Source organism: Kumtagia ephedrae, from assembly GCF_003012745.1.
In the GTDB taxonomy this organism is placed as follows: Bacteria; Pseudomonadota; Alphaproteobacteria; order Rhizobiales; family Rhizobiaceae; genus Kumtagia; species Kumtagia ephedrae.
Genome location: NZ_PXYK01000001.1, coordinates 218,699 through 274,792, shown reverse-complemented (window position 1 = coordinate 274,792; position 56,094 = coordinate 218,699). Strand labels below are relative to the sequence as shown.

General features: G+C 67.1%; 48 protein-coding genes and 3 pseudogenes (1 of these 51 running past the window's edge). 19 read left to right on the top strand and 32 right to left on the bottom strand.

The features are described from left to right. Window positions 1-120: 120 nt before the first annotated feature. Window positions 121-999 (bottom strand): LysR substrate-binding domain-containing protein, encoded by an 879-nt coding sequence (locus C7I84_RS01410; protein ID WP_106770347.1) that lies wholly within the window; start codon window positions 997-999, stop codon window positions 121-123. A gap of 31 nt (window positions 1,000-1,030) precedes the next feature. Next, window positions 1,031-1,930, bottom strand: coding sequence for a lysylphosphatidylglycerol synthase domain-containing protein (locus C7I84_RS01405; RefSeq protein WP_245428282.1), 900 nt, complete (start codon window positions 1,928-1,930; stop codon window positions 1,031-1,033). Window positions 1,931-2,171: 241 nt separating this feature from the next. Between C7I84_RS01405 and C7I84_RS01400 the strand changes: the two genes are divergently transcribed. Next, window positions 2,172-3,542, top strand: coding sequence for a Ppx/GppA phosphatase family protein (locus C7I84_RS01400; protein WP_106770345.1), 1,371 nt, complete (start codon window positions 2,172-2,174; stop codon window positions 3,540-3,542). Beyond that, window positions 3,539-4,231: an RlmE family RNA methyltransferase gene (locus tag C7I84_RS01395; protein WP_106770344.1), complete on the top strand. Its 693-nt coding sequence runs from the start codon at window positions 3,539-3,541 to the stop codon at window positions 4,229-4,231. The genes C7I84_RS01400 and C7I84_RS01395 overlap by 4 nt, the downstream gene beginning before the upstream one ends. Before the next feature lie 8 nt (window positions 4,232-4,239). Here the strand turns inward: C7I84_RS01395 and C7I84_RS01390 are convergent, their stop codons facing one another. Then, complete coding sequence (locus C7I84_RS01390; RefSeq protein ID WP_106770343.1) at window positions 4,240-5,649, bottom strand: MFS transporter; 1,410 nt, start codon at window positions 5,647-5,649, stop codon at window positions 4,240-4,242. A 206-nt stretch (window positions 5,650-5,855) separates the two neighbouring features. On the opposite strand from C7I84_RS01390, the gene C7I84_RS01385 reads away from it, so the two are divergent. Further along, window positions 5,856-6,830, top strand: a complete 975-nt coding sequence (locus tag C7I84_RS01385; RefSeq protein WP_207770943.1) for an MBL fold metallo-hydrolase — start codon at window positions 5,856-5,858, stop codon at window positions 6,828-6,830. 55 nt (window positions 6,831-6,885) lie between these two features. Here C7I84_RS01385 and C7I84_RS01380 read toward each other — a convergent pair whose 3' ends face one another. The 4 genes and pseudogenes from C7I84_RS01380 to C7I84_RS01365 form a co-directional block, all read right to left on the bottom strand. Next, window positions 6,886-7,293 (bottom strand): OsmC family protein, encoded by a 408-nt coding sequence (locus tag C7I84_RS01380; RefSeq protein ID WP_106770341.1) that lies wholly within the window; start codon window positions 7,291-7,293, stop codon window positions 6,886-6,888. A gap of 438 nt (window positions 7,294-7,731) precedes the next feature. Further along, window positions 7,732-7,965 (bottom strand): annotated as a pseudogene (locus tag C7I84_RS30490) (NAD(P)-binding domain-containing protein); the annotation flags it as partial. 60 nt (window positions 7,966-8,025) lie between these two features. Further along, window positions 8,026-9,285: a flavin-dependent oxidoreductase gene (locus C7I84_RS01370; RefSeq protein WP_106770340.1), complete on the bottom strand. Its 1,260-nt coding sequence runs from the start codon at window positions 9,283-9,285 to the stop codon at window positions 8,026-8,028. A gap of 693 nt (window positions 9,286-9,978) precedes the next feature. Beyond that, window positions 9,979-10,845 (bottom strand): hypothetical protein, encoded by an 867-nt coding sequence (locus C7I84_RS01365; protein WP_245428275.1) that lies wholly within the window; start codon window positions 10,843-10,845, stop codon window positions 9,979-9,981. Between the two features lie 330 nt (window positions 10,846-11,175). On the opposite strand from C7I84_RS01365, the gene guaB reads away from it, so the two are divergent. Continuing rightward, window positions 11,176-12,678 (top strand): IMP dehydrogenase, encoded by a 1,503-nt coding sequence (gene guaB, locus C7I84_RS01360; RefSeq protein WP_106770338.1) that lies wholly within the window; start codon window positions 11,176-11,178, stop codon window positions 12,676-12,678. Window positions 12,679-12,693: 15 nt separating this feature from the next. On the opposite strand, the pseudogene C7I84_RS30485 reads toward guaB, so the two are convergent. From C7I84_RS30485 to C7I84_RS01340, 4 genes and pseudogenes are all read right to left on the bottom strand, one after another. Beyond that, window positions 12,694-13,016 (bottom strand): annotated as a pseudogene (locus tag C7I84_RS30485) (BrnA antitoxin family protein). A gap of 91 nt (window positions 13,017-13,107) precedes the next feature. Next, window positions 13,108-13,350, bottom strand: a pseudogene (locus C7I84_RS01350) (BrnT family toxin); the annotation flags it as partial. A gap of 93 nt (window positions 13,351-13,443) precedes the next feature. Continuing rightward, window positions 13,444-14,601, bottom strand: a complete 1,158-nt coding sequence (gene rnd / locus C7I84_RS01345) for a ribonuclease D (RefSeq protein WP_106770434.1) — start codon at window positions 14,599-14,601, stop codon at window positions 13,444-13,446. A gap of 83 nt (window positions 14,602-14,684) precedes the next feature. Then, a complete protein-coding gene (locus C7I84_RS01340) occupies window positions 14,685-15,932 on the bottom strand; it encodes an MFS transporter (protein WP_106770336.1) in 1,248 nt (415 codons plus the stop codon). 149 nt (window positions 15,933-16,081) lie between these two features. Here C7I84_RS01340 and C7I84_RS01335 point away from each other — a divergent pair, with 149 nt between their 5' ends. The 4 genes from C7I84_RS01335 to C7I84_RS01320 all read left to right on the top strand — a co-directional run bounded on the left by C7I84_RS01335 (window position 16,082) and on the right by C7I84_RS01320 (window position 19,156). Then, entirely contained in the window at window positions 16,082-16,333 is a 252-nt protein-coding gene (locus C7I84_RS01335) for a ribbon-helix-helix domain-containing protein (RefSeq protein WP_106770335.1), read from the top strand. Then, window positions 16,326-16,616 (top strand): type II toxin-antitoxin system RelE/ParE family toxin, encoded by a 291-nt coding sequence (locus C7I84_RS01330; RefSeq protein ID WP_106770334.1) that lies wholly within the window; start codon window positions 16,326-16,328, stop codon window positions 16,614-16,616. Before C7I84_RS01335 ends, C7I84_RS01330 begins: the two co-directional genes overlap by 8 nt. Before the next feature lie 108 nt (window positions 16,617-16,724). Beyond that, window positions 16,725-18,515, top strand: coding sequence for an aspartate--tRNA ligase (gene aspS / locus C7I84_RS01325; RefSeq protein WP_106770333.1), 1,791 nt, complete (start codon window positions 16,725-16,727; stop codon window positions 18,513-18,515). A gap of 5 nt (window positions 18,516-18,520) precedes the next feature. Next, complete coding sequence (locus C7I84_RS01320) at window positions 18,521-19,156, top strand: pyroglutamyl-peptidase I (protein ID WP_133170044.1); 636 nt, start codon at window positions 18,521-18,523, stop codon at window positions 19,154-19,156. Window positions 19,157-19,162: 6 nt separating this feature from the next. On the opposite strand, the gene C7I84_RS01315 is transcribed toward C7I84_RS01320, so the two are convergent. Together C7I84_RS01315 and C7I84_RS01310 are read right to left on the bottom strand one after the other, a co-directional pair. Then, window positions 19,163-19,606 (bottom strand): hypothetical protein, encoded by a 444-nt coding sequence (locus C7I84_RS01315; protein ID WP_133170043.1) that lies wholly within the window; start codon window positions 19,604-19,606, stop codon window positions 19,163-19,165. A gap of 433 nt (window positions 19,607-20,039) precedes the next feature. Beyond that, the gene (locus C7I84_RS01310) at window positions 20,040-21,230 is read right to left on the bottom strand and encodes a hypothetical protein (RefSeq protein WP_106770330.1); all 1,191 of its coding nucleotides are present in this window, start codon (window positions 21,228-21,230) and stop codon (window positions 20,040-20,042) included. 196 nt (window positions 21,231-21,426) lie between these two features. On the opposite strand from C7I84_RS01310, the gene parC reads away from it, so the two are divergent. The 5 genes from parC (at window position 21,427) to C7I84_RS01285 (ending at window position 30,531) form a co-directional block, all read left to right on the top strand. Further along, complete coding sequence (gene parC, locus C7I84_RS01305; protein ID WP_106770329.1) at window positions 21,427-23,682, top strand: DNA topoisomerase IV subunit A; 2,256 nt, start codon at window positions 21,427-21,429, stop codon at window positions 23,680-23,682. A 337-nt stretch (window positions 23,683-24,019) separates the two neighbouring features. Then, window positions 24,020-24,691 (top strand): TetR/AcrR family transcriptional regulator, encoded by a 672-nt coding sequence (locus C7I84_RS01300; protein ID WP_207770942.1) that lies wholly within the window; start codon window positions 24,020-24,022, stop codon window positions 24,689-24,691. 31 nt (window positions 24,692-24,722) lie between these two features. Beyond that, on the top strand, window positions 24,723-25,937 hold the full coding sequence (locus C7I84_RS01295; protein ID WP_106770327.1) for an efflux RND transporter periplasmic adaptor subunit: 1,215 nt from the start codon (window positions 24,723-24,725) through the stop codon (window positions 25,935-25,937). After that, on the top strand, window positions 25,934-29,071 hold the full coding sequence (locus C7I84_RS01290; protein WP_106770326.1) for an efflux RND transporter permease subunit: 3,138 nt from the start codon (window positions 25,934-25,936) through the stop codon (window positions 29,069-29,071). Before C7I84_RS01295 ends, C7I84_RS01290 begins: the two co-directional genes overlap by 4 nt. Before the next feature lie 281 nt (window positions 29,072-29,352). Continuing rightward, on the top strand, window positions 29,353-30,531 hold the full coding sequence (locus tag C7I84_RS01285) for an AI-2E family transporter (protein WP_106770325.1): 1,179 nt from the start codon (window positions 29,353-29,355) through the stop codon (window positions 30,529-30,531). A gap of 19 nt (window positions 30,532-30,550) precedes the next feature. On the opposite strand, the gene C7I84_RS01280 is transcribed toward C7I84_RS01285, so the two are convergent. Continuing rightward, complete coding sequence (locus tag C7I84_RS01280) at window positions 30,551-31,009, bottom strand: Lrp/AsnC family transcriptional regulator (RefSeq protein ID WP_106770324.1); 459 nt, start codon at window positions 31,007-31,009, stop codon at window positions 30,551-30,553. 165 nt (window positions 31,010-31,174) lie between these two features. Here C7I84_RS01280 and phhA point away from each other — a divergent pair, with 165 nt between their 5' ends. Beyond that, window positions 31,175-32,083 carry a phenylalanine 4-monooxygenase gene (phhA, locus tag C7I84_RS01275; protein ID WP_106770323.1) on the top strand — a complete coding sequence of 303 codons (909 nt, stop codon included), beginning with the start codon at window positions 31,175-31,177 and terminating at the stop codon, window positions 32,081-32,083. Then, on the top strand, window positions 32,076-32,774 hold the full coding sequence (locus C7I84_RS01270; protein WP_106770322.1) for an SDR family NAD(P)-dependent oxidoreductase: 699 nt from the start codon (window positions 32,076-32,078) through the stop codon (window positions 32,772-32,774). Before phhA ends, C7I84_RS01270 begins: the two co-directional genes overlap by 8 nt. A 41-nt stretch (window positions 32,775-32,815) precedes the next feature. On the opposite strand, the gene C7I84_RS01265 is transcribed toward C7I84_RS01270, so the two are convergent. Further along, entirely contained in the window at window positions 32,816-33,889 is a 1,074-nt protein-coding gene (locus tag C7I84_RS01265; protein WP_106770433.1) for an adenylate/guanylate cyclase domain-containing protein, read from the bottom strand. A gap of 128 nt (window positions 33,890-34,017) precedes the next feature. Here C7I84_RS01265 and C7I84_RS01260 point away from each other — a divergent pair, with 128 nt between their 5' ends. Next, the gene (locus C7I84_RS01260; RefSeq protein WP_106770321.1) at window positions 34,018-34,452 is read left to right on the top strand and encodes an SRPBCC family protein; all 435 of its coding nucleotides are present in this window, start codon (window positions 34,018-34,020) and stop codon (window positions 34,450-34,452) included. A 130-nt stretch (window positions 34,453-34,582) separates the two neighbouring features. Here the strand turns inward: C7I84_RS01260 and C7I84_RS01255 are convergent, their stop codons facing one another. From C7I84_RS01255 to C7I84_RS01245, 3 genes are all read right to left on the bottom strand, one after another. Continuing rightward, a complete protein-coding gene (locus C7I84_RS01255; RefSeq protein ID WP_245428274.1) occupies window positions 34,583-35,869 on the bottom strand; it encodes a tlde1 domain-containing protein in 1,287 nt (428 codons plus the stop codon). A gap of 280 nt (window positions 35,870-36,149) precedes the next feature. Continuing rightward, window positions 36,150-37,307, bottom strand: a complete 1,158-nt coding sequence (locus C7I84_RS01250) for an aspartyl protease family protein (protein WP_106770320.1) — start codon at window positions 37,305-37,307, stop codon at window positions 36,150-36,152. After that, a complete protein-coding gene (locus C7I84_RS01245; protein WP_106770319.1) occupies window positions 37,307-38,914 on the bottom strand; it encodes a carboxyl transferase domain-containing protein in 1,608 nt (535 codons plus the stop codon). The genes C7I84_RS01250 and C7I84_RS01245 overlap by 1 nt, the downstream gene beginning before the upstream one ends. A gap of 248 nt (window positions 38,915-39,162) precedes the next feature. Between C7I84_RS01245 and C7I84_RS01240 the strand changes: the two genes are divergently transcribed. Together C7I84_RS01240 and C7I84_RS01235 are read left to right on the top strand one after the other, a co-directional pair. Next, window positions 39,163-41,358, top strand: coding sequence for a DNA/RNA non-specific endonuclease (locus C7I84_RS01240; RefSeq protein WP_106770318.1), 2,196 nt, complete (start codon window positions 39,163-39,165; stop codon window positions 41,356-41,358). A gap of 208 nt (window positions 41,359-41,566) precedes the next feature. After that, complete coding sequence (locus C7I84_RS01235; RefSeq protein WP_207770941.1) at window positions 41,567-42,490, top strand: SMP-30/gluconolactonase/LRE family protein; 924 nt, start codon at window positions 41,567-41,569, stop codon at window positions 42,488-42,490. Here the strand turns inward: C7I84_RS01235 and C7I84_RS01230 are convergent. From C7I84_RS01230 to C7I84_RS01160, 14 genes are all read right to left on the bottom strand, one after another. Then, window positions 42,487-42,870, bottom strand: coding sequence for a type II toxin-antitoxin system VapC family toxin (locus tag C7I84_RS01230; RefSeq protein ID WP_106770316.1), 384 nt, complete (start codon window positions 42,868-42,870; stop codon window positions 42,487-42,489). The two genes, C7I84_RS01235 and C7I84_RS01230, sit on opposite strands and share 4 nt — an antisense overlap. Further along, window positions 42,867-43,238, bottom strand: coding sequence for an AbrB/MazE/SpoVT family DNA-binding domain-containing protein (locus C7I84_RS01225; protein ID WP_106770315.1), 372 nt, complete (start codon window positions 43,236-43,238; stop codon window positions 42,867-42,869). The genes C7I84_RS01230 and C7I84_RS01225 overlap by 4 nt, the downstream gene beginning before the upstream one ends. Before the next feature lie 80 nt (window positions 43,239-43,318). Next, the gene (locus C7I84_RS01220) at window positions 43,319-44,482 is read right to left on the bottom strand and encodes an isovaleryl-CoA dehydrogenase (RefSeq protein ID WP_106770314.1); all 1,164 of its coding nucleotides are present in this window, start codon (window positions 44,480-44,482) and stop codon (window positions 43,319-43,321) included. Further along, the gene (locus C7I84_RS01215) at window positions 44,448-45,092 is read right to left on the bottom strand and encodes a TetR/AcrR family transcriptional regulator (RefSeq protein ID WP_106770313.1); all 645 of its coding nucleotides are present in this window, start codon (window positions 45,090-45,092) and stop codon (window positions 44,448-44,450) included. Before C7I84_RS01215 ends, C7I84_RS01220 begins: the two co-directional genes overlap by 35 nt. Before the next feature lie 165 nt (window positions 45,093-45,257). Further along, window positions 45,258-46,187 (bottom strand): 4-hydroxy-tetrahydrodipicolinate synthase, encoded by a 930-nt coding sequence (gene dapA / locus C7I84_RS01210; protein WP_106770312.1) that lies wholly within the window; start codon window positions 46,185-46,187, stop codon window positions 45,258-45,260. Window positions 46,188-46,273: 86 nt separating this feature from the next. After that, on the bottom strand, window positions 46,274-46,483 hold the full coding sequence (locus tag C7I84_RS01205; RefSeq protein ID WP_106770311.1) for a hypothetical protein: 210 nt from the start codon (window positions 46,481-46,483) through the stop codon (window positions 46,274-46,276). A gap of 450 nt (window positions 46,484-46,933) precedes the next feature. Further along, window positions 46,934-47,701 (bottom strand): histidine utilization transcriptional repressor HutC, encoded by a 768-nt coding sequence (hutC, locus tag C7I84_RS01195; protein WP_106770309.1) that lies wholly within the window; start codon window positions 47,699-47,701, stop codon window positions 46,934-46,936. Then, window positions 47,698-48,720 (bottom strand): zinc-dependent alcohol dehydrogenase, encoded by a 1,023-nt coding sequence (locus tag C7I84_RS01190; RefSeq protein WP_106770308.1) that lies wholly within the window; start codon window positions 48,718-48,720, stop codon window positions 47,698-47,700. Before C7I84_RS01190 ends, hutC begins: the two co-directional genes overlap by 4 nt. A gap of 12 nt (window positions 48,721-48,732) precedes the next feature. Further along, window positions 48,733-50,049: a histidinol dehydrogenase gene (gene hisD, locus C7I84_RS01185; RefSeq protein WP_106770307.1), complete on the bottom strand. Its 1,317-nt coding sequence runs from the start codon at window positions 50,047-50,049 to the stop codon at window positions 48,733-48,735. A gap of 33 nt (window positions 50,050-50,082) precedes the next feature. Then, on the bottom strand, window positions 50,083-50,883 hold the full coding sequence (locus tag C7I84_RS01180) for an ABC transporter permease (protein ID WP_106770306.1): 801 nt from the start codon (window positions 50,881-50,883) through the stop codon (window positions 50,083-50,085). Continuing rightward, the gene (locus C7I84_RS01175) at window positions 50,880-51,824 is read right to left on the bottom strand and encodes an ABC transporter permease (protein WP_106770305.1); all 945 of its coding nucleotides are present in this window, start codon (window positions 51,822-51,824) and stop codon (window positions 50,880-50,882) included. The genes C7I84_RS01180 and C7I84_RS01175 overlap by 4 nt, the downstream gene beginning before the upstream one ends. Before the next feature lie 466 nt (window positions 51,825-52,290). Continuing rightward, a complete protein-coding gene (locus C7I84_RS01170; RefSeq protein ID WP_106770304.1) occupies window positions 52,291-53,403 on the bottom strand; it encodes an ABC transporter substrate-binding protein in 1,113 nt (370 codons plus the stop codon). An 89-nt stretch (window positions 53,404-53,492) separates the two neighbouring features. Further along, complete coding sequence (locus tag C7I84_RS01165) at window positions 53,493-54,638, bottom strand: ABC transporter ATP-binding protein (protein ID WP_106770303.1); 1,146 nt, start codon at window positions 54,636-54,638, stop codon at window positions 53,493-53,495. Window positions 54,639-54,761: 123 nt separating this feature from the next. Continuing rightward, a complete protein-coding gene (locus tag C7I84_RS01160) occupies window positions 54,762-55,532 on the bottom strand; it encodes an SDR family NAD(P)-dependent oxidoreductase (RefSeq protein ID WP_106770302.1) in 771 nt (256 codons plus the stop codon). A 194-nt stretch (window positions 55,533-55,726) separates the two neighbouring features. Between C7I84_RS01160 and C7I84_RS01155 the strand changes: the two genes are divergently transcribed. Further along, window positions 55,727-56,094, top strand: the 5' portion of a protein-coding gene (locus C7I84_RS01155) for a hypothetical protein (RefSeq protein WP_133170042.1). The gene runs 214 nt beyond the window's last position; the window shows 368 of its 582 coding nt (coding positions 1-368); it begins with the start codon at window positions 55,727-55,729; its stop codon lies beyond the right edge, outside the window.

Sequence of the window (56,094 nt, the reverse complement as noted above, 5' to 3'; positions counted from 1 at the left end):
TGCTGATGGTTGCTATGTAGAGAACGCAGCGAAGTGCTGTAAAGTCGAGCTGCTGGCAGGATCGCTTGGGAATGGCCAATAAAAACGGGGTCATAGAGCCTCGGAAAATGGCCCGTGACGTTACTCGTTCTCCGCCTGCGCCCGCGCCAGGATCCACTCCTTCACTGTCTTCACGACATTGCCTTTCGACAGCCGGCTCTCCGACAGGTAGTACGTCCACGGGCTGGGCGGCCGCACCGGGAACGGTTCGACGAGCAGGCCACGCTCCAGATAGCGCCGGGCGAGCGACAGCTGGGTGGCGACGCAGCCGGCGCCGTTCGCCGCGAGCTCCAGCGCGATGTTGGAGGAGTTGGTGGCAAATCCCTTGTCGCGCTCCGAAATGTCGATGCCCAGCGCCTCACCCATGCACTGCCAGTATTCCTGCCGGCCGTGGACGGAGATCCGGTCGAGCTTCAGGATGTCGGGAGGCGCCTGCAGGATGCCGGCAAAGGTGGGCGCGCACAGCAGCACCAGCCGGTCGTCCCACAGGACGACGCTGTCGGGCGGGCGGTCGTCGAAGCGCCGCGTCGAGACGACGAGATCGGCCAGCGGCTCGGTGAGGTCGTCCCAGATGGTCCCGTGCAGCACCACCTCGATGGCCGGATGCTCGCGGCGGAAGGCGGCCATGCAGCCCGCCAGCCAGTTTTCCGCAAGGCTGGTCGGGCAGGAGACGACGACGGTCCTCTTGCGCGCCGAAGCGACCACCGCCTCGGTCGCCTGGTCGATCTGGTCGAGCGCTTGCCGCAAAGTGGGCAGGAAGGCTTCGCCCATCTCGGTGAGCTTCAGGCTGCGCGGATAGCGGATGAAGAGCTGCCGGCCGATATGCTGCTCGAGCGAGCGGATATGGGCGCTGATCGCCGCCTGCGTGTAGCCAAGTTCCTTCGCTGCCGTGGTGAAGCTCAGATGCCTGGCCGCGCATTCGAACGAGCGGATGTAGGTGAGCGGGGGCGGCGGCTTCATAGCGAACCTGACGGGCTGGCCGGTCGTGCGGTCAACTTCGCCCGAACTGCGCGCGCTCGAAGAAGAGCACGATCACCAGGGCGAAGGCCAGCGGGACGATGAGATAGAAGAGGCGGAAGACCAATAGCGCCGCCAGCACCGCGACCGGGTCCATCTGCGACAGACCGGCCAGGAAAACGATCTCCAGCACGCCCAGTCCACCCGGCGCGTGCGAGATCAGCGCCGCCGAGAAGGAGACGACGAAGACGCCGAGCACCACCAGGAAGCCCGGATTGCCGACTTCCGGCAGCGCAAAATAGATGATGCCGGCCGCGCCGATCAGCTCCACCGGCGCGATCAGCAGCTGGCGCGCCACGATCGGCAGGCGGGGATAATGGATGGCGAACTTGCCGAGCTTGAGCGGGCGGAGCCGCAGCCAGCTGCCGAAGACGTAGAGCGCGACCAGCAGCAGGATGACGAAGCCGGAGAGGCGTGTCGCCGAGACCGGCAGGAAGTCGAGGAAGTTGTCGAAGACCTGCGGCTCGATGATCAGCAGGAAGGCGGTGAGCATCACGGCGCCGAGGGCGAAGGTGAAGGAGCAGAGCGCGACGAGCACGCCCACTTCCTGCGCCGACAGGCCCTGCGAGGCATAGGCGCGATAGCGGATCACCGCGCCGGACAGCACCGATCCGCCGATGTTGTGCGACAGCGCGTAGGTTGTAAACGAGCACAGCGTGATGAAGCCGAACGGCACCCTGCGGCCGAGATGGGTGAGCGCGATGTGGTCGTAGCCGGCGAGCGCCGCATAGGCCAGCGCCGAACTGGCGGCGGCCAGCAGCCAGCGATGCGCCGGGATGGCCGCGAGGCTGTCGCCAAGATCCTCGAGCGATATGCCCCTCAGCTCGTTGTAGAGCAGCCATATCGAGAAAGCGACGGCGCACAGGCCGACCATCGGCCAGAAATAGGTCTTCAGTTTGGTCACGTGGCGATCACCGGATCGTTCATCCGCCTCCGTTCGTCTGCTCATGCCGGGATCGCCGAACGATAGGACGGCCGGACAGGCGCCCGCAAGTTGCGGCGACAATCGGATCGGGCCCCCTTGGTGATCCCCATGGGCGCTGGTATGGTCATTGCAACGCAAAGTATAGGGCCCGCAGCGACATCCTTCAGCGCGGCGCCGGAAGGAAAACTAGGTGGAAGACCCTGAAGCCGGCGCCGCGGCGCGCGGAGGCGGGGTGTCCGAAAGCCGATGGGCGCGAAACGGCGCCCGTGGTGGAAAGTCGCGGCGACGCCCGAAAGGCGCGGTCTCCCGGCCCGATACCGCCCTGTCGGGGCAGGCGAACGGCGCTCCCGAAATTGCCGGGAAAGGCAAGAAGAAGCGCAAGCGCCGGCGCGGGCGCAAGGTCTTTGCCGCCGATGCCGCGCGCATTCAAAATGTCGTGTCCGTGCCCGGCCAGGCGATGCCGGTCGTCCCCGAGGTGCCGCGGACGGCGCCGCTGCCTGCGCCTGCGCCGCTTCGCAACGGCTGGGACAAGGGCGCGGCCGCTGATCCGATTCGCGACGAGACGCTGTTTGCCGCGCTCGACCTCGGCACCAACAATTGCCGTCTGCTGGTGGCGGTGCCGACCCGGCCCGGCCAGTTCCGCGTGGTCGACGCCTATTCCCGCATCGTCAGGCTGGGCGAGGGTCTTTCGACGACCGGCCGTCTCGGCGAAGCGGCGATGGATCGCGCCATCGAGGCGCTGAAGGTCTGCGGCGACAAGCTCAGGGCCCGCTCGCCGCTGCGTACCAGGCTGGTCGCGACCGAGGCCTGCCGGTCGGCGGGGAACGGGCGCGAGTTCCTCGAGCGCGTCCGCCGCGAGGCGGGTATCGAGCTGGAGATCATCGACCGCAGGACCGAGGCCCGGCTCGCCGTCTCCGGCTGCGGGTCGCTGGTCGAGCGCGACACCGACGCCGTGGTGCTGTTCGATATCGGCGGCGGCTCCTCCGAGATCGCGCTGATCGACGTGTCGCGCCACCGCACGCCGCGGCTTGCCAACCATATCGTGTCATGGACGTCGCTGCCGGTCGGCGTGGTCTCGCTGGCCGAGCGTTATGGCGGGCGCGACGTGTCGCAGGCCGTCTTCGCCGCGATGGTGGCGCATGTCACGGGGCTGATCGAGGCTTTCGAGGGCCGCCACAAGATCGCCCACCTCGCCAAGGGTTCGCGCTTCCATCTGCTCGGCACGTCGGGAACGGTGACGACGCTGGCGGGTGTCCATCTCGGCCTCGAGCGCTACGACCGCCGCCGCGTCGACGGCCTTTGGCTCGACAACGACAATGTCGAGCGCATGGTCGCGACGCTGCTCGGCTGGGATTTCGACCAGCGCGTCGCCAATCCGTGCATCGGCGCCGATCGTGCCGACCTGGTGCTGGCCGGCTGCGCCATCCTGGAGGCGATCCGCGCGCATTGGCCGTCGGAGCGGCTTCGGGTCGCCGACCGCGGTCTGCGCGAGGGCATATTGAGCGAGCTGATGGCCGACGAAGGCGTCTGGCGCCGGCGGTCGGGGAGCATCAGGCCATGAAGGACAAGGCGGGAAAGCCCGGTGCCGGGCGTGTGCTCAGGACGCGGATCAAGAAGAAGAGCGGGCTGAAGGAATCGTCGCGCCGCTGGCTCGAGCGCCACATGAACGATCCCTATGTGCAGCGCTCCAAGGCCGAGGGTTTTCGCTCGCGCGCCGCCTACAAGCTGATCGAGATCGACGACCGGCACAAGCTGCTGAAGCCGGGCCAGCGGGTGATCGACCTCGGCGCGGCGCCCGGCGGCTGGTGCCAGGTGGCGGCGACGCGCACGCGCTCGACCGACGAGCGGCCGCTGGTGGTCGGCATCGATTATCTCGAGATGGACCCGATCCCGGCCGTCGTGCTGCTCAAGATGGATTTCCTCGAAGACGAGGCGCCGGCGCGGCTGGTCGAGGCGCTCGGCGGCGATCCGGACGTCGTGCTCTCCGACATGGCCGCGCCGACCACCGGCCACCGCCGCACCGACCATCTGCGCACCATGCATCTGTGCGAGGTGGCGGCCGATTTCGCCATCTCCGTGCTGAAGCCCGGCGGGCATTTTCTGGCGAAAACCTTCCAGGGCGGCACGGAGACCGAGCTGCTTACCCGGCTGAAGCAGCATTTCCGCTCCGTCAGCCACGTCAAGCCGCCGGCCTCGCGCGACGAATCGGTGGAGCTCTATCTGCTCGCCCGCGACTTCAAGGGGCGCTGAGCGGCAGCCTACCGCGACGCCGGCGTGTCCTCGCCTGTGTCGCGCAGCCGGTGACCGGACACGGTCTGCCCGGCGTCGGACGGGAGCCTCAGATAGGACAGCGCCGAAAGCGCGGTGATCGCCGCGACGATCAGAAAGGCGATCGAGAAGGCGGACGGCCCGAGCGGCTCGCCGGTCGCGTGGGTGTAGACCTCGAGGATGCCGCCGCCGACGGCGACGCCCAGCGCGGCGGTGATCTGCTGGAACACCGAGGCGATCGCGGTCGCCTGGCTCGCCTGCTTGTCGTCTATGTCGGCGAACACCAGCGCGTTCGAGGCGGTGAAGAACAGCGAGCGCAGGAAGCCGGCGCCGATCAGCACGACGATGATCACGGCTGCCGGCGTCTGCGCCGAAAACAGGGCGTTGAAGCCGATGAACAGCGCCGACAGCAGCGCCGCCGCGATCAGCACCGTGCGGAAGCCGCCCAGCCGGAGCGCGGTCGTCGCCAGGAATTTCATGCCGATGGCGCCGAAGGCCGAGGCGAAGGTGAGCATGCCGGACTGGAACGGCGTCATGCCGAAGCCGAGCTGGAACATCAGCGGCAGCAGGAACGGCACGGCGCCGTTGCCGATGCGGAAGATCGAGCCGCCGGCGACCGCCGCGCGGAAGCCGCTGTTGGCAAACAGCCTGAGGTCGAGGATCGGAAACGGCGCGCGGCGGGCATGGCGCAGGTAGAGCAGCGTGGCGGCGACGCCCACCACGAGCGTGACGGCACCGACGATCGGCGGCAGCGCCGGCAGGCTGACCACCGACAGGCCGAAGACCACGCCGGAGGCGGCGAGGCCCGACAGCACGAAGCCGGTCACGTCGAGGGGAGGGGTGCCGGCAAGCTCGACGTCCGGCAGGAACCTGCCGGCGAGCCAGATGCCGGTGAGCCCGATCGGCACGTTGATCAGGAAGATCCAGTGCCAGGAGAGATAGGTGGTGATGAAGCCGCCCACCGGCGGGCCGACCAGCGGCCCGACCAGACCCGGCACGGTGAGCCAGGCCATGGCGCCGACCAGGTCGCGGCGCGGCGTTGCCCTGACCAGCACCAGCCGGGCAAGCGGCGTCATCATCGCCCCGCCCAGCCCCTGCAGCGAGCGGGCGGCGACGAAGGCGAGCAGCGATCCCGACACCGCACAGGCGATCGAGCCGACCACGAACACGCCGATGGCGATGCGGAAGACGCGCTTGGCGCCGAAACGGTCGCCCATCCAGCCGCTGATCGGGATGAAGACGGCGAGCGACACGAGATAGGCGGTGAGCGCCAGCTTCAGCGCGATCGGGCTGGTGCCGATGTCGGCGGCGATCGCCGGCAGCGACGTCGCGATCACCGTGGAATCCATGTTCTCCATGAACAGGGCGACCGCGAGGATCAGCGGAACGGTGCGTTGCAACTTCGTGGTCCGGTCGGTTGCGGGAGTCCGGGTGATCGGAAATCGATGGCAGGCGCAATCGCATTTAGCGCGCCGACGGGCAAGCACAACCGGGCCAGCGCCAGCCAATCCGCCGCGCCAGCGCTCACAGGGTTGTGACTCGGGTGTCGGGAAGCCGTCGCATACAAATGTCGTTGTCGCCGGACGGGAGGCAGAAGGAGAGAGCGATGCATATCGACCGCAGGACAGCCCTCGGGCTCGGTGCGGCGGGGGCGGCCGTCTTGGCATTCCCGCAGATCATGGTGCGCGCCGCGCAGGCCGACGTCCCCAAGCCCGATGTCGGCAATCCCGGCTTCAACCGCTTCACGCTGGGCGAGTTCGAGGTGACGACCATCCTCGACGGGCTGCGGCCGGGCGAGGGGCCGCATCCGGTGTTCGGCCAGAACCAGCCGGCCGAGACCGTCGCGGCGCTGATGCAGGCCAATCTGCTGCCGGCCGACCGCATGGTGAACGGCTTCACCCCGACCCTGGTCAACACGGGTGCGGAACTGATCCTGTTCGACACCGGCCTCGGCGCCGGCGGGCGCGAGAACGGGCTGGGGCAGCTCGCGGCGCGCCTGGCCGCTTCCGGCTACAAGCCCGAGGATGTCTCCATCGTTGTCGTCACCCACATGCATGGCGACCATATCGGCGGGCTGATGGAGAACGGCGCCCCGGCCTTCGCCAATGCGCGCTACGTCATGGGCCAGGCCGAGTTCGATTTCTGGACCGCGCCTGAGCGCATGTCCGGCCCGACCGAGGGCAACGCCAAGGCGGTCGCGGCCAATGTGAAGCCGCTGGCGGAGAAGGCCACCTTCGTCGGCGACGGCGGCGAGGTCGTGCCCGGCATACGGGCGGTCGCCGCGTTCGGCCACACGCCGGGCCATCTGATCTTTAGGCTGGACTCGTCGGGCAAGTCGCTGGTGCTGACCGCCGACACGGCCAACCACTATGTCGCCTCGCTGCAGCAGCCGGACTGGCACGTGCGTTTCGACGCCGACAAGGACATGGCCGCGGCGACGCGCCGAAAGGTCTTCGACATGATCGCGACCGACCGGCTGCCCTTCATCGGCTACCACATGCCGTTCCCGGCGGTCGGTTATGTCGAGAAGATCGATACGGGCTATCGATACGTGCCGGAGACCTATCAGCTGGAGCTGTAGGACCGGCCCCGCGCAACGGTTCAGCCTGCGTTTGCAGCAGGCTGGACCGACAGGACTACGCCGCCGCCTGGATCGTCACCGGCACGCCCCTGCGCAGGGAATGGGCGACCGTGCAGACCTCCTTCGCCCGGTCGACGACCTGCTGCGGATCGGAGCCGTCGCGCGTCTCGCAGGAGACGGTCATCGTCGCCGACGTCGCGATGAGCGGACTTCCCTGCATCTCGACGGTGACGCTGACGGCGATGCCGCCGAGCTCGACGCCCATCTCGGCCGAGACGTAGCGCAGGTCGTTGCAGAAGCAGCCGCCGATGGCCAGCGCCAGGAGTTGCGCCCCGTTAAAGCCCAGCCCCATTCCGCCGGCCTTTCCTTCCGGCCGGTCGACGACGATCGTATGGCCGCCGGCCCAGCCCATGGCCGCCTGCGTGCCCTCGACATTGCGCAGTTCCACCGTCGCCGAGACCATGTTTGTTGCCCTCCGACTCCGGACCGTCCGGCGCCCGCCGGCGGCGGGTCGCTCGAATACCGTCAGCGCCGCCACGACCCGTGTGGCAGCTCGACCGCGCGTTCGGCCCTGGACAGTGCATCGCGCAGCCCGGCCTTGTCGAGCGGTATGCAGTAGGCGGGCTTGGCGCGCTCGAAGCGCCAGCTTTCGGCAAGCGTGCCGGCGTCGACCGTGTCGAAGCCGAACTGCTCGTGCAGCCGCGCGACGACCTGTTTGGATGCGCCGTCGTCCCCCGCGATCGGCAGGGATCCCCGGCGCGTTGAAGGCCTTGACCACTTTCGCCCGCGGAAAATGAGCGGCGACCATGGAACTGGTGGTCGTGCGGAATTCGTCCAGGGCGGCGATCCGGCCATCGCGGTCGGGGTAGTAGTTGTTGGTGTCGATCACCACATGGCCCGTCAGCAGGGCTGGGTCGAGGTCGAAGACGTTCTTGAACGGGATGGTGAGCACGGTCACGTCGCCGAACGTCGCTGCTTCCATGGCCGTACCGGCCTCGCAGCCGATCGAGCCGACGACTTCCGCCAGCGTTTCCGGACCGCGCGAGTTGCTCAGCATGACCTCGTGTCCGGAGGCAACCGCAAGCCTGGCCAGGGCCCTGCCGATATTGCCGGCTCCGATGATCCCGATCCTCATGGCTTCCTCCGTCCTTGCGGTTGGCGGCGGCAACCGCCACCCACGCGACCTGCCGGCGCATCAGGCCGGATCCGGCGGCCGCTCGTTCACCTGTTCCTTCGAGAACCCTGCCATCGAAGCGTAGCCCCGCACGACCGCCTCGCGCTCCTGCCGCGTGGCCACCGCCTCGATGTCGTCGAACCCGTCCGGCGCGCGCGCCTCGATCAGGTCGATCACGCGTTCCGGCCCGCCTTTGCGATTGGCAAGGACGATCTCGGCGGTCGGCGGGCGGCGCTCGGCGTCGTAGGCTGCGAGTGCGTCCTCGATCCGGGCTCCCGCGCCCAGATGCATCGCAAGGCTTTTCGCGTCGAGGATGGCCTGGCTGGCGCCGTTGGAGCCGACGGGATACATCGGATGGGCGGCATCGCCCAGCAGGGTGACATGTCCGAACGACCAGCGGGCCAGCGGTTCGCGATCGCAGCAGGGATATTCGTAGACGGCATCCGTCGCCCGGATCAGTTCGGCCGGCTCGACGAAGTCGAGCCGAAACCGGTCGGCGACCAGCGCAAGCACTTCCTCGACGACAGCCCTGCGGCTCCAATCCTCGCGCCGGGAAGGTGAGGCATGGTTTTCCCCCGTCCTGGCCATGACCGCCCAGTTGGTGAGCCGCATGTCCGGACGAGCGGGGTCCGATTTGATGGGGTAATAGACGAACTTGGCGTGGTTGCCGCCGGCGATCACCATCGTGCGCCCGTCGCGCCAGGTCGGCCACTCCGTGGCGCCTCGCCACAACATGATGCCGTTCCAGATCGGCGGCCCTTCGTCCGGCTGTAGCGCCGAGCGGACGGCCGAATGTATTCCGTCGGCGCCGATCAGCAGATCGCCGTCGGCCCGTCCTTGCGTTCCGTCGGCCCGCTCGAACCGGACGGAGACACCGTCCCGCCGCTGTTCGAAACCGGTGATCCGGCATCCCATGTGAATGGCGCCGATCCCCAGCCGACCGACGGCGGCGCGATGGATCAGGCCGAGCAGCATGCCGCGGTGGATGCTGATCTGGGGCACATCGTATCCGGCGTCGAGGCCGCGCAGTTCCTGCCACACAATCTGGCCGAGCCTGTTGGCGTAGATGAGCTCGCGCGTTCTCACTCCCTGCGCGTCGAGGTCGGGCATCAATCCCAGCTCGGCCAGCTCCTTGACGGCGTGCGGCAGCATGTTGATGCCGACACCCAACTCGCGTACGGCGTCGGCGCGCTCGAAGATTTCGACGTCGATTCCTGCCCTGTGCAGGAAGAGTGCGGCAGTGAGACCGCCAATACCGGCGCCTGCGATCAGCGCTTTCATGACTACCGTCCATCCCTCTCGGTCCGCCGGCAGGCGGTGATCCGCGGCCTTGCCTTGCCCCCGGAGGCGTGTGCCAACTCGCACAACGTAGCGTGTTCAGGCGCCATGACAACCGGAAGCAGGCGCTCGGGGGGAAATCCGGTGTCGCCGCGCCTTCCATCCGCGCGATCTCTCACCGGGCGCGAAAAGAAAAACGCCGGCCGCCTTGGGGCAAGCGGCCGGCGTGTCGCGCAGATCGATCAGCCTCGTCGGTCAGAAATTGTACCAGGCGTGAGTGATCTGCTCGAGAAAAGGTTGGAAAAGGAGGGCGAGCGGCGCTCGGCTTCAGGGGCAGCGGAGGGCTCGATCGTCGTGCCCGGCGGCTGGGCCTTCAGCGTCGCCGGCAGGTGCCGCCGGAGCAGGCGGGTCCTCTCCGGCATTCCGCCGGGGCTTTTGTGTGGAACCACGCCATTCGCACCCCCCTTTTCAACATCTCGGGTCGAGGCGAAGCCGGGCAATCCGCAGGCGCCCACATGCGTGACGCGACTTACCTCGAAGCACAAATCGCGCGCTTGGCAGCGCGCTGCTTTGGGCTTGAAACCGATCTTTCCGAGACCTATCGAAACGCGGTGCGGCCGTCTGCGTCCATTTTTGACAGGCCCGGTCCGGCCAGGGCTGTCGCGCGGCGGGCATGATCGGGCCGATCGCGGCCGCTCAGATATCCCCTGCGCCGGCAGGATTTTCGCCGATGGATGCCGGGCTGGTGGCGGCTCCGGCAAAGGCGGCGTCGAGGATGACGAGCTTGCGCGCATGCACGCGGGCATATTCCTGGTAAAGGACGCGCGAGATCCAGATCGGCGAGCGGCCCCGCCGTCCCGTCCAGCCGATTCCGCCGATCGATTCCGCCGCCGCGAGGATGCGGCTGGCATGGGCACGGGACAGGCCGAAGGACTGCGCCAGATGGGAGATCGCGCTCACATCCGTCACGAACCTGTCCCGTGCCGGCCTGGCGTCCGGATCGATCCCGATGATCAGCCGGTCCATCAGCAGGCCTCCCGCATCGGCCCAGGCGAAGATCCTGTAGCGAGGTCCCGGAAGGCGCACGTCGGGGCTCGAGAGCAAGGCCTCCGCCATGACGGGCTGGACGAGCGCGACCATGCTTTCCGGGTCGGCGAGGAAGCGCTCGGTCCTGTTTCCGCCATGGATCAGGTCGATCGCCCGGAAATGCATGACATACCAATGGATCAGCAGCGACAGGGTCGCGGGCGTGGGCACGACCCGCTCCGCGCGGCCGTCGGCATCGTCTGCCGGCCGGACGACCTCGTATTTCAGCGCTTCGTCGAAGAAGGCATGCGCCGTGTTGCGGCTGGCGATGCCGTGTCGAAGCGCCAGATTGCCGAAGGCCCGCCGCGTCAGGCCGGGCTCTCCGGAGTGCGCCGCCGGGAAATGGAGGGCCAGCGCCGCATGGCACAGGAGCCAGCGCTGCCGTGTCGCGAACAGCGCGGCGGCCCGGGGGGACGCTTCGTGAACCTTGATGAAGCTGCCCGCCAGGAGCCGCAGCGCGTGCGGGAATGACTTCATCCGGAGCAAGGTGTCCGCGGGATCGTCCGGCGATGTGAAGGCCCCATCGGAGACAGGCTGCGGGGGTTTTGACAAATCGACGGGTTTTTCCAACGACGAGCGCCCTCGAAATCGCCTCCAACGTCTCCTTACGCAACGTCACGGCCTGACCGTTTCGCCCTTACAGGAACCGGAAACGCTTGTCTTCTCCTCTTCGATCAATCCTGCGTGGCCTTGTCTTCCCAAGGTCGCCGGTTCGTGGTACCAGCCAGCGCCAATCCTGAAAGGGAAGTCGAGAGTCGGCGCCGGCCAGAAGGCCTCAGCGCCCGCTCCACGTTTTGAGGTGAGGCAATGGCGCAGATCATCGAAACCGCAACCGGGGCACTCGCCCTGACGTTCGACGACGTGCTGCTGCAGCCCGGCCATTCGGAAGTGCTGCCGGGCGAGACCGACATCCGCACCCGAATCGCCGGCGACATCGACTTGAACATCCCGATCCTGTCGGCGGCGATGGACACCGTGACCGAGGCGCGGCTGGCGATCGCCATGGCGCAGGCCGGCGGCATCGGCGTCATCCACCGCAATTTTTCGTCGGCCGAGCAGGCCGAGCAGGTGCGGCAGGTGAAAAAATTCGAATCCGGCATGGTGGTCAACCCGGTTACCATCGGGCCGGACGCGACGCTGGCGGACGCGCAGGCGCTGATGCGCGCCCACGGCATCTCCGGCATCCCGGTCGTCGAGGGCGGCGGCACGGGTGGGCACAAGGTCGGCCGGCTGGTCGGCATCCTCACCAACCGCGACGTGCGCTTCGCCACCGATCCGGCCCAGAAGGTTTTTGAGCTGATGACCCGCGACAGGCTGATCACGGTGAAGGAGACCGTCGATCAGACCGAGGCCAAGCGGCTGCTGCACCACCACCGGATCGAGAAGCTGCTGGTCGTCGACGGCGCCGGCAACTGCGTCGGCCTGATCACCGTCAAGGACATCGAGAAGTCGCAGCTCAATCCCAACGCGACCAAGGACGCGCAGGGCCGGCTGCGCGCCGCCGCGGCGACGAGCGTCGGGGAAGACGGCTTCGAGCGCGCCGAGCGGCTGATCGACGCCGGTGTCGATCTGCTGGTCATCGATACCGCGCACGGCCATTCGCAGCGCGTGCTCGACGCGGTGACGCGGGCCAAGAAGATCTCCAACTCGGTGCGCATCATGGCCGGCAACGTCGCCACCGCCGCCGGCGCGCAGGCGTTGATCGACGCCGGCGCCGACGCGGTCAAGGTCGGCATCGGCCCGGGCTCGATCTGCACCACCCGCATCGTGGCGGGCGTCGGCGTGCCGCAATTGTCGGCGATCATGTCGGCGGTGGAGACGGCGCAGAAATCGGGCGTGACGGTGGTCGCCGACGGCGGCATCAAATATTCCGGCGATCTCGCCAAGGCGCTGGCCGCAGGCGCCGGGGCCGCCATGATCGGCTCGCTGCTTGCCGGCACTGACGAGAGCCCGGGCGAGGTCTATCTCTATCAGGGCCGCTCCTTCAAGGCCTATCGCGGCATGGGTTCTGTCGGCGCCATGGCGCGCGGCTCGGCCGACCGCTACTTCCAGGCGGAGGTGCGCGACACGCTCAAGCTCGTGCCGGAAGGCATCGAGGGGCAGGTGCCCTACAAGGGCCCGGCGTCGGGCGTGCTCCACCAGCTCGCCGGCGGCCTGAGGGCGGCGATGGGCTATGTCGGCGCGCGCACGCTGGCCGAGCTGCAGACGCGCGCCACCTTCGTGCGCATCACCAATGCCGGCCTGCGCGAAAGCCACGCCCACGACGTGACGATCACGCGCGAGAGCCCGAATTATTCGGGCGGGATGTGAGGGCGGGGCAGGCCGTCATATCTTCGCCTGCTTCAGGACCTCGTTGATCCGGTTCTGCCAGCCTTTTCCGGTGGCTTTGAACTTCTCGATGACGTCGGGGTCGAGGCGGATGGAAATCTGCCGTCGGGGCTGGCGACAGGTGGCCGGCCCCGCGCCCGCTTTATGCTCTCGGAGAGGTCGGGGTGGACTTCCGCGAAGGGTTTGAACCTGCTGAGTTCCTCGTCTGTGCGCGGGCGTTCCAGTTCCGGGTCGGGACCGATGAGTTCGGCCGTCTTGTCATCGACCCACCAGCCATCGGCATCCTGATGAATTCCGCCGGCCGCGATCAGCGCTTTCATCCGCTCGTCATATACCTTCCATCGCCGAAGCATCTCGGCGTCGTCCTCGGCGGAATCTCCAAGGTCCCCGGTCACAAAGCTGGGCCACTGCTTAGTCATTGGATCGGCTTCTTTCCCTATAGCCCGCCCGCCGCATCGAGATCACGGAAATGGCTTCCGTTCCGAGCGGACGAAAGACTACGGCGATCACGACCGAACCGTCTATTCGTCCGATGGCGAGCTGGCGATCGTGCTGCGTCCGCGTCACGCGGGCCGACAGGAAGAACTCAATCGAAAGATCGGCAAAGTCAAAGCCATGCTTGGCGAGATTGACCTACCTCTTTGGTTCGTCCCAATGATCCGCACGATTTAATGTATCACTTTTAAAGTGTGATTTTCAACAGATGCGGCGGCGGCAGCGTTGGCCGGCAGCCCAAGCGCGGCGGAACTATTCCGCCAGCTCGAACACCGTGACCCTGCGCCGGTCGAATTTCAGCCCGATCTCGCCGCGCACCAGCTTCGCCGCGACCTCGCCGAACACGGCGCGCCGCCAGCCGTGCATGGCCGGAACGTCGGCTTCCTCGCCTTCGGCGGCGATGCGGTCGATGTCGTCGCTGGAGGCGAGCACTTTCGCGGCGACGCCTTCCTTTTCCGCCACCTGGCGCAGCAGCACCTTGAGAAGCTCGGCCGCGGCGCTGGAGCCTTCCGGCGCCTGCACGGATCTGGGCAGCCGCGGCATCTCCTCCTTGGGGATCGCCAGCGCGGTATTGACCACCTGCAGGAGGGCGGTCGCGGTCGCCGAGCGCTCCCAGCCCTTGGGGATGGTGCGCAGGCGCGACAGCCCCGCCGCGTCGCGCGGCTGCTGCTGGGCGACCTCGTAGATGGCGTCGTCCTTGATGACGCGGCCGCGCGGCACGTTCTTGTCGCGGGCCTCGCGCTCGCGCCAGGCGGCGACGGCCTGCAGCACGGCGAGTTCCTGCGGCTTGCGCACCCGCATCTTCAGCCGCTTCCAGGCGTCCTCCGGATCTGGATCGTAGGTCTCGCGCGAGGTCAGCACGTCCATCTCCTCGGTCACCCAGTGGGCGCGCCTCTCGCGCTCCAGCTCGGCGGCGAGGTGGCGGTAGACCTCGATGAGATGGGTGACGTCGGCAAGCGCGTAGGCGAGCTGCTTGTCGGAGAGCGGGCGATGGCGCCAGTCGGTGAAGCGCGAGGACTTGTCGATCTGCTCGCCGGTGATCCTCTGCACGAGCTGGTCGTAGGACACGCTGTCGCCGAAGCCGCACACCATCGCCGCCACCTGCGTGTCGAAGATCGGGTGCGGGATCAGGTCGCCGAGATGATGAATAATCTCGATATCCTGGCGCGCGGCGTGGAAGACCTTGGTGACCGCCTCGTTGGCCATCAGGGCGAAGAAGGAGGCGAGGTCGATGCCCGGCGCCAGCGGATCGACCAGCGCCTCAACGCCCGGCGCTGCCATCTGGATCAGGCAGAGTTCCGGCCAGTAGGTCGTCTCGCGGATGAATTCGGTGTCGATGGTGATGAAGTCCGACTTCGCCAGCGCGGCGACGACGGAATCGAGCTCGGAAGTTGTCGTAATGACGTGCATCAAAAAATGTCTTTGGTGATCGCAGTATTCCGGCTTCTTCCCAGCCGGAGCGGATTTCGTCAAGGGCGGCTTTGTGCCGATGGCTATTTGCCGCCCTTCTTGCGCCCGTTATTGCCGGCCTGGCGCGTCAGGCGGGCGAAGATGGTCGAGGTGCGCAGCAGCGCGGTGAAGCGGCCGCGCCGCTCGGCAGGCACGCCCGATCGCGCGCCCATGCGGTAGAGGATGAGGACGAGGAATATGGCGTAGACCGCGGCGATGAAGCCGAACAGCGCTCCGGGACCGAAGCGCTCCATGGCGAAGGAGGCGGAGAAGGGCCCGCCTATGGCGCCGAAGGAGTAGAACAGCATCAGCGCCGCGTTGACCAGCACGAACTCGCCCGGCCCGGCGCGGTCGTTGGCATGCGCCGCCGACAGCGAATAGAGCGGCATGGCGAAGGAGCCGAAGACGAAGACCAGCATGAAGTTCGCCGCAGTGCCGGCGCCCGACAGCAGGGCGAGCGCGATCGCGGTGACCAGCGCCCCCGCCGTCGTCACCAGCAGCACCATGCGCCGGTCCCAGCGGTCCGACAGGTAGCCGAGCGGATACTGGATGACGGCGCCGCCGATGATGCCGACGCTGACGAAGGTGACGACGTCGGCAACCGACATGCCGATCTCTTCCGCATACACCGGCGACAGGGTGCGGAACGCGCTGTTGGTGACGCCGACGGCGATACAACCGATGCAGCCGAGCGGCGAGATGCGGAAGACGCGGCCGAGGTCGAGCTTGACGTCCTCCGGCGCCGTCGGGTTGGAGCGGTCGCCGAGCGACACCGGCACCAGCGACAGCGTGATCATGATCGACATGACCGCGAAGATGGTGAAGCCGCCGGCGCCGAATATCGGGATCAGGAACTGCGCGCCGGTCACCGAGGCGATGTCGACGATGCGGTAGAGCGCCAGCACCCGGGCGCGGTGCTCGTTGGGCGCGCCGGAGTTGAGCCAGCTTTCCATGATGGTGAACAGCCCGGCGAAGCAGAAGCCGGTGGCGAAGCGGATTGCCGACCACATCAGCGGGTCGATGACCAGCACCAGCATCAACGTGCCGGCCGAGGCGATCGCCGCCAGCGCGGAGAAGGAGCGGACGTGGCCGACCGCCTTCATGATCCGGCCGATCGCCAGGCAGCCGAGCAGGAAGCCGCCGAAATAGGCGGTGCCCATCAAGCCGATCAGCGGCGGCGTAAAACCTTCCTGGGCGCCGCGCAGCGCGATCAGCGTGCCCTGCAGCCCGTTGCCGCCGAGCAGGATGCCCGCGGCGATCAGGAGGGGGATGAGCGGGCGGATTGCGGACATGCAGCGCGGCCGTTGCCGGAGTTTTTTCCTCTATAGGGACGGTCGCCGGCGAAGACCATGCGCCAGGGCCAGACAGGGGTGGGCCAATTTGCGTTTCCGCGTCAACTATCTACTATCTGTCACGAATAAGCGTTCCGAAGGATATCGAAATGACGACCGTAAGCGTCGCACTTCCCGGCAAGATGAAAGAATATGTCGACGCCCAGGTCGAAGGCGGCGATTTCGTGGACGCCGGCGACTATCTGCGCGATCTCGTCCGGCGCGAACAGGAGCGGCGGCTGGAGGAGTTGCGCCGAGTCGTGGCGGAGGCCAGGGCCGGCGGCGTAAGTTCGAGAACCACGGACCAGATTTTTGCCGAGGCCGTGGAAATAGCCAAGGCGCGCGGTATCTATCGTGAGTAGGTATCGGCTTTCCGAGCGAGCTGATATCGATCTCCTGAACATATTTATCTACGGCGTTGAGAATTTCGGAGAGCGGCAGGCGAAGAGATACAAAGGCGGGCTGGAAGGCTGCTTCGAATTGCTCGCCACGCAGCCTCGGATGGGCCGGTTGGCCGGACAGTTTGGCACGGCGACGCGGCGCCATGCCCATGGCAGTCATGTCATCTTCTATGAGATCGAGGGCGATTCGATACTGATTCTCACGGTGATCGACGGAAGAGCCCTGCACGGCCTCGACCTTTGAGCCGCGCCTTCTCACCTTGACAAACCACACCTCCCATGCGCTTTTCCGCGCGAAATTCGGGCCGCATGCGTCGGTCCGGTCAGCAAATCATCGCCGGAAAAGCAGATCATGCACCGCTACCGCAGCCATACCTGCGCACAATTGAGGAAGTCGGAAGTCGGGCAGGCGGTGCGCCTGTCCGGCTGGGTCCATCGCGTCCGCGACCATGGCGGGCTGCTGTTCATCGACCTGCGCGACCATTACGGCATCACCCAGATCGTCGCCGACCCGGATTCGCCGGCTTTCAAGGTGGCCGAGACGGTGCGCGGCGAATGGGTGATCCGCGTCGACGGCGAGGTCAAGGCGCGCACCGCCGAGACCGTCAACAAGACCATGCCGACCGGCGAGATCGAGCTCTATGCCGGCGAGATCGAAGTGCTGTCGGCGGCCAGGGAGCTGCCGCTGCCGGTTTTCGGCGAGCCGGACTATCCGGAAGACATTCGCCTGAAATACCGCTTCCTCGACCTGCGCCGCGAGACGCTGCACAGGAACATCGTGGCGCGCACGAAGATCATCGCCGAGATGCGCAAGCGCATGGGGGAGGAGGGTTTCACGGAATTCTCGACGCCCATCCTGACGGCCTCCTCGCCGGAGGGCGCGCGCGACTTCCTTGTGCCGAGCCGCATCCATCCCGGCAATTTCTACGCCCTGCCGCAGGCGCCGCAGCAATACAAGCAGCTGATCATGGTGTCGGGCTTCGACCGCTACTTCCAGATCGCGCCCTGCTTCCGCGACGAGGACCCGCGCGCCGACCGGCTGCCGGGCGAGTTCTACCAGCTCGACCTGGAGATGAGCTTCGTCGAGCAGGACGACGTGCTCGGCACCATGGAGCCGGTGCTGCGCGGCGTCTTCGAGGCGTTTGCCGAGGGCAAGCCGGTCACCCAAAAGTTCCCGCGCATCGCCTATGACGTCGCCATGCGCAGATACGGCTCCGACAAACCGGACCTGCGCAACCCGATCGTCATGGAAGAGGTCTCCGAGCATTTCCGCGGCTCCGGCTTCAAGGTGTTCGCCGGCATCCTGGCCAACGATCCCAAGGCCGAGGTGTGGGCGATCCCGGCCAAGACCGGCGGCTCCCGCGCCTTCTGCGACCGCATGAACTCCTGGGCGCAGGGCGAGGGCCAGCCGGGTCTGGGCTACATCTTCTGGCGCAAGGAGGGCGACAAGCTCGAGGGCGCCGGCCCGATCGCCAAGAACATCGGCGAGGAGCGCGCGGAAGCGATTCGCCAGCAGCTCGGCCTCGGCGAGGGCGACGCCGCCTTCTTCGTCGCCGGCGACCCGAAGAAATTCGTCTCCTTCGCCGGTGCCGCGCGCACCCGTGCCGGCGAGGAGTTGAACCTCGTCGACCGCGACCGCTTCGAACTGTGCTGGATCGTCGACTTCCCCTTTTACGAGTGGAACGAGGAGGAGAAGCGCGTCGACTTCGGCCACAACCCGTTCTCCATGCCGCAGGGCGGCATCGACGCGCTGTCGGGCCAGGACCCGCTGTCGATCAAGGCGTTCCAGTACGACATGGTCTGCAACGGCTTCGAGATCGCGAGCGGCGGCATCCGCAACCACCTGCCGGAAACGATGGTGAAGGCTTTCGAAATCGTCGGGCTCGACCGCGCGACGGTGGAGGAGCGGTTCGGCGGCCTCTACCGCGCCTTCCAGTACGGCGCGCCGCCGCATGGCGGCATGGCGGCCGGCATCGACCGCATCGTCATGCTGCTGGTCGGCGCCAAGAATCTGCGCGAGGTCACCATGTTCCCGATGAACCAGCAGGCCTACGACCTGCTGATGAGCGCCCCGTCGCCGGCGACCACCACGCAGTTGCGCGAGCTGTCGCTGCGCGTCGTGGCGGACAAGAAGCCGGGGTGATTTCGATGCGCGCGGGAGGTCGAAAGAACCTGCCGCGCGTCCTCGTGACTGGCTTCGAGGCTTTCCCGGACCAGCCGGTCAATCCGACCGAGGCGCTCGTTGGGCGGCTTGGGCAACAGCCGCCCGTGCTAGACGGCATGGCGGCGTTCCGGGCCGAGCTGCTGCCGGTCGACTATGCGGCGATCGGTCCGCGCCTGTCCGGGATCGGACGGGATTTCCGGCCCGACATCGCCATCCATTTCGGCCTTGCGGCAGGATGCGGCGGATTTCGTCTGGAACGGCAGGCGCGCAACCTGTTTGCCCGCGCGCGGCCGGACAATCGGGACTTTGCGCCGCCCGACGGGCCGATCTGCGCCGGGCCAGCCGTGCTGCCCTCGACCCTGCCGCTGGACGCCATCCATGACGCCCTGGTGTCCGCCGGTCTTCCGGTCGAATGGTCCGACGATGCCGGGGGCTATCTCTGCAACGTCACGCTGACCTTGTCGCTGGCGGCGGCCTGTACGGATTTTTCGCCGCGCGCCAGCGGCTTCGTGCATGTGCCGCTTGTCGGCGAGGGGTGTGCGCTGACCGAGCGGCAGCTGGAGCGGGGGCTTGCGATCATGCTGGCGGCAGTGCTGCGGCATTGGCCGCTCGCGGATTGAGCCTGCTCAGCGCTTCGGCAGGACCAATGCCGCCGACTGCAGCAGGAAATCCATAGCCGCCCCGGCTGTCCGGTCGACGCCGGCGGTGAGCATCTCATAGCCGTCGGCCGTGCGGCGGAACACCAGGCTGCCGCCGTCGAGAACGCCGGCATAGAAGCCGGCTTTTCCATCCGTCGCTTCCGCTGCGCTTTGCAGCGCCGCCGCTTGCGGAATCGCGGGAGCCGGCGCCGAGGCAGTCACGGTCTGGGCGGGCGGGTTCGGGATGGTCCGGCAGATGCCTGAGATCAGCGGGTAGCTGAAATTGTCCTGGCGCAGGATCTGCGACGTCATCTCCGCCTCGCATTCGGCCACCGTCGCCCATTGCGCCGGCGTCTCGGAGATGAACTCGCACAGGTTCGCGTCGCAGTCGCAGCCGACCACCGTCATGGCCACCAGCGCGGTCTTGATCATATCGATCGTCCCCTTGATCGACCCGGAATGTCGCGCCGGATCGCGGCCGCATTTGGACGGCATTTTGGATTAAGCTTGGCGTTGCGGTGGCGCAGCCAAATCGGCGCTCGACTTGCGACCGGCCACATCTCGCCCGAGAAGGCAGGGCTATCGCATATGAGTTGTATCGGAGCGGCAGACAGCCCTGCGTCGTCATTCCGGGGCCGCGTAGCGGAACCCGGAATCCAGAGTGCCGATGCTGCTCGAATTCCTGGATATTTGCGAGGTTTCGCTTTTCCTTTGACGCCAACGCTCTGGATTCCGGGTGCCGCTGCGCGGCCCCGGAACGACGATCATCATCGGCATATGCGATCGCCCTGCCCGAGAAGGGGAGAGTCGGCCCGAAGGCCGGTGACGGGGTATTGTCAGTCAGCGCCGCAAATTCGACGCAGCCTCAGTCGTTCGCCGTCACCGATACGGAGAGGGTCTTGGTCAGCTCCGTCGGGTTGGCCGCGCCGGCCGCCATGATCTGCGCGAAGGGCACGGGGGCGTCGGGCTCGGCCGTCACTTCGAGGCTCTTCGGATCGTCGAGATATTTCGTCACCGCCGCGGTGATGGCCGAGGAAAGCTCGGGGTTGTTGAGCTGCGCGGCCAGGAACGGCGCGATCGCCTTGGCCTGGTTCTTGATGTCCTCCGGCTTCATGTTCTGCTGCTTGGCGATGTAGTCGATCGCCTTGCCGGTCAGCGAATCGTCGTCCCAGCGCAGGCTCGCCGAATGGAAGGTGAGCTGCTGCATCAGCCCCAGCATGGCCAGGCCCTGGGCCGAATTGTCGGCTCCCTCGGGCTGCGCCGCCATCTTCTTCTGCAACTCCTGCAGCGTCTTGATGAAGTCCAGCGTGTAGCCGCCGAAGTCGAAGGTCATGCCGACGGTGCCGGCCTCGTTTACCGTGACGTCATACTGGCTGAAGCCCATGCGCCCGTCGACGGGGTTCCACGAACCCTCGATCTCCATGTCGCCGGAGATGGTCTGGTAGCCCATTGCCTCGATCGCCGCCTTGGACCGCGGGTCCTCGATGAGCGTCAGGTCGGCGGTGAATTTTTCCGCCGCGCCGGCGAATCCCATCGGCTTGCCTTCGGCGGGCTCGCTGATCTCGGCGGTGACGTTCTGCAGCGAGAAGGCCGTCTTGTCGCCTGCCTTGACGTCGAGGCTGGCAAGCTCGGCGCCCTCGTAGAAGAGCAGATCGGCGAGGGGGCCGGTCGTGCCGGGAGCGGGAAGCCTCACGCCGGTCATCTTGAACGGGCTGGAGGTGATCGTCAGGCCGTCACGCGTGCCGCTGAATGGTTCGGTGCTCACCGTTCCGACGCGGTAGCCGCCATTGTCGTCCGAGACGCCCTCGAAGCTGATCTTGCCGAGCTCGAACGGCTTCGGATTGCCGGCTACGACCAGCCTGGTTCCTTCGAGAGAGAAGGCCGAGGCGTCGCCGCTCACGGCGGACCAGGTGATGTCCATGCCCTGCACCGCCATGAGCTGCTTGAAGCGCTCGGCGATCGGCGCGGCGTCCTGCGCGCGCACGGACGCCGCGGCCGCGGCCAGGATGCAGGCGGAAAGGGCAAGCTTGCTGAAGAAATGGCGATGGATCGACATGGGCGTTCCCTGAGAGCGGCCGCGACGGCCTGATGATATTTTGCCCCGGTCCTGTCCGCGAAGAACTGGTCGGCAAAAAGGCATTGATGGCAGAATGGCCGGAAAGCGCTGAAAAACGCAAGAAGTTGCCATGGCCCCGCTGCAAAGACAGCATCCGGACTTGCCGCGAATCACCCTGTTGGGATAACCGGACCGCATGGGCAAGGAGCTTCCGCCGGCCGGATCCGGCGGCGATTCGATAGAACCGGTCGACCTGAAGAAGGCGCTCGAGGAGCGCTACCTCGCCTATGCGCTGTCGACCATCATGCACCGGGCGCTGCCGGACGTGCGCGACGGGCTGAAGCCGGTGCACCGGCGCATCGTCCATGCCATGCGGCTGCTCAGGCTCAACCCCGACCAGGGTTTCGCCAAATGCGCGCGCATCGTCGGCGAGGTGATGGGAAAATTCCATCCGCATGGCGACCAGTCGATCTACGACGCGCTGGTGCGGCTCGCCCAGGACTTTTCCATGCGCTACCCGCTGGTCGACGGGCAGGGCAATTTCGGCAACATCGACGGCGATAACGCCGCCGCCATGCGCTATACCGAGGCGCGCATGACCGAGGTCACCTCGGCGCTGCTGGAAGGCATCACCGAGGACGCCGTCGACTTTCGTCCGACCTACAACGAGGAGGACGAGGAGCCGGTGGTGCTGCCCGGCGCCTTCCCGAACCTGCTCGCCAACGGCTCCTCCGGCATCGCCGTCGGCATGGCGACCTCGATCCCGCCGCACAACGCCGCCGAGCTGTGCGACGCGGCGCTGCATCTGATCGAGAAGCCGCAGGCGTCCGTGGCCGACCTGCTGCACTTCGTACAGGGGCCGGATTTCCCGACCGGCGGCATCGTCGTCGATGGCCGCGACGCCATTTTGGAAGCCTACGAGACCGGCCGCGGCTCCTTCCGGGTGCGTGCCCGCTACGCCACCGAGGACCAGGGCAGGGGCACCTGGCAGATCGTGGTGACCGAGATCCCCTACCAGGTGCAGAAGGCGAAGCTGATCGAGAAGATCGCCGAGCTGCTGGTGGCGCGAAAGCTGCCGCTGCTCGATGACGTGCGCGACGAGAGCGCCGAGGACATCCGCGTCGTGCTGGTGCCGAAGAGCCGCACCGTCGATCCCAGCCTGCTGATGGAATCGCTGTTCAAGCTCACCGACCTGGAGAGCCGCTTCCCGCTCAACATGAACGTGCTGTCGCGCGGCAAGGTGCCGAACGTGCTGTCGCTGAAGTCGGTGCTGCAGGAATGGCTCGACCACCGCAAGGAAGTGCTGGTACGCCGCTCGCGGCACCGGCTGGGCGAGATCGAAAAGCGGCTGGAGATTCTTGCCGGCTACCTGATCGCCTACCTCAACATCGACGAGGTGATCAAAATCATCCGCGAGGAGGACGAGCCGAAAAAGGTGATGATGGCGCGGTGGGAGCTCACCGACAATCAGGCCGAGGCCATCCTCAACATGCGCCTCAGGGCGCTGCGCAAGCTTGAAGAGTTCGAGATCCGCAAGGAGTTCGACGGCCTCACCGCCGAGAAGGGTCAGATCGAATCGCTGCTCGCCTCCGACGCCAAGCAGTGGCAGATGGTCGCCTGGCAGATCCAGAAGGCGCGCCGCGACTTCGGGCCCGAGGAGAATCCCGAGCTCGGCCGGCGCCGCACCGCCTTCGCCGAGGCGCCGGAGCACGACGACGCCGACATCCACCACGCCATGATCGAGAAGGAGCCGGTGACGGTCGTGGTCTCGGCCAAGGGCTGGCTGCGCGCGATGAAGGGCCATCTGAGCGACCTGTCGACGCTCACCTTCAAGGAAGGCGACAGCCTGAAGCTGGCTTTCCCGGCACAGACCACGGACAAGATCCTGGTCCTCACCACCGGCGGCAAATTCTACACCATCGGCGCCGACCGCCTGCCCGGCGGCCGCGGCCATGGCGAGCCGATCCGCATCATCGTCGACATGGATAACGACCAGGACATCGTGACCGCCTTCGTCCACGACCCGGCGCGAAAGCTGCTGCTGGTGTCGCGCGCCGGCAACGGCTTCGTCGTGCCGGAGGCGGAGGTGGTCGCCAACACCCGCAAGGGCAAGCAGGTGATGAACGTGAAATCGCCCGACGAGGCGCAGCGCTGCGCGCCGGTCGGCGGCGACCATGTCGCCATCGTCGGCGAGAACCGCAAGATGCTGGTGTTCCCGCTCGCCCAGGTGCCGGAAATGGCGCGCGGCAAGGGCGTGCGCCTGCAGCGCTACAAGGACGGCGGCGTGCTCGACGCAAAGCTGTTCGCCATCGACGACGGCCTGACCTGGCAGGATTCCTCCGGCCGCACCTTTACGCGCACCAGGGCGGAGCTCGCCGAATGGCTGGGCGACCGCGCCGGCGCCGGCCGCATGGTGCCGAAGGGTTTTCCGCGGACCGGCAAGTTCGGGTGATCCCGGGAATTTCGCGCTAGATTGCGAGCATGGCCCGCCGTGCTGAGGCGGCGAGCAATGGTCCGCCGTGCGATCGGCGCTGCTGTCAAATCTCGTCCAGCGCCTCGGCACAACGTTTCGCTCAGTATCTCCGACAGCGTCCTGCTCGCCGGCAGGGGGGCGGCACACAGGCTCGGGTTCGGCGCTATCGCCGGAATCCGATCTTGCCATCCATCACGAATTGCTGGCACTGTTCGACAAGAGTGTACGCGTACGGCCCATTTGTCGCAGCGCGGCACATTGACCGAGAATGATCATTCGCATAAAGAGAGAACGATCATTCGCATCGGTGCGCTGCATGGAAGACTTTTCGCAATTGAGCTTTGAGGCCATCGACGCCGCGGAGGGGCCGTTGCTCAGCCGTGCCGAGCGGCGCGACCAGCAGGTCCAGCGCATTCTCGAAGCCGCCAAGGCCTGCTTCATCCGTTCCGGCTTCCAGGGCGCCTCCATGCAGCAGATTTGCACCGAGGCCGGCATGAGCCCGGGGGCGCTCTACCGCTATTTCCCCTCCAAGGAGGCCATCGTCGAGGCGATCTGCGAGGCCGACCGTCGCGAGGACGCCGAACTGTTCGCCCAGGTGCTGAAAGAGCCCGATGTCGTCGAGGGCCTGGTGATGGGCGCGCTCGCCCACATCAGGCACATGCACGAGGACAGTGCCGCCGTGCTGTTCGCCGAGATCTGCGCGGAGGCCATGCGCAATCCGGCGATCGAGCAGACCTGCATGAAGAACATGCTGCAAGTGCAGGAAATGTTCATGAATTATCTCGGCGCCGCCAAGGCAAGGGGCGAGATCGATCCGCCGGTCGAGCTCGAGGTCCTGCTGCCGACGCTGATGTCGATCGCCCACGGAATGGCGCTGAACGACCTGCCCGGCATGGGCGTTCCGTTCGACAAGCTCGAGATCATCATCCGGGCGATGGTGGTCGGCATGCTGCGGCCGACCGCTTCCGGACCGCTTTCCCAAGATTGACCGTAGACTTTCTCCTGTCGCGAGACACACGATGATCCGCCTCAAGCTGCCTTCGTCCCGCTTTGCCGCAGCCCTGCTGGCGGCCGCCGCGCTTCCGCTCGCGGCCGGCCAGGGCTTTGCCGCGGACACCAAGCCGAGCCCCGTGGCCGCGAGCCCGCTGCCGGCCATCCGCGTCGTCGCCGCCGAGCGCCGCGAACTGGTCGAGACGCTCGCCGTCAATGGGACCGTCGTGGCCCGCGACGAGGCGGCGGCGGGCACCGACCTCAACGGCATGATCGTCACGGCGCTCAATTTCGATATCGGCGACATGGTCAGGAAGGGCGACGTGCTGGCCGTGCTCGACCGCTCCATGCTCGACACCCAGCTCGCGCAGATGCGGGCGACACGCGCCCAGGCCGAGGCGAGCGTCGCGCAGATGGACGCCCAGATCGCCGATGCGAAGGTGAACGTGAAGCAGGCGGACGAGGAACTGGAGCGCGCGGTCGCCCTGCAGAAGAAGGCGGTGGCGAGCAAGGCGCAGCTCGACAATGCCCAGAACGCCGCCGCCGGTGCACGGGCCAAGCTCGATACGGCGGTGAAGGCGCTCGCCGCCAGCCAGGCGCAGATCGCCGTCATCGACGCGCAGATCAGCGGCGTCGAGGTGCAGATCGACAAGACCGAACTGCGCGCCCCGGCCGACGGCCTCGTGCTGGCGCGTGCCGCCACCGTCGGCGGCGTCGTCTCGCCGAGCAGCGGCCCGCTGTTCCGCATCGCCATCGATGCAAAGTTCGAGCTTGAGGCGAGCGTCGCCGAGACGGCGCTGCCGCGGCTTGCCGTCGGCATGGAGAGCGCCGTGGCGCTGCCCGGCGTGGCGGAGCGGATCGACGGCAAGGTCCGCCGCATCGCGCCGGAAGTCGACCAGGGCTCGCGCCTCGGCCTGATCCGCATCGCCCTGCCCAAGGAGGCGCCGGCGCGCGCCGGTTCCTTCGCCCGCGCCGAGATCGAGCTTTCCCGCCGCGAGGGCGTCGCCGTGCCGGTCTCGGCCGTGCTCTACCAGGGCGAGACGCCGCTGCTGCAGGTGGTCCAGGAGGGCCGCGTCGCTACCACCCCTGTGACGCTCGGCGCCCGCGCCGCCGGCAATGTCGAGGTGCTGTCCGGCGTGGCCGAGGGCGAGGAGGTGGTGGCCCGCGCCGGCACCTTCGTCGCCGACGGCGATCAGGTGACCCCGGTGCGCGATGTCGACACGACGGGGGCGGTCAAGCCATGAACTGGAACTTTTCCGCCTGGGCGATCCGCAACCCGGTTCCGCCGATCCTGCTGTTCATCGTGCTGACCATTCTGGGGCTGATGAGCTTCGAAAAGCTGCCGGTCACCCGCTTTCCCAACATCGACGTGCCGATCGTCAACGTCACGGTCACCGACCCTGGCGTGGCGCCGAGCGAGCTTGAAACTCAGGTGACCAAGCGCGTCGAGGACGCCGTCTCCAACATCTCCGGCGTCAAGAACGTCACCTCGACCATCACCGAGGGCAATTCGCAGACGCTGGTGGAATTTCGCCTGGAGGTCGATACCCAGACGGCCGTCAACGACGTCAAGGACGCCGTCGAGCGCATCCGCAGCGACCTGCCGGCCACCGCCGACACGCCGATCGTCAGCCGCGTCGACGTCGAGGGCCAGGCGATCCTGACCTATGCGGTGTCGGCGCCCGCCATGACCATCGAGGAACTGTCCTGGTTCGTCGACGACACCGTCATCCGCAAGCTGCAGGGCCTGAAGGGCGTCGCCCGCGTCGACCGCTATGGCGGCGTGACGCGCGAGATCAAGGTCGAGCTCGACCCCGACCGCCTCAACGCGCTCGGTGTCACCGCCGCCAACGTCAACCGCGCGCTGTGGTCGGCCAATGTCGATTTGACCGGCGGCAGCGGAAAGTTCGCGGCCCGCGACCAGGCGATCCGCGCGCTCGGCGGCGCCAAGACGGTAGCCGACCTGGAGGCGCTGGAGATCCCGCTGTCGGGCGGGCGCATGGTAAGACTCTCCGACATCGCCACCGTCACCGATGCCTGGGCCGAGCCCAAGAGCTTTGCCCGGGTGAACAACCAGACCGTCGTCTCCTTCGGCATCTTCCGCGCCAAGGGCGCCAGCGACGTCGAAGTGTCGGAGCGCGCCACTGCCGCGATCGCCGCGCTCGAGCAGGCCCATCCCGGCGTGAAGATCAACAAGGTCGACGATTCCGTCACCTATACGGAGGGCAATTACGACTCGGCGATGGAGATGCTGTTCGAGGGCGCGGCGCTCTCGGTCATCGTCGTGCTCTTGTTCCTGCGCAACATCCGCGCCACGATCGTTGCCGCGACGGCGCTGCCGCTCTCCATCATCCCAACCTTCTGGGCGCTCGACATGATGGGCTTTTCGCTCAATCTCGTCAGCCTGCTCGGCATCACCCTGGTGGTCGGCATCCTGGTCGACGACGCCATCGTCGAGATCGAGAACATCGTGCGCCACGTCAAGATGGGCAAGTCGCCCTACCGCGCCTCGCTGGAGGCGGCCGACGAGATCGGGTTGGCCGTCATCGCCATCTCGGCCACCATCATCGCCGTGTTCGCGCCGGTCTCGTTCATGGGCGGCATCGCGGGCCAGTATTTCAAGCAGTTCGGCCTGACGGTGGCGGTCGCCGTGTTCTTCTCGCTGCTGGTGGCGCGGCTCCTCACACCGATGATGGCGGCCTATTTCCTGCGCGGCGGCGGCCATGAGGAGCCGAAGCCCGGCGCCTTCCTGCGCGGCTATCTCGCCCTGCTGCGCGGCACGCTGCGCTTCCGCTGGCTGACGCTGCTCGCCGGCATCGCCTTCTTCGCCGGCTCGATCTACGCCACCGGTTTCCTGCCGTCCGGCTTCATCCCGCGCGAGGACGCCAGCCGCATCGTCTTCTCGCTGGAGCTGCCGCCCGGCAGCCTGCTCGACGACACGCGCGACACGACGGACGAGGTGACGCGGCTCATGCGCGAGAACCCGGAGGTGGAGAACGTCTACGTGATCGGCGGGGCCAGCCCGACCGGCACGCTGGAGACGCGCCGCGCCACGGTGATCGCCGACTTGAAGCACAAGTCTGAGCGCGACGTGCCGCAATACGTCATCGAGGAGGAGCTGCTGCAAACGCTGTCGGCGCTGCCGGACCTGCGCGTCTACTTCGTCAACGACCGCGGCGAGCGCGCACTGGCCTTCGGCGTGATGGGCAGTGACGGCGCCGTGCTCGACGAGCAGGCGCGGAAAATCCAGAGCGCCATGACCGAGACCGGCAAGTTCCGCGCCGTCAGCTCCAACGCCGCGCTCGACCGGCCCGAGGTCATCGTCGCGCCGGACCTCGTCCGCATGGCCGAGCTCGGCATCTCGACGGCGGCGCTGTCGGAGACCTTGCGGGTGGCCACCATCGGCGACATCGACGAGAATCTTGCGAAATTCACCGTCGGCGACCGCCAGATCCCGATCCGCGTCCAGCTCAACGAGAAGGCCAAGGACGACCTGTCGGTGGTCAGCACCCTGCCGGTGCCGACCGCCAATGGCGGCACCGTGCCGCTGTCATCGGTCGCCGACATCCGCTTCGGCCAGGGCCCGTCCTCGATCAACCGCTTCAACCGCGAGCGGCGCGTCGTCATCGGCGCCGACATGGCTGAGGGCGCCGAGCTCAGCGAGGGGCTCGGCATCGTCTGGTCGCTGCCGGAGGTGAAGAATATGCCGGCCGGCACGCGCATCCAGGAGACCGGCGACGCCGAGATCATGGGCGAGGTGTTCGAGGGTTTCGCCACCGCCATGAGCACCGGCCTGATGCTGGTCCTGGTGGTGCTGATCCTCCTGTTCGGCTCGGTCTTCCACTCCTTCACCATCCTCGGCTCGCTGCCGCTGGCGATCGGCGGCGTGGTGGCGGCGCTGTGGCTGACCAATTCGGCCGTCTCCATGCCGGTCGTCATCGGCATTCTGATGCTGATGGGCATCGTCACCAAGAACGCCATCATGCTGGTCGACTTCGCGGTCGAGGAGGTGAAGCAGGGCGTGCCGCGCGCCGAGGCGATCATCGATGCCGGCCGCAAGCGGGCGCGGCCGATCGTCATGACCACCATCGCCATGTCGGCGGGCATGATCCCGGCCTCGCTCGGCATCGGCGACGGCGGCGAGTTCCGCGCGCCGATGGCGATCGCGGTGATCGGCGGCCTCCTGGTCTCGACGCTGCTGTCGCTGGTGTTCGTGCCGTCCTTCTACACCATCATGGACGACGCGGCGCTTCTGACCGCGAAGCTGTTCCGCTGGCTGGTCCGGCCGAACCGGGCCGATGAGCCGGATGTTTTGGAAGAGAAGGGACACGGGCTGCATATCGTACCACGCCCGACACTGCCTGTGGCGGCGGAATAGGGCGCCATCCCTCCCCCTTGAGGGGAGGGTGGCCGCGAAGCGGCCGGGTGGGCTCGCCGCGGCCAAACGCGGCGCTTTCTTACGCCCCGCGCTGCCTCGGCCGACCCACCCGCCTCGCTTCGCTCGGCACCCTCCCCTCAAGGGGGAGGGAATGTGCCGCGCCCAATAAATTTGCGGTTCGGTCGTAAATCTGCGCTATAGGATGGACAAGCGCCGCCGGGAGGGCGGGCGCATTCCAAATCCGGAGACCCGTGCGCTTGACCCGGCACGAATCGCGAAAGATGCCGACCGAACCGCGCCTGATGGGCCCGGCGGCGCCGATGCGCTTCGCCCTGGTGCCGCCCCTGTCGGCGGCGCGCTGGCTGCTGCTCTTGATCATCGCCGCGGGCATCTATTTCTTCCACGGCTTCCTCGTGCCGGTGCTGGCCGCGCTGGTGATCGCCTTCGCCTCCTGGCCGCTCTACCGGCGGCTGCTGGTCGTGGTGGACGGCAGCCGCACGGTCGCCGCGGCGGTCGCCATCCTCGCCATCCTGATCTTCCTCGTCGTCCCCATCGCGATCGCCGGCAGCTATGCCACGCACGAGGTGCGCGAATGGATCGGCTGGGCCTTCGAGACCAACCGCAACGGCGCCGCGACGCCGGACTGGATCACCGCGCTGCCGATGGTGGGCGAGTGGCTAGACCAGCAGTGGACGCGCCATATCGGCCATCCCGGCGCCATCGGCGAGCTGATCCAGATCGTCAGCGGCGCCAATATCGGCAACATCTACCGGGCGGTGCTGCAGGTCGGCACCGGCGCCTTCAGCCTGCTGCTGACGCTGCTGTTCATGATGATCGCGCTGTTCTTCGTCTATCGCGACGGCGAACGGTTCGCCGGGCAGCTCGACACGGTCGGCGAGCGCATCCTGCCGATGCGCTGGGGCCGCATCTCGCGCGTGGTGCCGGCGACGATCAGCTCGACGGTGACCGGCATGACCCTGATCGCCATCGGCGAGGGCGTGGTGCTGGGCGTCGCCTACTGGATCGCCGGCGTGCCGTCGCCGGTGACCCTCGGCGTCATCACCGGCATCATGGCGCTGATCCCGGGCGGCGCGCCGCTCTCCTTCACGCTGGTGTCGATCTATCTGGTCTCCAGCGGCTCTCCGGTCGCTGGCCTGGCGCTGTTCATCTGGGGCTCGGTCGAGCTGTTCATCGTCGACAAGACGCTCAGGCCCAAGCTCGTCGGCGGCCCTATAAAGCTGCCCTTCCTGCCGACCTTCTTCGGCTTGATCGGCGGCGTGAAGACCATGGGTTTTCTCGGTCTGTTCATCGGTCCCGTGCTGATGGCGCTGCTGGTCGCCATCTGGCGCGAATGGCTGCGCGAGGTGGAACTGACCGACGAGGCGGTAAGCGCGCTGCCGACGGCGGAGCCGGTCGCGCTGCCGCTGGAGGATGAGGAACGCAAGCGCCAGGCAGGGTAGCGCGGCGCTCACGCCAGCCTCAAATCGGCAGCACGGCGCTGCGCTTGTGCTGGCGCAAGGCCAGATTGGACGAGGCGGTCGCCACGCCGGGCTGCGACAGCACTTGCTTCATCAGAAAAGTCTCGAACTCCTCGACCGTGCGGGTGCGCACGATCAGCGTGTAGTCGTGCGCGCCGGTGACAGAATAGCAGTCGACGATCTCCGGCGCGCTCTGGGCGAAAGCCTCGAAGCGGCTGCGCACCTCGGTGCTGTGCGCCGTCATGTTGACGTTGACGAAGACGCAGACGCTCAAGCCCACCGCCAGCGGGTCGACCAGCGTCGCCCGCCCGAGGATGACGCCGTCCTTCTCCATCTCCTGGATGCGTCGCCAGATGGTCGACTGCGACATGGCGAGGCGTTCCGACAATTGCTTGAGCGTCAGCGTGGCGTCGCGCTGCAGCTCGCGCAGGATTCGGCGGTCGCTTTCTTCGGTCTTCATGGCGGCAACTTCTTTCAGGATCGGCCGTGGTTTGAAAAATGTAGCCACATACCATCCTTGAGTTCGGAAGATTGGCAAGATTTTTCAGCGGATTCGCGGGATAATTCCTTCATGGATGCGGCAGCCGCCGCGAGGCCGGCGCCGCCAAAACGGATGGAGGAAGACATGGCGACGCAGAATTCCGCCAGGGCCGAAACGCCCAAGCCCAAGAACCGCTACAAGGATGCCAGGCGCAACGCCGACTGGACGATCGACCAGGACTGGCAGTCCTATTCCGCCGACGAGCATGATCGCTGGGACCGCCTGTTTGCGCGCACGCTGAAGGTGCTGCAGGGCCGCGCCTGCCGGGAGTATCTCGACGCGGTGAAGACACTGCGGCTTTCCGAGAGCGGCGTGCCCAACATGGAACGCCTCAGCGACCGGCTGGAGAAGATCACCGGCTGGCGCATCGCGCCGGTTACCGACCTGGTGCCGGACGACATCTTCTTCGACCACCTCGCCAACCGGCGCTTTCCCGCCGGCGCCTTCATCCGTTCCGAAAAGGAGATGGAGTATCTGGAGGAGCCGGACATCTTTCACGACATCTTCGGCCATGTGCCGCTGCTGGCCAATCCGCTCTATGCCGATTTCATCCAGGCCTACGGCAAGGGCGGCCAGCGCGCGCTGAAGCTCGGCCGGCTGAAGAATCTGGCGCGGCTCTACTGGTATACGGTGGAGTTCGGCCTCGTGCGCGAGGCGGGCGGGCTGAAGATTTTTGGCGCCGGCATCATGTCGTCCACCGCCGAGAGCGTGTTCTCGCTCGACGATCCGTCGCCGCACCGCATCGGCTTCGACCTCGAGCGGGTGATGCGCACCAACTACATCATCGATGATTTTCAGAAAGTCTATTTCGTCATCGACAGCTTCGAGCAGCTTGTGAGGGACTGCACCGAGGATTTCGGCCCGCTTTACGAGCGGCTGGGCAGCGGACCGACCTACGAGCCGGACGAACTCGCCGCGGGCGACCGCGTGATCCACCACGGCACGCTCGACTATTTCCGCGGCAGGCAGGCCAAGGCGACCGCCAATGGCTGAGCGCGTGGTGCTGATCACCGGCGCGACCGGCAATCTCGGCCGCGCCGTCGCAGCCGCCTTCGAGGCGGAGGGGGCGCGGCTGGCGCTGGTCGGCTCGCGGAGCGAAAGCCTCGACGAGGCCTTTCCGAAACGCGATCCGCGCCACCTGAAGCTCGCTGCCGATCTCGTCGACGCCGGCGCGGCCGCCGGCGCGGTTGCCGAGGCGGAACGGCAGTTCGGCCGCATCGACGCGCTCTGCGCGCTGGCCGGAGGCTTCCACATGGGCGAGCCCGTGCACGACATGCCGCCGGACGCCTGGAAGCGGATGATGGAGCTGAATGTCGCCACCGTGATGAACGTGGCGAAGGCGGCGGTTCCAGGCATGATCGCACGCAAATCCGGGCGGATCGTCACCGTGGGCTCGATGGCGGCGTTGAAGGGCGGCGCCGAAATGAGCGCCTATGCGTCTTCGAAGAGCACGGTGATGCGGCTGACGGAATCGATGGCGGCCGAATTGCGCGGCCACGGCATCAACGTCAATTGCGTGCTGCCCTCGACCATCGACACGCCGGAGAACCGAGCGGCGATGCCGAAGGCCGATCCGGAGAAGTGGGTGAGGCCGGCTGACCTCGCCGCCGTCATCGCCTTCCTGTGCTCGGACGGCGCGCGGGCGATGCATGGCGCGCTGGTGCCGGTGGTCGGTCTGGTGTGAGCCATCGGCGCCGCCCTGCCTCCGCGAGGCAGGACGGCGGATCAGGACCGCTCCGCCGGCGCAAACACCGGGCAGGGGACGGCGATGCCGCGCAGCGCGTGTTCGCCGAGCGGAATGAGCGCTTGCGTCGTCTCCGCCGCGAACGCGCCCGATACGAGCACGGTGCGGCCGAGCGGCCGGCAAAGCCCTTCCAGCCGGCTGACCAGATTGACGGCCGGGCCGATCGCGGTGAAATCCAGCCGGTCGGCGGTGCCGATATTGCCCCACAGCATCTCGCCGACATGCAGCGCCGTGCCGAAGGGCAGCGGCGGCAGGTTCTGCGCGGCGCGGCCGCGGTCGAGATGGTCCATGCCGGCGCGTGCCGCTGCGACCGCGCGCAGTGCCGCGTCGCAGGCGGCCGCGGGGCCGCGCTCGCCGATCGGGAAGATCGCCAGCACGCCGTCGCCGATGAATTTCAGCACCTCGCCACCGAAAGCGTGGACCGCGCCGGCAATGCGGTCGAACCAGGCGTCGAGCGCCGCCACCACCTGCTGCGGCGCGGTGTTTTCCGACAGTTCGGTGAAGCCGCGCAGGTCGGCATAGAGCAGGGCGGCACGGATGGTCTCGCCGGGCTCGCGCCGCAGTCGGCCGGACAGAACCTGCGCGGCGCTGCGCCGGCCGAGATAGGTTTCGAGCAGCGCCGCCAGCGTCGATCGCGCGCCGAGCGCCGCCAGCGGCGCGGCGGCAAAGCGGGCCACGTCGCGCAGCAAATCCAGCTCGAAGCCATTGAACGGCCGGGTGCTCGCCCAACCGAGCAATGCGCCGTCGGAAACGCTGCCGACCGGCCTCTCATGCACGGCCCCCAGCGCCGCCAGCCAGTCGCGCCCGACATCGCCTTGCGCGGCGCCGGCGGTCGCGGCGAAGCCGAGCGACTCGACGATCCGTCCGCTGTCGGCACGCCACAGCCATGTCCGCCGCGCGATGATCGGGTGCGGCGCCGCCTGGGTGAGCGCGCCGCCGGCGAGCGGCAGGCCCCCGGCGACGAGCCGGGTGCCCAGCGCGCCGAGCAGCGCGTCGGCGCCGGACAGGCCGGCCGCCTCGTCGACGAGGAAGGAGAGTATCGACGCCAGTTTCATGGCGGCGATCATGCAATGCTGTCAGGCTCCTGTCATGAGGACTTGGCAGCTTTCTTGTCTCCGGCTCGCGCTGGACTACATTGTGGCGGTACCGGGCGCCGTTGCGCGCCGGGACGGGGAGATGGCCGATGACGGAGACGCTGCGCACCGAAATCCAGATCGCGGCCCCGCAGGCGACGGTTTTCGCCTTCCTGACCGATCCCGACAAGATCATGCGCTGGATCGGCCCCGCCACGACGGAGCCGCATCCCGGCGGCATCTATCTCGTCGATGTCGGCGGCAAGCATGTCGCCCGCGGCGAGTTTACCGAAGTGATCCCCGTCCATCGCCTCGCCTACAGCTTCGGCTGGGAAGAGCGCGACAACATGCCCCCCGGATCGAGCCTGGTCGAGATCGACCTCGTCGAGAAGGACGGCGGCACGCTGGTGCGCTTCACCCACAGCGGGCTGCCGGACGAGAACGAGCGCGCCAGCCACCAGAAGGGCTGGAACCACTATCTCGCCAGGCTGAAGATCGCGGCATCCGGGGGCGATCCAGGACCGGATGGGCCGGTCGAGGGATAGGGGGGCATTTTCCCGGATTTCAAGCGGCCGCCGCAGTCGAGATCCGAGCCCCGCTACGCGGCGGGCGTTATCGCAAGGGAGTGGTCCGGTCGTGCCGGCCGACGGCGCGTTTCCCGCACCGGCAGGCCGGTCAGGTACTCCTGCCGTTGGAGGCGACCATGGTCGCCCGGCCGCCGCTGGGCACCACGACGAGCTGCCTGACCTTGCCCTGCTTGAAGGCGTTGAGGAAGCGGTTGTAGTCCTTGAAGGCGACGCAGCCGTGCGATTCCGCCCGTCCGCCGCGCAGCAGGTAGCTGTGGGTGAGAAAACCGTCGCGGCCGTGCTTGTTCTTGCCGTCGACCGGCAGCATGCGGATCGCCTCGACGCCGTGGAAGCGCTTTTCCCGCATCCTGAGATTGTAGGTGTGCGGCGGCGTCGGGCCGTTCATCTTGACATGCACATAGCGCGGATTGTCGGCCATCTTGCCGATGCCGGAATGGGCCTCCAGAACGCTGCCGTCAGGCATGTAGACCTTCGCGGCGCTGATGTCGTAGACGGCCACGCCGTTGCCCGCCCGGGTCCCGCCGCCGAACAGGTTGCGCAGCGTCTGGCCGAACGTGCCGTTGGACTTCTTCTCAGTCGGATTGCTCGGCCGCGCATAAGCGAGCTTTTGCGGCTTTGCCGTCTCGCGTTCATTGGCCTTCCGCGGCTCGCCGGTCCTGGGTGCCGCCGCCTCTTCGCCGCGACGGCCCTCGGGCTGCTCCGTCTCCACGACGGGCTTGCGCTCGCCGCGCGGACGAAGCTGCGGCAGCGGACCGTCGGGCGGCGTGTTCTCGTAGTCCGGCAGGATGACCATGTCGTCCGTGTCGAGGTCCGGATCCTGCGATGCGAGGTCCTCGCCGGCAGGCGGTGTCAGCAGGGCCGACAAGGCGGCACCCGCTCCGGTCGGCGACGGGTCGGCATAGGCCAGCAGCGTTGGCGGCCGATCGGCCGCGACGGTCGGCGGCGCCGCGAACCGCTCGGGCGCGGGCCCGCCGGCTTTCGCCGATGGCCGGCTCGACTTGGTTGAGCCGGAACGGGGGAAAAGGCTGGCGAGTTTTTCGGAGGTCAGGCCCGCTTGCTTCACGGCGGCGTCGAAGCGGGCCGCACTGTCGCTCGCATCGGCACCCTCGAGCGCCAGGCGGGCGGACTTCCCGCCGGCGGAATAGCTCGCGGCCACGACCGGCGGCGCCTTGGCCGCCGCGAGCCGCGCCGCGGTGCCGGGTCTCGCCTGCTCACCCGGCAGCCGCGCCTGTCTCATGTCGAGGCCATGCGGCCTGGGCAGGAACTGGCTCGAACCCAGCGCGAACGGGCCGCTCATCGCGACCATGCCGGCCGCCGACCACACCGTCGCCCCGGCAAGGACAGCGCCGAAGGACGTGATCAGGAGCGGGCGCAACAAGCGGCGCAAAGACTGTGTACGAACGACTTTACTCACAAACGCGTAGCAATCCGGCAATCCCACAAATGTCCTCGGGTCGGCGCGCGACCGCGGCTGCGTGACTTCCGGATTGTCCCCATCTTGAACGAGCGATCGAGAAAGGATGGACAAATATGGTTAAATTTTGCTTTGCGGCCGTCGATCGCCCGGGCGGTTGGTTTGCGGGCCGAAAAACGGAAGGGGATGGCCGGCCGGACGTCGAGGGCGGGCGGCGTTTCCGCAGCGATCCAGCCGGTCCTTACTGCACCTCTCGCGGCCGTATGCGCAGCATCTTCCTTTCCAGGACAACGTCGAAGCGCGACAGAAAGCTCATGCCGATCAGGCCATCCACTCCGTCGCCGAAATCGTCCTCGCCGTCGGACTGGATCACCACCTGCACTCTGCGCGATTCCAGCGAACGCAGCTTCACTGTCTTGGCCCGGGTCAGATAGCCGTCGACGGCACCGTTTGCCGTATTGAGCCGTATCTTCTGTCCTTCCGAAATCTTGAGGTCCGCTCTTTCGGCAAAAGACTTCTTGATCGTGACGAAGGATGCGCCGGTATCGACTATGAACGTGCCCCGAACGCCGTTGACCTGGCCCTCGACCGTGATGACGTCGGAACCCTTGCGGCGGATCTTCTCTTCCTTGACCCCCGTGCTTGCCTGCGCGCACTTACCTTTGTTGCTCAGCCGCCGCAGAATTGCTCGCGTTTGGTCGTTGTCGTGCTGCTCCGGATCGATGGCGACCCAGTTCTCGATGGGCAGCATGGCGTCGCAATATTGGCCGAGCTGCTCATAGCAGCGCGACATGCTCTCATAGCCGACGCTGGAAATTTTCTCCTTGTCGCCGAACAGCTCCACGGCGGACGAGTAGTCGGCGATGGCCTGTTCGCATCGGTTGTTGCGGTCGTAAGCCAGGGCGCGCAGATAATAGCCGTTGTCGCCGTTCGGCTCCATGTCGATCAGCTCGGTGGCAAGCTCGACCGCCCGCTGATAGTCGGAGAGGTCCAGCAACAAGTTGATTGCCCGCCGCAGCGCCTCGCCGTATCCGCCGCAATTCGTCGAGAAGGCCACCAGGCTTTCGGCCGCTTCACGCCGATAGCTCTCGTCCTCGAGTTCCTTGGAAAGTCTGTAGATCGCCTGGCGGTCGCATTTTTCGCGCGAAAGCGCCCGAAGTTCGCGTGAAACCGCCGGCCTGCGGGCGATTTCCGGCGGCAGGGTTATCCCAAGCTCCGGGTTTGCGACCGGCTCGGTAGCACCTTGAGCCCGGGCGGATAACGCGCCCAGGCCCATCAACTGCAGAAAAACTGCAAAGCAGACAAACCAGCGGCTCAATCTACGCTCCCCCCAAAGCATCGAGCCCAATTCTTTTGCAAAAACACGAGCGCTTTGAAAGCCCTCGGAAACAATAATCATCACATCCTGAACACGCCGAACTTCGTGTCCTCCACGGGCGCGTTGAGCGCCGCGGAAAGGCTGAGCGCCAGCACCTCGCGGCTTTTCGCCGGGTCGATGATGCCGTCGTCCCACAGCCGCGCCGAGGAATAGAGCGGGTGGCCCTCGCGCTCGTATTTTTCGAGGATAGGCGCGCGGAAGGCGGCTTCCTCCTCGGCGCTCCAGGCGCCGCCCTTGCGCTCGATGCCCTCGCGCTTGACCAGCGCCAGGACGGTTGCCGCCTGCTCGCCGCCCATCACCGAGATGCGGGCGTTCGGCCACATCCACAGGAAGCGGGGCGAATAGGCGCGGCCGCACATGCCGTAATTGCCGGCGCCGAAGGAGCCGCCGATGATCATGGTGAGCTTCGGCACCCGCGCCGTCGCCACCGCCGTCACCAGCTTCGCGCCGTCCTTGGCGATGCCGCCGGCCTCGTATTTGCGCCCCACCATGAAGCCGGTGATGTTTTGCAGGAAGATCAGCGGAATCTTGCGCTGGCAGCACAGCTCGATGAAATGCGCGCCCTTGAGCGCGCTCTCGGAAAACAGCACGCCATTGTTGGCGATGATGCCGACCGGCATGCCGTGCAGATGGGCGAAGCCGGTGACCAGCGTCGTGCCGTAGGTCTGCTTGAACTCGTCTAGCTCGGAGCCGTCGACGATGCGGGCGATCACCTCGCGCACGTCATAGGGCTTTCGCGTGTCGTCGGGGATGATGCCGTAGAGCTCTTCGGGATCGTGCAGCGGCGGCCTCGGCTCCCGCAGGGCGAGGCCCGCGCTCTTCGTCCGGTTGAGGTTTCTGACGATGCGCCGGGCGATCGCCAGCGCGTGCCCGTCGTCGAGCGCGTAATGGTCGGCCACGCCCGAGAGCTTCGCATGGACCTCGGCGCCGCCGAGGTCCTCGGCGGACACGTCCTCGCCGGTCGCCGCCTTGACCAGCGGCGGGCCGCCCAGGAAGATCGTGCCCTGGTTCCTGACGATGATCGCCTCGTCCGACATCGCCGGCACATAGGCGCCGCCCGCCGTGCACGAGCCCATGACGCAGGCGATCTGCGGGATGCCCGCCGCGCTCATCGTCGCCTGGTTGTAGAAGATGCGGCCGAAATGCTCGCGGTCAGGAAAGACCTCGTCCTGGTTGGGCAGGTTGGCGCCGCCGGAATCGACGAGATAGACGCAGGGCAGCCCGTTCTCGCGGGCTATCTCTTGGGCGCGCAGGTGCTTCTTCACCGTGAGCGGATAGTAGGTGCCGCCCTTCACGGTGGCGTCGTTGACCACGACCATGACCTCCGTGCCTTCGACGCGGCCGATCCCGGCGATCAGGCCGGCCGAGGCGATGTCGCCGCCATAGAGATCCCAGGCGGCGAACTGGCCGATCTCCAGGAAAGGCGAGCCGGGGTCGAGCAGTTGCGCCAGCCGCTCGCGCGGCAGCAGCTTTCCGCGGCCGACATGGCGCTGGCGCGCTTCCTCGGAGCCGCCGCGCTGCACCGTCGCGGCTTTCTCTGAAACATCGGCGACCAGCGCCTGCATGCGGGCCGCATTGGCACGGAAAGCCTCGGAACCGGGAGAGATTTGCGATCTTATGACGGGCATGGCGGCTCTCTGAAGTCGGGGCCTCAGATGCTTACACGGCGGGGGAGGGGCTGGGCAACAGCGGCGTCCCGCTGCCGCGGTCGGCCGGAATGCAGAAGCTTGAGAGCCGGTTCGGCAGGTGCAGGTTGTAATTATTACACGTTGTACGAGCATATAATGTAATAATTCATAGTTATTGCAACTTTTGCGATTTCATGTGATCTTCATGTGAAGATGACAAGATAAGAATCGGCAAAGGGGAGGTGGCAATGCAGAGAAAGTTTCGTTTTTCGCGTTCGCGCGCCGATGAGGCCGCAAAGCACTGGCAGGAAAGCGCGGGCGAGCGGGACAAGCGGGCACGCGCGAGGGCTGAGGGCCGGCTGAACGAGATCGATACGCCCGAGCGCATCGTCAAGCGCGCCAACAGGCTGCGCGAGCAGGTCCGCACTTACCGCCCGCTCTTGCGGGAAATCGCTCCCGAGCGCCAGGCCGCACCGGCGCGGGCGCATGAGCTGGCTATCGGAAAGCCGATTGTGAAGGCCACTGCGCGTCTGGTCGAGCGCGTCATAGGCCCGACCAAGGATTTTCTGGCGGCGGCATTCTTTGATCTCGGGTCGGCGGCAATCCGCTCGGTGGCCCGGATCTCCACGAACACCGACGGCAACGCGTATTACGGCACCGGCTTCATGGTGACGCCGTCACTGATGCTCACCAACGAACACGTGCTTGAGGAACCCGCCTGGGCGGCGGCGAGCGTGGCCGAGTTCGACTTTCAGCACGACCTCAATGGTCACCAGAAGCAGGTACAGACTTTCCGGCTGGATCCGGATACTTTCTTTCTCAACGACAAACGCTTGGACTACGCGCTGGTGGCCGTCAGCCCCGCACCGTCGGTCGGCGCCGCCAGGCTGGCCGATTTCGGCTTCTGTCCGTTGATTGCCGCCGAGGGCAAGATCCTCGTCACGGAGCCGGTCAATATCATCCAGCATCCCCTCGGTGACCCGAAGCAGGTGGTCATCCGCGAAAACCAGCTCAGCGCCCTTCCCGCCGACGAACTTGACCACGTCGCCCACTATCTGGCCGACACCGAGCCCGGTTCTTCAGGCTCGCCGGTTTTCAATGACCTCTGGGAGGTAATCGCGCTGCACCATCAGGGCGTGCCGGCGACGGACGCCAACGGCAATTACCTGACCAAGGATGGCGGCGTCTGGGACGATTCCATGCCGCTCGACGCGATCAAATGGGTCGGCAACGAAGGGATTCGTATCTCCCGCATCATCCGTCACCTGAAGGGTCGCAAGGACGTGCCTGCCCATATGGCCGGACTGCTGAAGGAACTGCTCGACCGGTCGGACACGGTTCGGATGGGGCCTGTGGGGCCGGAAGGCGGGCGCAGACCTCTGCCGCCGAACGACGGTCAGCCCGACGACAGCCAACCCGATAACGGTCCAAAAGGACCGGCAAACCAGGTCGGATTGCTCTCCGGCGAGGCGACGATCACCGTGCCTGTCACCATCACCGTGCGGGTCGGCGACGGCCGCGCCGTCAGTGCGAGCCTGGCCGGCACGGAGGTCGAGCGGGTGCGGCCCGAGCGCGACTATGCCGGCCGGCCGGGCTTCCATCGCGATTTCCTCGGCGTGTCCGTTCCGATGCCCGACGTCGTTGACAGCCGCCACGGCAGGCCGGCGGTCCTGGCCGACGGCTCGCTCGAGCTGAAATATCACCACTTCAGCGTCATCATGAATGCCGAGCGCCGCCTGGCCTACGTCTCGGCGGTCAACTACGATGCGGCGGCGCCCTACACGGAGGAGCGCGGCGACGACGAATGGTTCATCGATCCGCGCATCGACGCCGCCTTCCAGGCCGACAACCGCTTCTACAAGAACAATCCGCTCGACCGCGGCCACCTCACCCGCCGCTACGACGCCGGTTGGGGCGTGACGCCGGACGAGGCCAAGCGCGCCAACGACGACACCTTCCATTGGACCAACTGCTCGCCGCAACACGAGGTCTTCAACCAGAGCAAGCTGTCGCAGCCGCAGGACCTCCGGCTGTGGGGCGAGCTGGAGAACCACGTCACCGACCAGGCCAAGCGCGACCTGCAGCGCCTGTCGATCTTCAACGGCCCGGTGTTCGGCAAGGACGACCGCACGCATCGCGGCCTTTTGATCCCCAGCGCCTTCTGGAAGGTGATCGCCTACCGGACACGGGAGGACGGGCTGGGCGCCGTCGGCTTCGTACTGCACCAGGCCGACCTCATCTCCAACCTCGCCGTCGAGCGTTTCGACCCCGGCCGCTTCGACCTGAGGCAGGTGCGCATCAGCCGCATCGAGGAACTGACCGGCCTCGACTTCAAGGGGCTGCGCAATGTCGACCCGATGGCCGCCAGCGGCGTGCGCGAGGTGTTCGAGGGTGCGGTGGCGACGGAACGGAAGCTGGGATCGGCCGCGGATATCAGGTTCTGAGACTGAGGCTGGTAGATTTCGCCGATCCCTCCTGCTGGGTGCTGGCGCACTGGGCCAAGGTGCGCGGGGTCGTCCTCGTACGACGAAGTGTCCGCGCGCCAAGACGTCGGCGCGCGGACACCCGGCCGCGCTTCACCCTCGACTGCCGGTAGACGGCGAAGCTATAGCTGGCTCGCCAAGAACCGCCGAGGCGAGAGGGGGATTCGATTTGTCTGACCACACCATCCTGGCCGAAGGGCTGCACTTTCCGGAAGGTCCCGTCGCCTGTTCCGACGGCTCGGTGCTGCTGGTGGAAATCCAGCGCAGGACGATCACCAAAGTGGCTGCGGGTGGAGCAGTCTCGATCGTGGCGGAGCTCGACGGCGGCCCGAACGGCCTGGCGGTCGGTCCGGACGACTGCCTCTACATCTGCAACAACGGCGGCTTCCTGTTCCAGGAGATCGAGGGGTTGAACCGTGTGAAACCCGGCGTGCCGGAAGGTTATGCCGGCGGCTGGATCGAGCGGTTGGACCCGACGACGGGCGAGCGAAAAGTCCTCTACACGCATTGCGGCGAGCACCGGCTGGTCGGGCCGAACGACCTCGTCTTCGACCGGCTCGGCGGTTTCTATTTCACCGATTTCGGCAAACTTTATCCGCGCCACCGCATGAATGGCGGGCTCTATTACGCGCTGGCGGACGGCTCGCGCATCGTCGAGGTCGCCTATCCCCTGCTGATGCCGAACGGCGTCGGCCTGTCGCCGGACGGCGGCACGGTCTATGTGGCCGAGACGGAGGGCGGCCGGCTCTGGGCCTTCGACCTGAGGGAGCCCGGCTTGGCGCCGCGCCATTCCAACCTGGCGCCGCATGGCGGGCGGCTGGTCTGCGGCCTGCCCGGCCACCAGCGGCTCGACAGCCTGGCCGTCGACGCGGCCGGCAACATTCATGTGGCGACGCTCTCCACCGGCTGCATCACGGTGATCAGCCCGGCCGGCGCCATGCTGGAACAGATCATGACGGGCGATCCGATGACGACCAATGTCTGCTTCGGCGGGCCGGACCGCCGGACCGCCTATGCGACGCTGTCGGGCCGGGGGCAGTTGATCGCGATGGCATCGAACTACACTGGCCTCGCGCTCGCCTGGGAGGTTTAGCGGATCAGCTCGACAGGGCAGGGGAGATCGAGCTGCGCCCATATGCGGTCTGCCGTGACGGCGGCGGCGCCGGCCCGGATCGCCGTGACGAGGCAGGCGCGATCGCCGAGTGACAGGACGCCTTTGGGCGTGCGGGCGCTCAGTTGCCCGGCCAGCCTGGCATCGTCGAAGTCGAAGCCGACCACGATTATGTTGCTGTTCTTCATGTAATCGAGAGCGGCCTGTTCAGATTCGGCCTTCTCCAGGCATTTGGTCACGATCTCCCCGACGTTGACGCTGCTGATCAGCGCACCTCTCGACAGCCGGACGGCCTCTTCGCGTCCCCGCTCTCCGAAGACGATTGCGAGAATGACCGAGGAATCGAGGACCCGGACCGTCATTCGAGGGGCGGCAAACCGCGCGTGGCACGCCAGGCGTTGGCTTCCTCGAGATCCTTGCGTGCCTCTTCTCGCCGCTCCGCGATCAATTCGTCGACCACACTTATACCCGGATGATCCGCCTTGAACTTGTTGGCGAACGCCTGCGCGCGCCGGACGGCCACATCCGGCGACACGATGCGGAATTCACCTTCCACGACTTCCGCCGTCACGGTATCCCCGGGCTTCACCATCATTGCTGCGCGCATTTCGGCGGGGATGACGATGCGGCCCGCACTGTCGATCTTCAGCCGCGCGTACGACACGGATTGCAGCGCGCCGGCGCCTTCATACGGTTGCTGATCCTCGGAAAAACCCTTCGGCCCGGGCATCGCGGCCTCCTGTCATAAGGAGGGAAGAATGCCATATCTGCGCCGATCTGCCAAATCATGGCAGAAATGGTACCCCCCTTTCAGCTCCCTTCGGCCATGATCTCGCGGCCGATCAGCCAGCGCCGGATCTCGCTGGTGCCGGCGCCGATCTCGTAGAGTTTCGCGTCGCGCAAAAGCCGGCCGGTGGGGAATTCGTTCATGTAGCCGTTGCCGCCGAGAAGCTGGATGGCGTCGAGCGCCATCAGCGTGGCGCGCTCGGCGGCAAACAGGATGCAGCCGGCGGCGTCCTTGCGGGTGGTCTCGCCGCGGTCGCAGGCGGCGGCGATCGCATAGACATAGGCGCGCGCCGCGTTCATCGTCACATACATGTCGGCGAGCTTGCCCTGGACGAGCTGGAAGTCGCCGATCGCCTGGCCGAACTGGCGGCGCTCGCGCACATAGGGCACCGCCACGTCGAGGCAGGCCGCCATGATGCCGAGCGGCCCGCCGGCCAGCACCACGCGCTCGTAGTCGAGGCCGGACATCAGCACCTCGACGCCCTTGCCTTCCTGGTGGAGCACGTTCTCGTAGGGCACCTCGACGTCCGCGAACACCAGCTCGCCGGTGTTGGAGCCGCGCATGCCGAGCTTGTCGAGCTTCTGCGCGACGGAAAAACCCTTCATGCTGCGCTCGATGATGAAGGCGGTGATGCCGCGCGAGCCCATGGTCGGCTCGGTCTTGGCATAGACCAGCAGCGTGCCCGCGTCCGGCCCGTTGGTGATCCACATCTTCGAGCCGTTGAGCACGTAGCGGTCGTTGCGCTTCTCGGCGGCGAGCTTCATCGATACGACGTCGGAGCCGGCGCCGGTCTCCGACATGGCGAGCGCGCCGACCGTGGTACCGGCGCACAGGTCCGGCAGGTATTTCGCCTTCTGCTCCGCCGTGCCCCAGCGGTTGAGCTGGTTGACGCAGAGATTGGAATGCGCGCCGTAGGAGAGGCCGACCGAAGCGGAGGCGCGGGAAATCTCCTCCATGGCGACGACGTGGGCGAGATAGCTCATGCCCGAGCCGCCATGGTCCGGATCGGCGGTGACGCCGAGCAGGCCGAGCCCGCCGAGTTCCTGCCACAGATGCATCGGGAACTGATTGGAGCGGTCGATCTCGGCCGCGAGCGGCGCGATCCTGTCCTGGGCGAAGCGCCGCACCATGTCGCGCAGCGCATCGATCTCCTCACCCTGCCCGAAATTCAGCACGGTCTCGTACATGGCGCTCCTCCTGCTTCGCGTTGGCGCCGACCAGGCGCATCGTCATGGTAAGATAGTTTCTGGTCACTTCTTCGACGGACAGCCGCTCGTCCGGCCGGAACCAGACGATGACGCCGGTGATCATCTGGATGATCGCCATGGCCGTCAGCGCCACGTCGTCGATGCGGAAGGCACCGTCCTCGACGCCGTCGCGCAGGATGCGGCGCAGCTCCTTCTCGTAGGCCGTCCGCAGTTTGAGGACCTGGCTCAGCCGCTCGCGCGACAGGCTGCGCAGCTCCATGTTGGAGACGTGGGTGGAGTGCCGCCGCGCCACATGGAATGCAATGTGGTTGGCGACGAAATGCTCCAGCCGCGCGGCCGGGCCGAGGGCGGCCGGGCGGGCGGCTTTCCAGCTTTCGATCAGCCCGTCCATATGATCGCGCATCAGCGAATAAAGCAGGTCCTGCTTGGTCGGGAAATAACGGTAGAGCGCCGCCGCCTGCACCCCGACTTCCGCCGCCAGCTGGCGCATCGACATCGCCTCGTAGCCGTGGCGCGCAATCAGCGCCGCCGCCGCGTCGCGCGTCGCCGCCTGCGTCCTCTCGCCATCCGATCCGACGGTGCGGGCCAAGTGCTCCTCCGCTGTCGATAAATAATAAAACAAACGTTCAATTCATTCAAGATAAGCGCGAAACCTCCTTAGGCGGAGTGTCCGCAAACGAGTGTATGGCCGTCGGCTGTCGCCGACGACCATGATAGCTTCTCTAATAGCGCGGCCGGAGGGCCGACCGCCCGTTCAGGCGACCCGGTCCACCTGCCGGCCTTCGTGCATCTCGGCGACCAGCGCGAGAATGGCGGCGCGGACCGCCTCGCGGGTTTCCGGCAGCGCCTCGGTCAGGGGCAGGCGGAGATCCGCCTTCAGTCCCAGCATCAGCTGCAGGGCGTATTTCACCGGGATCGGGTTGGTCTCCATTTCCAGCGCGGCGATCATCGGCCGCAGGCTGTGGTGGATCATCCTGGCGCGGTGGTGATCCCCGTTGCGGCAGGCTTCGTGCATGTCGGCGCAGAGCCGAGGGGCGACGTTCGCCACCACCGATATGGTACCGCTACCGCCCATCGTGTTGAAGTCGAACGCGGTCGCGTCGTGTCCGGAAAACAGCAGGAACCTGTCGCGCAGGGTTGCCGGGAATCTCTGCGGCCGGCTCAGATCGCCCGTCGCGTCCTTGAGACCGACGATCCCGGGAACATCAGCCAGGCGTTCGACGGTCGCCGGCAGGAGATCGACGCCGGTGCGCGAGGGGACGTTGTACGCGATGATCGGAATGCTGACCGCGCGCGCGACCGCCTCGAAGTGGCGGAAAAGCCCTTCTTGGGTGGGCTTGTTGTAATAGGGCGTGACCACGAGCGCCGCGTCCGCCCCGGCCGCCTCCGCCGCCGCGGTGGCCGCGATGGTCGCATCGGTGCCGTTCGACCCGGTCCCGGCGACGACCGGCACCTTGCCGCCGGCGGCGTCGACGCAGGTGCGGATGACCGCCAGCCGCTCTTCCGAAGACAGGGTAGGGGCCTCGCCGGTGGTACCGCAGGCAACCAGCCCGTCGATGCCGCCGTCGATCTGCCAGCGCACGAGCCTCGCCAGGCCGTCCAGGTCGACCTCGCTTTTGCTGAAGGGCGTGACGAGGGCCGTCATGGCGCCCTTCAGCCGGCTTTTGATGTGTTCGGGTTCCATGGGAAATTCTCCGAGCTCTGTTTCGATGGCGGCGCCCGGCTGCATTTTCGATCGCGCGGCGACGCAGTGAGACGGCTTCGGGAGTGTCAGTTGAAAAGGCTGAGCGCGGGAACGAGCCTTATGGCGCCCGGCCGGTGGTTGCTTTCGGCAAGAGCGAAATGGATGGCGGCCGCTCTGTCGACGAAGACGCCGCCGATGTGGCCCTGCTCGTCGCGGGCGACCCAGCGGCCGTCGAAATCCCGGCCGACCAGAAAACCCTGAGCGGCGGCTTCAAACTGCAGAGAAGAGTTTCGCATGGTGTCTCGACCGATGCACCGACGGCGCAGGCCAGCATCACCCAGCAAGAGCAGGGGAGATGGTGCGCGCGGCGTCGCGGTGACTGTGGTTCCTTCCGTGGGGCGACGCCTGGTTGACAGTTCCGTCGCTGTGCAGGCTGGAAGGTAGCCACCGCGAAATTTGTATTCGAGATGCCGGGCGCTGCTAAGACATTAAATTCTCATAGGAATTTTACCTGAGACCGTCAGTCGGCCATCCCGCGCCTGCCGTTACCCCCACCCCTAACCCCTCCCCACAAGGGGGAGGGGGACTGGCTTGCGCTTCCGCTAGGCGCCAATGGTCGGCGGTTTTGCGCTGCGTAGCGGCCGCAAAGTCCCCCTCCCCCTTGTGGGGGTGGGGGTACGGAGCCATCCAAATTCCGCGCCACTTGCCATAGGCGACAAGTCCCCTGGGCATGCTGCCGATATGCTTCAGCGCACCGCCGACGGCGAGTAGCGGCTGCCCAGCGAGCAGCGGCTGCCGGCGTAGACCAGCCGGTTGACCGTGGCGATCGTCTTGCCCGACCAGGTGCGGCGATGCAGCAGCAGGCAGGGGTCGCCCGGTTCGAGAGCCAGCAGCCGCGCCGTCTCCTCGTCGGCGGGAATGGCGGAGATGACGTGCTCCACCTCGGTCAGCGGCGTGCTTTGCTGCAGATAGTCGTAGGTGGTGACCGCCTCGAAATCCTGCTTGTCGTAGTCCGGCACGAGCGCCAGGTTGACGAACCGCTCCTCGAGCTGGACGGGCGCATCGTTCTCGTAGTGGACGATGACCGAGTGGCCGACCGGCGCGCTTCTCGCGAATTCGAACGCGGCGACGAGGTCGGCCGACGGCGCGATCGTCTCCAGCACGATGACGCTCGCCCGGTGGCGGGCGTTGCGCGCGCGGATCTCGTTGGCGATGTTGTTGATCTCGACCAGCGCCGAGCGCGGCTTTGGCGGGGCGACGAAGGTGCCGACGCCCTGCACGCGCAGCAGGTAGCCTTCCGAGGTGAGTTCCCTGAGCGCCCGGTGCACGGTCATGCGCGAGACGCCGAGCGAGGCGACGAGCTCGTTCTCCGACGGCAGCTTGTGGTCCCGGCCCCACTTGCCGCTGCCGATATTGGCCAGCACATAGGCCTTGACCTGCTCGTAGAGCGGGCTGGCGCTGGCGGGCAGCGCCGTCCCCGCCGGGCTGCCGCCCGGTCCGTCGCCGTCCTTCATGCTACGCCTCCCGGCATCCTCAGGATCGTCTTCAGCCCGTGGCTTTCACCGGCGAGCAGCCGCGCATAGGCGGCGGGGACGTCATCGATGCCGATCTCCCGGTCGAGGAGGCGGGCGAGCGACGGCGCGAGGTCTGGAAGCATCGCCACGGCCTCCGGCAGTTCGCCGGCGAAGGCGTGGCAGCCGATCAGCGCGGTCTCGCGCTCGACCAGCAGGTTGGGGTCGAGCGGGATCGTGCCGTGGCTGATCCCGACCAGCGCCAGCGAGCCGCCGCCGGAAAGCAGGTCGAGCAAAGTTTCGAGCACGCCGACATTGCCGGTCGCGTCCAGCGCGTGGCGCAGGACCTTGTCGCCGAGCGCGGAGCGGATCGCCGCGCCGTCGAGGCCGACGACCGCCGCGCCGGTGACCGCGGCGACCAGCTCCGCCCGCTCCACATTACGGTCGGCAACCAGAACCGGCCCGTCGTGCAGCCGTGACAGGATCAGCGCCGCGAACCCGCCGATCGGCCCGCAGCCGGCGACCAGAACCGGCTCGCCCGCCGGCACCCTCTGCCGGCGCACCGCATGCAGCGCCACCGCCAGCGGCTCGGCCATCGCCGCGATGGCCGGGTCGAGTTTCGGATCGTGCCTGACCAGCAGCCGCGCCGGCAGCGACACCTCCTCGGCGAAACCGCCGTCGCAGACCTCGCCGACGAAGCCGAGTTTTGTGCAGACATTGCGCCGGCCGGAGCGGCAAGCCGGGCAGTCGCCGCACCAGAAGCGGCTGTCCGCCACGACGCGATCCCCGAGGGCGAAATCCCGGACGCCGTCGCCCAGCGCCGTTACCGTGCCGGCGAATTCGTGCCCGGCGACCGACGGCGAGCGGCTGATCCACTGCCCGGTGCGGAAATTGTGCAGGTCGGAGCCGCAGATGCCGGCGGCCGTCACCCTCAGGCGCACCCATCCCGGCTGCGGCGCGCCCGGCGGGTCGATGTCCTCGATCCTGAGATCGCCCGCCGCGTAGAGCCTGGCAGCCTTCATGAGCAAAATCCCTCAGAGATAGGCCTTGCGCACGTCGGAGACGGCGTGCTCGTGCGATGAAAAGCCCTCGTAGCGCGCCAGCGTCCACGCGTTTTTCGCGAACTCCGGATAGGCCGACGCCGTGACGTAGCCGATCGACGAACGCTTGACGAAGTCCATGACCGACAGCGGCCCGACGCTGCGCGCCCAGCGGCTCGTCGGCAGCACGGCGTTGGGGCCGAGGCCGAAATTGGCGATCGACACAGGCGTGTGCGGGCCGAGCAGCACCTCCGCCGCCTCGGTGATGTGGCCGAGATGCGCGAAGGGGTCGGTGGACAGGATCTCCAGATGCTCCGGCGCATAGTCGTTGACGAAGCGGTAGCTCTCCTCGACCGATTGCGTCAGCACGATGCCGCCATAGCTGCCGGTCAGCACGGTTTTCGAGAAATCGACGCGCTGCGCGGTCATGCGCGCCCAATGCTCGGGCAGGGAGGCCAGCGCCTCTTCCGCCACGCGCCGGCTGTGGGTGACGAGATAGGCTGACGAATCGGGCCCGTGCTCGGCCTCGATGAGCAGGTCGAGCGCCGCCAGCCCGCCCTTCACCGTGTCGTCGGCGAAGATGACGGCCTCGGAGGGGCCGGCCGGCAGGCCGGGATCGATCGTCCCGGCAAGCAGCCGCTTGGCCGCGACCACCCAGGGGCTGCCGGGCCCGACGATCTTCAGCGCCGGTCTCACAGTCTCGGTGCCGTAGGCGACGGCCGCCACGGCTTGCGCGCCGCCCACCTTGTAGACCGTCTCGACGCCGGCGAGGCGGGCGGCGACCAGCGTCGCGGCATCGACCGAGCCGTCCGGCGCCGGCGGCGTGACGATGGCGATGTCCGGCACGCCGGCCACCACGGCCGGCACCGCCGTCATCATGGTCACCGACGGGAAGGCGCCCTTGCCGCGCGGCACGTAGAGCGCCACCGACTTGATCGGCGTGAAGCGGTCGCCGGCATAGGCGCCCGGCCGCATCTCCTTCAGCCACATCGGCTCCGGCTTCTGCTCCTCGTGGAAGCGGCGGATGTTGTCGATGCCGAAGCGGATGGCCCCGATGACCTCGGCGTCGACCTTGCCGAAGGCCTCGTCGAACTCGGTCTCGCTGGCCTTCAGCCGACCGGCGTCGAGCTCGGCCTTGTCGAGCTCGCGGGCAAAGCGCACCAGCGCGGCGTCGCCCTGCGTCCGCACCGCCTCGATGATCGGCTTCACCTTGTCGATGAAGCCGGAGAGATCGGTCTCGGAGCGGCGCAGCAGGGCGGCGCGGCCGACCTCGTCGAGCTTTGCGAGTTCGTGGAAGGAGACGTCGGCCATTGTTCTATCCCGTTCGACCGGACCAGCCGGCCGTCATTTCGATTTGAGGAAGATATCGAGCCCGACCAGCCGGTCGAGCAGGAACACCGCGGCGCCCGCGCAGGCGATGAAGACCACCGAGATCGCCGCGAGGTCGGGCGTGATGATCGAGCGGATGGAGTTGTAGATCTGCACCGGCAGGGTGACGATGCGCGCGTCGACCAGCAGCAGGCTCACCAGGAACTCGTTGAGCGCCAGGATGAACATCAGCAGCGCGCCCGAGATGACGCCCGGCATGACGGCGGGCAGCGTCACATGGAAGAAGGTGGAGAGCGGCGGCGCTCCGCAATTGGCCGCGGCAAGCTCGAGGTCGGGGTCGAGCCGGGCCGCGCTCGCCATTACCGCCCAGATCATGAAGGGCAGGTTGATGACGCAGCAGGCGACGCCGACCGGCCAGAGCTGGCCGAGCAGCCGCGCCTCGCCGAACACCAGCATCAGCCCGATGCCGGAGCCGATCAGCGGAATGGTGAAGGGCAGCAGCAGGTAGATCTGGATCGTCTTCTCGAAACGCACCGCGTATTTCGACAGCGCGATGCCGGCCAGCGTGCCGACGGGAATGGCGACCAGCGTGCAGATCGTTGCCACGTAGAGCGAGCGCAGGAAGGCGTCCCGCAGGTCGGTCGCGCCGGCGATCCGGGCATACCATCTGAGCGACAGGCCTTCCGGCGGGAAGGTGATGATGTTGCCGGCGGTGAAGGAGGCGCCGAGCACCACGACGGTCGGCGCCGACAGCATCACCAATACGGCGACGACGAAGGTCCAGAGAAAAACCTGCTTGCCGGCCGCGCCCGTCATCGCCGCGTCCTTCCCATGGCCAGCGTGCCGGCGCCGAACAGCGTGAAGACGACGCCGACGAGCAGTGACCCGATGGCCACCAGCAGCAGCGCCAGCGTCGAGCCGAGACCCTGGTCGGAGGTGCGGAAGAACTGGTCGTAGATGGCGTTGGCGATGAAATCCTGGCTGCCGCCGCCGAGGATCGCCGGCATGGCGAAATCGGTGAGCGACAGCGTCAGCACCACGATGCCGGCGCCGATCAGGCCGGGGCGGGCGAGGGGCAGCACGATATAGAGGAAGGTGCGCACCCATCCCGCGCCGAGCGAGCCGGCGGCAAGTTCGAGCTCCTCGGAGATGGCGGTGAGCGCCGGCGCCAGCATCAGCACGGCGAAGGGCAGCATGTACTGCACCAGGCCGAACAGCACGGCGGGATAGTTGTAGAGCAGCCGGATCGGCGCGACGCCGACCAGCCCCAGCGCCTCGTTCACCATGCCCTGGTTGCCGAGGATGATCAGCCAGCCATAGGCGCGCACCACCTGGCCGATGAAGAAGGGCAGGAACAGCGCGATCAGCAGCAGCTTTCTCAGCAGCGCCGAGGGCGTGCGCACCATCACATAGGCATAGGGGAAGGCGAAGACGAGCGTCACCACCGTGACGATGAGCGAGCCGGCGAGGCTGCGGGTGGCAACAGTGGCGAACAGCGATTCTGTCACCGCCCGCCGGTAGTTGGCGAGCGTATAATGCTCCGACAGGAGGAAGGTGGTGGTGTCCAGCGTACGCAGGCTGGTGTCGCCGATCTGGATCAGGCCCAGCACGAGCAGTCCCACCAGCAGCAGCGCCGGCGCCAGCATGAGCCACGGCAAGGCGCGGTCGAGGCGCGCCGGCCACAGGGTAGCGGCGGCGGCCTCCAGCGCGTCCATGACGCGCCATGTCAGCGGATAGGCGGTTCGCGCCGCTCGCATTCAAATATCCCCGGGTTGCACGGCGCCGCCGCGAGGGGCGCCGCCGCCACGCCCGACAGCCGGACGCGGCGAAAGGCCCTTGGTGGTTCGCTTTGGCTCGTCGTCTGGCCACCCCACCCGCCTCGCTTCGCTCGGCATCGGGGGGAGGGAGAGGCGCCAGATTCTCCATCCTCCTCCCCTTCGATGCAGGGCAATCGCATATGAACCTACCCCCACCCCTAGCCCCTTCCCACAAGGGGGAGGGGGACAAGCTGGCATCTCCGCCAGTCGCCAATCGTCAACGGTTTCGCGCGGCATGGCGGCCGCAAAGTCCCACTCCCCCTTGTGGGGAGGGGTTAGGGGTGGGGGTGTGAGGCCACCGAATTCCTTGCCGGTTGCCATATGCAATTACCCTCCCCCTCGATGGGGGAGGTGGCCCGAAGGGCCGGAGGGGGTGAAGTGCTCCATCATGACGGCCGTCGGGGTATCAGCCCTGCATGATCGCCTTGAACTTGCCGAACCAGTCGCTCTCGTTCTCGACCTGGATCTTGGACGAGATGCGGATGAGCTTGTCGAAGTCCGCCGCCTTGGTCGGGTAGGACGGATCGTCGACCAGGTCGGCCGGCGGCTTGAGCCCGGGCACGACACCCGGCAGGCCGAGGCCGTCGAGCCAGACCTGCTGCGCTTCCGGCGTCAGCGCATGGTCGATGTACTGCTTGGCCCAGTAGAGCTCGTTCTCCGGCAGGCCCTTCGGGATCCACAGCCCGTCGGTGTCGAACTTGGCGCCTTCCTCGGGCACCACCCAGGCGACGTCGATGCCGTTCTTCTTGGCCTCGCGCGCATTGGTCGAGATGGTGCAGGCCGCGTCGATCTCGCCCTTCTGGAACCAGGTGGTGAAGTCCGGGTCCTCACCCAGCAGCGGCTGCTGCTTCTTCACCTCGGCGATGAAGTCCCAGGCCGGCTGCATGTTGCCGGGAATGTCCTCCAGCTTGCCACCGCCGGCCACCTGCGCCGGGAAGTGGAAGCCGATGCCGTCATTGTAGAGTGCGATGCGGCCCTTGAATTTTGGCTCCAGCAGCGCCTTCCAGGACTTCGGCGGGCCGTCCGGGAAAGCCTCCGGCCGGTAGGCCAGCACGTAGACGTAGCCATAGGTGTTGACGATCGGGTAGCCGTCGAGCCCGACCGGCTTCGCCAGTTCCGTGGTGTTCTTGAGGTTGGGCAGGTCGGACAGGTCTTCCGTCACGCCGCGCAGGGCGGATTTGGTGGCGTTGGTCGTGGTGTCCCAGTTGATGTGGATCGGCGGCACGCGCCCCTGGGCGACGGCGGCCCAGACCTTGGGCTGGATCTCGTTGTCCTCGGTCAGGTCGTGGCGCACAGCGATGCCGGTCTTGGCGGTAAAGCTGTCGGAGACGCCGGCCTTCAGGCTGTCGACCCAGCTGCCGCCCCAGGCGCGCACGATGATCTCCTTGGGCTTTTCCGGTTCCTGCGCGAAGGCGCGGCTGAGCGGCAGCGACGACAGCCCCGCGGCGGCGCCGGCGGCTGCGGCGCTTTGCAGAAGCCACCTGCGATTGAGTTCGAAAGTAAGCAGTTTTCCTGTCATGTCCGTTCTCTCCTCTGGTTCGCCGGTTGTGCCGGCTTTGCATGTCTCGGAATCCGGCGGTGCCGGTCCGGTTGAAGTCTCGGGTGGTCCTAGTCGTTGAACACGAGGACATCCCGTCTATTCCAGCCGAGATGCACTGTGGCACCCGGCTCGAATTCCGTATGGCCGGCCGGGTCATGGTCGAAGACGCGGATGACGGCGTCGCCGAGCGCCGCCACCCGCGCCTCGTAGACCACCCGCTCGCCTTCGAATATGGCATCGGCGACGATCGCCTCCACGACCGTGTCGAGCTCCGACAGGCTCTTGCTGTCGGCCGAGAGGCGGATCTGCTCGGCGCGGATGGCGCCGGAGGCGGTATCGCCCGCCTTGGGCTGCCGGCGTTGGTCGGCGAGCACGCCGGAAACGGCGAGGCCGCCTTGCTCCAGCATCACCTCGTGGCCGGCGACCAGGCGGACCTTGCCGCGAATGAAGTTGGTGACGCCGATGAAGTTGGCGACGAAGGCGTTGGATGGCTGCCGATAGGTTTCCGCCGGCCGCGCCTTCTGCTGGATCCTGCCGCCCTCCATGACGATGATCTCGTCGGAGACCACCAGCGCCTCGCGCTGGTCGTGGGTGACGTTGATCGTGGTCACGCCGAGCTCACGCTGGATGCGCCGGAATTCGAGCTGCATCTCCTCCCGCAGCTTGCGGTCGAGAGCGGCGAGCGGCTCGTCGAGCAGCAGCAGGTCGGGCTCGAACACCAGCGCCCGCGCAATCGCCACCCGCTGCTGCTGGCCGCCGGACAGCTCATGCACCCGACGCGCCCCCAGCCCGTGGAGCTTCACCAGCTCGAGATAGCGCTCCACCTTCTCCGGTATGCCGCGTGCATCATGGCGCCGCATCTTCAGCGGAAAGGCGACGTTTTCCGCCGCCGTCATATGCGGGAAAAGCGCCAGTCGTTGGAACACCATGCCGATCGAGCGCCTGTGCGGCGGCACGGCGCTGACCTTCTCGCCATTGATGACGATCTCGCCGCTCGTCGGCCGCTGGAAGCCGGCGATCAGCCGCAGCAGCGTCGTCTTGCCGGAGCCGGAGGGGCCGAGAATGGTGAGGAACTTGCCTTTGGGCAGGTCGAAGGAGGCGTCGTCGACGGCGAGAAAACCGTCATAGTTCATGCTCACGTTCTGGACGGACACCGCGACCGCCGCTTCGGCGGCCGTCCCTGCAGCCACGGCTTCCCCGCCAACATGTCGCATTCCGTTCCCCTTGGGCCGCGTCGTTCACGAGGCCTTCAGTGGTATAGACAACCATATACAAATCGGCAGGGCAAGCGGCTTTCGCCCGGCTGGCTTTCACAAGGAAGCGACATTTTCGCCGCGTCAGATCGAAGCCAGGAAGCCGCCGTCGACCGGGATGCAGTGGCCGGTCACATAGGCCGACGCGTCGCTCGCCAGGAACAGCACGGAGCCGGCCACGTCCTCCATCTTTCCGAAGCGCTGCTGCGGAATCCTGGCCAGCATGCGTTCCTGCCAGGCCTCGTCCTCGTAGAACACATCCGTCATGGCGGTGCGGAAATAACCCGGCGCGATGGCATTGACGCGGATGCCGAGCGGCGCCCATTCGACGGCGAGCGCGCGGGTCATCCCCAGCAGGCCGGTCTTCGACGAGCCGTATGGCACGGCCGTCGGCACGCCGACATAGGAGGTGAGCGAGCAGAGATTGACGATGGCGCCGCGCTTGTGCTGCGCCATTCTGCGCGCCGCCGCCTGCGCGCAGAAGAAGGCGCCCTTCAGATTGGTGGAGACGATCCGCTCCCACAACGCCTCGTCGACCTCCAGCGACGGGCGGATTTCCTCGTAGCCGGCATTGTTGATGAGGATGTCCAGCCCGCCGAGCGCATCCGCTGCCGCCGCGATCGCCTCGCCGCAGGCCATCGCATCGCGCACGTCGAGCGCAAATCCTTCGGCCTTGCCGCCCGCCGCCTCGATGCGGCCGCGGGTCTCCTCGAGCGAGGCGACGTCGCGCGCGCTGATCGCGATCTCGGCGCCGGCCGACGCCAGCGCCTCCGCTATCGCCTGTCCCAGCCCGCGGCTGGCGCCGGTGACGATGGCCTTGCGGCCGCTGAGATCGAAGAGGTGCGATGTGCCCATGGGAATGTCCGCCGCCGCTGATGCCGTGCTGAACATCGTCTCTTAGCGACTGCCGGCCTCAAGGAAAGAGCAAACTTGCCTGTCGCTACCGTGCGCGCCGCCGCCACCACGCATGTCAGTCGGCGGCAGGAGGCAGGGCAACTGACGATTGCAGCGGGTGGCCGACCGTCCCAGACGATGCTAGACAGCCTGGCATGAGCGGATTCTCGGCTCTCAAGCGGCGCACCGTTTCGTGGATCGTCGCCGGACTGGGTGCGTCGGTCGCGGCAGGCCTCTCGCTGGGACTGGCGGTGATGGCGGCGTCGCAGCCGGCACCGCTGAAGATCGTCGGTGCGGGCGAGGAGGTCGATACCGGGCGCTGGCGCGTTGCGGCGACCGGCGCCGGCTTCAAGCCGGCCGACGCGAAAGCCGCCGGCTACCTCGACCGGCAGAACCTGCTCTTCGTGCGCCTGCGCTTCACCAACCTGTCGGCGGCGTCGAGCAACGCCTATGTGAGCGTCGCCTCGCTCGATCTTCCCGCGGACGGCCTGGAAGCTCCCACCTATCTGCTCGCGCGTGACGG

Excerpts from the sequence above, each read along its gene's own strand:
- C7I84_RS01410 (WP_106770347.1), bottom strand. The coding sequence starts at position 999 with ATGAAGCCGCCGCCCCCGCTCACCTACATCCGCTCGTTCGAATGCGCG.
- C7I84_RS01405 (WP_245428282.1), bottom strand. The coding sequence starts at position 1,930 with ATGGTCGGCCTGTGCGCCGTCGCTTTCTCGATATGGCTGCTCTACAAC.
- C7I84_RS01395 (WP_106770344.1), top strand. The coding sequence starts at position 3,539 with ATGAAGGACAAGGCGGGAAAGCCCGGTGCCGGGCGTGTGCTCAGGACG.
- C7I84_RS01385 (WP_207770943.1), top strand. The coding sequence starts at position 5,856 with ATGCATATCGACCGCAGGACAGCCCTCGGGCTCGGTGCGGCGGGGGCG.
- C7I84_RS01380 (WP_106770341.1), bottom strand. The coding sequence starts at position 7,293 with ATGGTCTCGGCGACGGTGGAACTGCGCAATGTCGAGGGCACGCAGGCG.
- C7I84_RS01370 (WP_106770340.1), bottom strand. The coding sequence starts at position 9,285 with ATGAAAGCGCTGATCGCAGGCGCCGGTATTGGCGGTCTCACTGCCGCA.
- C7I84_RS01365 (WP_245428275.1), bottom strand. The coding sequence starts at position 10,845 with ATGAAGTCATTCCCGCACGCGCTGCGGCTCCTGGCGGGCAGCTTCATC.
- guaB (WP_106770338.1), top strand. The coding sequence starts at position 11,176 with ATGGCGCAGATCATCGAAACCGCAACCGGGGCACTCGCCCTGACGTTC.
- rnd (WP_106770434.1), bottom strand. The coding sequence starts at position 14,601 with ATGCACGTCATTACGACAACTTCCGAGCTCGATTCCGTCGTCGCCGCG.
- C7I84_RS01340 (WP_106770336.1), bottom strand. The coding sequence starts at position 15,932 with ATGTCCGCAATCCGCCCGCTCATCCCCCTCCTGATCGCCGCGGGCATC.
- C7I84_RS01335 (WP_106770335.1), top strand. The coding sequence starts at position 16,082 with ATGACGACCGTAAGCGTCGCACTTCCCGGCAAGATGAAAGAATATGTC.
- aspS (WP_106770333.1), top strand. The coding sequence starts at position 16,725 with ATGCACCGCTACCGCAGCCATACCTGCGCACAATTGAGGAAGTCGGAA.
- C7I84_RS01320 (WP_133170044.1), top strand. The coding sequence starts at position 18,521 with ATGCGCGCGGGAGGTCGAAAGAACCTGCCGCGCGTCCTCGTGACTGGC.
- C7I84_RS01315 (WP_133170043.1), bottom strand. The coding sequence starts at position 19,606 with ATGATCAAGACCGCGCTGGTGGCCATGACGGTGGTCGGCTGCGACTGC.
- C7I84_RS01310 (WP_106770330.1), bottom strand. The coding sequence starts at position 21,230 with ATGTCGATCCATCGCCATTTCTTCAGCAAGCTTGCCCTTTCCGCCTGC.
- parC (WP_106770329.1), top strand. The coding sequence starts at position 21,427 with ATGGGCAAGGAGCTTCCGCCGGCCGGATCCGGCGGCGATTCGATAGAA.
- C7I84_RS01300 (WP_207770942.1), top strand. The coding sequence starts at position 24,020 with ATGGAAGACTTTTCGCAATTGAGCTTTGAGGCCATCGACGCCGCGGAG.
- C7I84_RS01295 (WP_106770327.1), top strand. The coding sequence starts at position 24,723 with ATGATCCGCCTCAAGCTGCCTTCGTCCCGCTTTGCCGCAGCCCTGCTG.
- C7I84_RS01290 (WP_106770326.1), top strand. The coding sequence starts at position 25,934 with ATGAACTGGAACTTTTCCGCCTGGGCGATCCGCAACCCGGTTCCGCCG.
- C7I84_RS01285 (WP_106770325.1), top strand. The coding sequence starts at position 29,353 with ATGCCGACCGAACCGCGCCTGATGGGCCCGGCGGCGCCGATGCGCTTC.
- C7I84_RS01280 (WP_106770324.1), bottom strand. The coding sequence starts at position 31,009 with ATGAAGACCGAAGAAAGCGACCGCCGAATCCTGCGCGAGCTGCAGCGC.
- phhA (WP_106770323.1), top strand. The coding sequence starts at position 31,175 with ATGGCGACGCAGAATTCCGCCAGGGCCGAAACGCCCAAGCCCAAGAAC.
- C7I84_RS01270 (WP_106770322.1), top strand. The coding sequence starts at position 32,076 with ATGGCTGAGCGCGTGGTGCTGATCACCGGCGCGACCGGCAATCTCGGC.
- C7I84_RS01265 (WP_106770433.1), bottom strand. The coding sequence starts at position 33,889 with ATGAAACTGGCGTCGATACTCTCCTTCCTCGTCGACGAGGCGGCCGGC.
- C7I84_RS01260 (WP_106770321.1), top strand. The coding sequence starts at position 34,018 with ATGACGGAGACGCTGCGCACCGAAATCCAGATCGCGGCCCCGCAGGCG.
- C7I84_RS01250 (WP_106770320.1), bottom strand. The coding sequence starts at position 37,307 with ATGATTATTGTTTCCGAGGGCTTTCAAAGCGCTCGTGTTTTTGCAAAA.
- C7I84_RS01245 (WP_106770319.1), bottom strand. The coding sequence starts at position 38,914 with ATGCCCGTCATAAGATCGCAAATCTCTCCCGGTTCCGAGGCTTTCCGT.
- C7I84_RS01240 (WP_106770318.1), top strand. The coding sequence starts at position 39,163 with ATGCAGAGAAAGTTTCGTTTTTCGCGTTCGCGCGCCGATGAGGCCGCA.
- C7I84_RS01230 (WP_106770316.1), bottom strand. The coding sequence starts at position 42,870 with ATGACGGTCCGGGTCCTCGATTCCTCGGTCATTCTCGCAATCGTCTTC.
- C7I84_RS01225 (WP_106770315.1), bottom strand. The coding sequence starts at position 43,238 with ATGCCCGGGCCGAAGGGTTTTTCCGAGGATCAGCAACCGTATGAAGGC.
- C7I84_RS01220 (WP_106770314.1), bottom strand. The coding sequence starts at position 44,482 with ATGTACGAGACCGTGCTGAATTTCGGGCAGGGTGAGGAGATCGATGCG.
- dapA (WP_106770312.1), bottom strand. The coding sequence starts at position 46,187 with ATGGAACCCGAACACATCAAAAGCCGGCTGAAGGGCGCCATGACGGCC.
- C7I84_RS01205 (WP_106770311.1), bottom strand. The coding sequence starts at position 46,483 with ATGCGAAACTCTTCTCTGCAGTTTGAAGCCGCCGCTCAGGGTTTTCTG.
- hutC (WP_106770309.1), bottom strand. The coding sequence starts at position 47,701 with ATGAAGGACGGCGACGGACCGGGCGGCAGCCCGGCGGGGACGGCGCTG.
- C7I84_RS01190 (WP_106770308.1), bottom strand. The coding sequence starts at position 48,720 with ATGAAGGCTGCCAGGCTCTACGCGGCGGGCGATCTCAGGATCGAGGAC.
- hisD (WP_106770307.1), bottom strand. The coding sequence starts at position 50,049 with ATGGCCGACGTCTCCTTCCACGAACTCGCAAAGCTCGACGAGGTCGGC.
- C7I84_RS01180 (WP_106770306.1), bottom strand. The coding sequence starts at position 50,883 with ATGACGGGCGCGGCCGGCAAGCAGGTTTTTCTCTGGACCTTCGTCGTC.
- C7I84_RS01175 (WP_106770305.1), bottom strand. The coding sequence starts at position 51,824 with ATGCGAGCGGCGCGAACCGCCTATCCGCTGACATGGCGCGTCATGGAC.
- C7I84_RS01170 (WP_106770304.1), bottom strand. The coding sequence starts at position 53,403 with ATGACAGGAAAACTGCTTACTTTCGAACTCAATCGCAGGTGGCTTCTG.
- C7I84_RS01165 (WP_106770303.1), bottom strand. The coding sequence starts at position 54,638 with ATGCGACATGTTGGCGGGGAAGCCGTGGCTGCAGGGACGGCCGCCGAA.
- C7I84_RS01160 (WP_106770302.1), bottom strand. The coding sequence starts at position 55,532 with ATGGGCACATCGCACCTCTTCGATCTCAGCGGCCGCAAGGCCATCGTC.